The following is a 56617-nucleotide window of genomic DNA, read 5'->3' as shown; positions in this document are numbered from 1 at the left end:
GTGTCATCCTTGGTGATGCGCACCCGCCGGGCGGTGCCCAGCTGCGACAGGCCGACATTTTCCAGCTTGATGCCCAGATCTTCCGACACCACCTCCCCGGCGGTGACGATGGCGATATCTTCCAGAATGGCCTTGCGGCGGTCGCCAAAGCCCGGTGCCTTGACGGCGGCGATCTTCAGGCCGCCGCGCAGCTTGTTCACCACCAGTGTGGCTAGCGCCTCACCTTCCACATCTTCTGCGATGATCAGCAGCGGGCGGGACGATTGCACCACCGCTTCCAGCAGCGGCAGGATGGGCTGCAGGCCTGACAGCTTCTTGTCGAAGATGAGGATATAGGGATTGTCCAGTTCGGCCACCAGCTTGTCGGCATTGGTGACGAAATAGGGGGAGAGATAGCCACGGTCGAATTGCAGCCCTTCCACCACATCCAGTTCGGTTTCCAGGCTCTTGGCCTCTTCCACCGTGATCACGCCTTCATCGCCCACCTTGGCCACCGCCTTGGCGATGATTTCCCCGATGGCGCGTTCGCCATTGGCGGAAATGGTGGCGACCTGGGCCACCTCTTCATTGGTGGAAACCTTTTTCGACCGGGCCTGCACATCGGCCACCACGGCAGCCACGGCCCGGTCGATGCCACGGCGCAGATCGGTGGGGTTCAGCCCGGCGGCAACCGCCTTGGCCCCTTCGCGTGCAATGGCCTGGGCCAGCACGGTGGCGGTGGTGGTGCCATCACCGGCCAGATCGGCCGTCTTGGTGGCCACTTCCTTTACCAACTGCGCGCCCAGATTTTCGAACTTGTCGGAAAGCTCGATCTCCTTGGCGACCGAGACACCATCCTTGGTGATGCGCGGTGCGCCAAAGCTCTTTTCAATCACCACATTACGGCCTTTCGGCCCCAGCGTCACCTTGACCGCATTGGCCAGAATATCGACCCCACGCAGCAGGCGTTCACGGGCGTCGGTGGAGAATTTCACATCCTTGGCAGCCATGGCACAGGCTCCTTCGTCTCAAATGGTTTCGTATTGGGAAATCAGCCAGTATAGACGCCGATAAGGTCGCTTTCCTTCAGGACCAGCAATTCCTCGCCGTTGATCTTGATCTCGGTGCCCGACCATTTGCCGAACAGCACCCGGTCGCCCACCGTCACATCCAGCGGCACCAGCCGGCCCTGATCGTCACGGGCATATGAGCTATCAATTGCTGCGTTCGGTCACCCCGAATGTGGCCGGGGCCATCGCTGATTCAGAGGTCAAGAGCTACCGTTCTGCCCTGGTGACAACCCTGACCGGCATACGGTAAATGTGCGCGTCGGTGCCACCCATGGATCGGTTTCAGCCGATATCTTCGTGACCAACCTGTTCGACGATAAGGCCTATACCTCGATTGCCGACCAATATGTCTTCACCAACAATTTCGCCTATACCAGCAAATTGTCGGCCGTGGTTGTCGGCTTGCCTGAACGGCGCACCGTCGGTTTGCTGGTGAAATACCGGTATTGATCGGGCCATGCCAGCCTGCGGCGGGGCTACCCGTCGCAGGCCGCACCTCCTGCTCCCGCAGGATCCTGATAATCTGCTGCTCTCTGAAACCGCTCTTCTTTATCAAAATTGCTATCTCTGGCACCCCCGCATCGCTAATCACATTTTCCCCCGGCCGCCCAGCGGATAGAAGAAGATGAAACCGGCATTGCACAGGAACAGCACCAGCGGAATGCCGACATATCCCGCATAAAGCGCATTGATGGCGCTGTCCGGCTGGGTCGCCAGTTCGCCGTTGCGGGTGGGCAGGTAATGGGCAAGGTTCAACAGGATGCCGACCAGCGCCACACCCAGCGCGAAGGATGCCTTTTCGATCACCGCCGTGATGCTGGAGAGCAATCCCTCTCGCCGCAGGCCCGTCACCTCCCGGTCATGGGCCAGCGCGTCGGACAGCATGGAGATGGACAGCAGGATCATCCCCCCGGCCCCGACACCGGCCAAAATCCCGCGCAAGATCAGCCCCAACGTGCCCACGCCCGCCGTACCAACCGTCAGCCAGCTGAGCGATCCCAAGGACATCAGGGCGATGCCGATAATGTAGGCGTTGCGCTTGCCCATCCGCCGTTCCAGCCACAGCCAGACCGGCATGGAAAGGCCGGTGGCCAGGTTCTGGGCCAGGGCCAGTTGCATCTGACCCGCATAGCCCAGATGCAGCACATTCAGCATGAATAACAGGCTGGTGGTAGCCAGGCTGGCAAAGGCCAGGAACTGGCACACCTTGGCCCCCATCAACAGGCAGAAAGGCCGGTTGCGCCAGACGGCCCGCCAGTCAATCGCCAGCTTTTCCACCGGCCCCGCCGCCACGGCCAGCACCGGGGCCCCCGCCGTGCCAAAGAAGGACAGGGCCATGGCCGTGCCGATGACCAGCGCCATCACCCAGCCCATGGTGAGATAACCCGCCGCCCCGCCGCCGCCATGGGAAATCACCGCCGCCGTGCCCGCCATGGCCAATATCTGGCCCAGGGAGACGAAAATTGTGCGGAAGGATAACAGGCGGGAGCGTTCATAACGCGATCCGGTCATTTCTGACGGCATCGCCATATAGGGCACGTTGAACAGCGAATAGCCCGTGGAATAAAGCACCAGCGCCGCCAGCATATAAAGCATCAGCGCCCGATCCCCCAGGGCAGGGGCGGCGAAGATCATCAGGAAAGACAGGGATGACACCAGCGCACCCGCCAGCAAAAAGGGCCGTCGCCGGCCCCAACGACTGCGCGTGCGGTCGCTCATCATACCGATGATGATATCGGCCACGGCATCGTAAAGTTTCGACGCCATCAGCAGATAGCCCGCCAGTTCCGTGCTCTGCCCCAGCACGGTGGACATGAAGGCGGGGAAATAGGCGGTGACGGCGTTCAGCATGATGGAAACGCCCACCGTGCCAACGCCGAACCCAAGACAGACCTTGACCGGCAAACGGTCGGGCAGGCCAGCGGTGGCGGCTGTCATGGGCTTTCCCCGTCCAGAAATTGAATGATGGTGCTGGCCTTGGCGGCGGGATCGGCCCCCACAGCGACGATTTGCGGCTGTTTCAGCGCGGCGGCGATCTCCGCCACCGCGGCATTCAGCACCGCCAATTCGCGTTCCGCCTTCAGCAGCAGCACCGGGCAATCAATCAGCGGCAGCCGTTCCAGCGGGCGATAACGGAAGGCGGCAAGGTACGGCAGGGCGTAACTGTCCAGCGCCTTCAGCACATCCAGGGCCGCATCATGCAGCACGCGGGCCGGCGGCATAAATCCGGGCAGCCGGTGTTCCGGGTCGCGCATGAAATGCGGGAAATACAGCGCCTGATCGCGCACGAAATGGAAGGCCCACACCATATGGGCCCCATAATCATCCGGTTCCTGGCGGGGGGCATAATTGGCCAGGATGGCGCGGCGGGTGTCATCATCATAATCCTTGATGCCATCCAGGATGGCATGGCGCACCCGGCCCGGCGCAATGGCCGCCAATTCACAGGCCGTGCGCGCGCCGGTATGGCTGCCATAGACATCGAACCGGTCGATCCCCATGGCATCGGCCAGCCGCAGGATGCTGTCGGCGAAATAGCCGATATCGGGATCGGCCAGCGCCGGGGCGGGGGAATCCCCATTGCCCAGCGTATCGGGTGCGATCACGCTGCGCCCGGATGCCGCCAGCACGGGCATCAGCGGTTCCATCCAGCGTGAACTGGTGGGAGAGGCGTGCAGCAGGAACAGGGGCGGCTTTGCCGCCCCCGGCACCAGGATCTGGCGCAGATGTACCTGCCCCTCGGCAATGCGCACAAAGGCGCGGTCGATCATGGGCGCGCTCATGTCCCCACCCCCACGGCCAGATGGTCACGCAATGTGGTGCCCTGGTATTGGCGGCGCAGCAGGCCGCGTACCTGCAGCAGCGGCACCACATGGGCGCAGAACAGTTCCAGTTCGGTCGGCATGTAACCGGGCTGCAGGGTGAAGCCGTCGCAGGCCCCGGCATCGATCCAGGTTTCCATCCGGTCGGCCAACTGGTCCGGCGTGCCGACAAAAATGGCATGGCCACGCGGCTTGCGGGCATAGGCGCGGCAGAAATCGGCGATGGTTTCGCCGGCCTCCGCCGCCGGGGCCAACATGCGGCGCACGTCACCGGCGGGGAATTCACACTCTGCGCAAATCTGTTCCAGCGGGATCGGCCCGCCCGCCGGATGGCGGGTCAGATCATAGCCGATGGATTCACTGAGATATTCGATGCACAGCGCATCATCGGCCAGTTCCAGCATCAAGGCATGCTTGCGCTGTGCCTCTTCCTCTGTGCTGCCCAGCACGAAGGCCAGGCCCGGCATGATCAGGATGCCATCCGGGTTGCGCCCGAAGGTGCGTGCCCGTTCGCGGATATCGTCGCGGTAATCGCGCCCCGCCTCCAGCGTGGGTGCGGGGCAGAAGATCGCCTCCGCCGTCTGGGCGGCGAAATTGCGCCCGTCGGGCGACTGGCCAGCCTGCACCAGCACGGGGCGATATTGCGGCGATGTCGGGAAATCCAGCGTGCCGGCAATGTCGAACCAGCGGTTTTTCAGGTTCGCGGCGCGCTGCGGATCATCCAGCCCCGCCGCATCGCGCCAGAACACCTCTGCCGCATCGACGAAGGCCTTGGCCCGGTCATAGCGCAGGGATTTTTCCAGCAGGTCGGCGGCCCCGAAATTCCAGGGCGAATTGGGATGCACCGTGGTGACGATGTTCCAACCGGCCCTTCCCTGGCTGACCAGATTAAGGGCGGCGAACTTGGCCGCCACCTCCGCCGGTTCGTTGAAGGTGGTGGACACCGTGGCCACCAGCCCGACATGGCGGGTGACGCCGGCCATCACCGACAACAGGGTGAACGGGTCCAGCGTGGGGATGGCCAGCCGGCCCGGCGTGCGCCCGGCGGCATCGCGGCCCTGCAACTGGTCGCCAAAGACGATGGCATCAAAACAGGCGTCATCCACCAGCCGGGCGACACGCTCGTAATAATCGCGCTGGAACACGGCGCGCGGCGTGGCATCAGGCGCCCGCCAGCCGCCGGGGAAAAAGCCGATGCCCTGCAAAAAGGCCCAGAGATGCAGTCTGCCATTATTGCGTGACATCAGGCGGCCCCTTTCCGGGAATAGGGATTGACGGGTTTGCGCAGGCCCAGCCGTTGGCGCGCCGTGGTGCCGACATAGGGCGGGCAATCCACCCAGCCACGCAGGGCTTCCAGCAATTCCAGGGCATCAGGCCCCATCAGGTGCAGCCCGTCGGCCAACCCGTCGCGCACATGATGCAAGCCATCATCCAGGCTGGCCGCTGTCACTTTCAGCAGCCGCACCGCCCCTTTCGGCGCGCGGGCCAGCCGGTCCAGCCGGTCCAGCCCGCCCAGCACCACATCGGCGGCGGTGGCGCTCTCCCCCACCTCGTCCAGGTCACGCAGCAGCAGCGGGTGGCCCTGTGGCGGGCGGGCGGCGTTCAGCGGCCCCATGGCGGCGAAATAAGGGCCGCGATAATCCACCCGGCGCACCTTGGCACTGTCCAGATAGGCACCGGATGCCTTGTCGATGATCAAGGCATCCTCATCCCAACTGTCCCACAGGGCGCGGGTGGCGCGGATGAAATCATCATATTTTGCCAGCGCTTCGCCCCCGGAAAGCGGCTGGGCGACACCATAGGCGGCATCGAACCGCGCCCCACCGGCCAGCAGCGGCAGCCAGCCGCAGCGCCCATCGGTCAGGAAATCCGCCGCTGACAAAGCGCGGGCAATATGGAAGGGCACGGAATGCAGGGCCGGGATGGCGGCCACCACCAGCGGTGTACGCAGCCGCCCGGCAATCCAGGGCAGGCTGACCACCGGTTCAATGCGCGGCGGGGCCAGCCCCTGGTCGCCATGGGCACGGGCCAGGATGGCGAAATCGGCCTTGGCGGCTTCCACCCGGTCGGCGGTGCGGGCCAATGCGTCATACGCATCCCCCGCACCATCCGGGATATCAATGTTGATCGACAGATACATGGGGGCACCCTCAAATCGTAATGATGTGGTTGCCAAGGGGGTGGATCGGTTCGGCCCCGTCGCGCGTGATGACCACCAGATCCTCGATATGCACGGACCCGCCGATGCCGGTATCCAGCGAGGGGCAATCGACGCTGAGGATCATGTTTTCCTCCAGCAGCAGATCGGGCTTGGCATAGAAGCCGCCGCGTATTTCCCCCGGCTCGTCGGTATGCATCAGGCCGACGCTGTGCGGGCCGAAACTGACCAGCCCGTCGGCCCCGGTCTTGCGCAGGGTTTCCATGCCGATCCGCGTCACCTCGGAAAAGCGCAGGCCGGGGCGCAATTGCTCGCGGATGGCCTTCCAGCCCGCCTCTGCCGCCTGGGCGGTGCGGCGGGCGGCGGGGCCGGGTTCGCCCACAAACACCGTGCGGGCATAATCACCATGGTAATTCTGGAAATGGCCCACCCCGTCAAAGAACAGGGATTGGCCATCCCCCACCGCATCATCGCCCGGCAGGTCGGACGACACGCGGTCAATGGTCATGAAAACCGCGCGGTTGCCGCGTGCGGCACTTTCCTGCGCGAACAGGCGGCGCAGGTCACGATAGGGCACGCCTGCCCGCACCTGGGCAATCACCGCCTCTACGGCGGCCGCATTGCCCGCCGCCCCGCGTCGCATCAGCGCCAATTCCAGGGGCGATTTCACCACCCGTATCCAGCGCAGCGGATTATCGGCTTCGATCAGGCTGCCGGGCCGTTCATGATGCTCACAGACCAGCCGCGTCACTGCGTGATCATAGGCAATGCGGCCCTGCCACAGCCCCATATCCTTCAGGGCGCGCACCAGCGCACCACCGGCATCGGCAAAGATGGCACGGGTGTCCACTGCCGCATCGGTGATCAGGCGTCGCCGCGCCTCCACCCCCGTCAGTGGTGCCGCCCCCTTGTCGGCAAAGAAGCCGGCGAAGGCGGGCACTTGCCGCGCCTCCCCGCCCGCATCGCCGGCATCCTGGAACAGATAGGCTGCCAGCCGCCCCCGCGCACCCGCATCAGCGAACGTGTAGTAATAGATGAAATGCGAGGTGACGATGGCCGGGGCCAGATCGGGGTTGCGCGACAGGATGGCAAAACTGGTGGGCGGCTGGCCCATGCGGGTGACGCCGATCTGTGGCCAATAGCCCAGCAGGTGGAACACGTTCAGCGGATCGCCCAGCACGAAACCATCGATCCCGAACCGGTCCATGATTTCATAGGCGCGCGGCAGATTGATCGGCCCGCCGTCGCGCAATTGCGCGAACAGCGCCTCATCACCCGCCATCAGGGCGGCGGTGCCATCCATGGCGATGCCCCCCTTAAAGCAGGTCCAGCGCACGCGCGCGGGATTTGATGTAATCGCCCAGCCAATCCAGATTGCGGAAACGCAGGGTGCCGCGCCCGACAGCAGCGGATGATTCCGCCATGCCGGCAATCAGCCGGAACGCCTTGGCCATCAGGAACAGCTCACCATGGCGTTTTTCATCCGCCGTGAAGGGGCGCACGCTTTCGTACCCACGCTCAAACGCCGTGCCGTAATCGGGGGAGAAGCCGTAGAACAGATTACCCCAGACGAAATTCTTCACGTCCTGCATCAGGTAATCCTCACCCGTGCCGTCAAAATCCAGCAGGGTGATCTGGCCATCATCGGCGACATGCACATTGCTGGAATGGAAATCGCAATGGCACAGCCCCACGGGCACATCGTCTTTGCGGATATCCAGCAGGCGCTGCGCCAGACTTTCGGCGATGATGGTGTAATCGCGCAGATCGTCCGGGCGGTCATAGACGAAATCCAGCAAGGCCGGCACCGTCACCTTGAACCGCACCACATTATCCATCGGCCAGGGGCGGTCGCCATTATAGGTGATGCCATGCAAATGCATCTGGGCGAACAAAGCCCCCACCCGCTCGGCATCGGCAATATCCATGCGGTCGGTCAGCTTGCGCCCCGGTGCCCACTGGTACAGCGCCAGGGCGCGCGGCCCTTCCGGTGAATCCAGCTTGAAATAAAGATCACCTTCATGGGTATGGATACCGGCGGACGCGGGGAAACCCTGGCGGCGCAGATAATCCAGGAAGTTCAGTTCGGTCGCCACCTCATCGACACCGCGATAGGTCTTGCGCCAGACGCGGAGCGCAAAGCGTTCCTCGGCCCCCTGCACCAGATAAACGTCATTCATGCCGCGATAGAGCAGGAAGGCCGTGACCGGCCCCTTGATCGGGTAACGCCGGGCGATCTCCGCCGCCAGGAAGGTTGGCTCCATCACGGAATGGGAGATGCGGGCCATCGGCAGCGCGTTGGGGGCATTCATCACGAAAAACTCCTGGAAGCGGACGGATCATCGAAGAAGCCGCGCAGTTGGGCGGCGATGGCGGTGATCGCGTCGGGAAGATCGAAAATGTCGCGGTTCCATTGCGGCAATTCCGCAATGCGGTGATCGGGGATCAGGGCGGCGGCGGCCAGCGATTGGGCCCTGATATCCTCATCCGGCTGCACCAGCAGGCAGGGGCAGGTCAGTTGCGGCAGACGCGCCGTGTAATCATAGGACCAGACACCGAAATAGGCCCAGTGCAGCCGGTCCAGCGCGCCCATCTTGTCGCGCCAGTTCAGCGCGGCGCGGCGCAGCGGCACGGCAGGGGCGCGGGCCGTCACCACGTAATCCCAAAGCGCGCGTGCGGTGCCCAGAATGCTCTCCCCCGCCTCATCCAGCGGTGGGGTGGCGTGGGCGGCGCGCAGCCGTTCGGCGCGTTCGGCCGCATCGCGCATCGGCAGGCCGGTCAGCGCCAGATGGCGCACCAGATCGGGCCGGGCCAAGGCTGCCTCGACCGCGATCAGGGCACCGGTATGGAAACCGTAAAGGTCGCAGCCGCTGGCGGCATCAATACCCATTTCCGGCAGGGCTGCCAGCAGCAGGGCCGCATAACCGGCCATGTCGGGCGGGGCATCGGGCCCATCAGACTGGCCGTAACCGGGTGTATCCGGGGCGATGACCAGCCGGTCCCGCCCCATATCCCGCATCACCCCTTCATATTCGAAAGACGATGCCGGGTTCTGGTGGAACAGCACCAGCGGACGCCGCACCATCGCCGCCACCGGCGGGACGGCCCGGCGGTAATGGATTTGCCGACCGGGCGGGCCGGCATAGGCGCGGGTGATGGCAACGGGGTTTTGCATGGGGGCGCTGGCCGGACCTGAGGGAATGTCGGGAAAAAAGGGGCGGATGGCCCGAAGGGGATAGGCCATCCGCCCAGAAGGTGGGGGCGGGGGGAGCAGGCTGGAGAGCCACATTTCCCGCCCCCGTCGGGAACCATCAGAAGCGGTACTTCATCTCCAGCCCCACGGTCCGCCGTTCCGGCAGGCCGACAACCAGGGCGGAGAGATAGGAGGTGTAGGCGAAGTTGTTGGTGAAGACGAACTGGTCAGCGATGGAGGTATAGGTCTTCGTATCGAACAGGTTGTTCACGAAGACATTGACCGACACCGCCCCCCGGCTAGCACCGGCGCGCACATTCACCATCTGCAGGTTGGGGGTCTTCACCACATTGGCGACATTAGACCACACGCCGGATTTAAAGCTGTAATCAGCGCGGGCGAACCACTCACCCTCAAAGTCCGTGCCGAAATCGCCATTATATTGCAGGCCGGCACTGGCCGAATATTTCGACGTATTGGGCATTTCCTTGCCCTTGAAGTCAAAGATGCCGGTCAACTGGCTGATCTGGGCCGAGCGGAAGGATTGGACTTCACTGTCGGTGATGGCACCGGCGAAATTCAGGGTCACATTGCGCAGCAATTGATAGCTGCCTTCCAGCTCCACGCCCTTCATATCGACGCTGCCGGTGTTGACATAGCCGGTAACGATCTGGGCGGCGTTGGTGGTGGGATCCACCAGCGGGAAGGAGGTCTGGTTGATCTGGTTGCGCCACTGGGCGAAATAGCCATCCAATGCGAACTGCATACGGCCATTGAACAGCCGGCCCTTCAGCCCGATCTCGTAATTGGTGACCTTTTCCGGTTCTACCCCAACGCTGAGCCCCCCGGCCGCCGCCGCGCGCTGTGCCGCCGCCGTGGCCGTCAGAAAGCTGGTGTTGAAGCGGGCCGGGTTCACCCCCTTGGCGAAGGAAGCATAGGTCATCAGATCATCGTTCAATTCATACTGCGCGATGAAACGCGGCATGAAATTCTTGAACGTCTTGCTGAGCAGCAGCGAACCGCCCTGATAGAAGCCCGCCGGCACAAACACATCGGTGGTGGCCGTGTAACCCGCCGGCTGGGCATAGGCGAACAGTTTGTCGGCCTGATAGCGCCCTTCGGCGCTGAGGCTGAGATCGTCCGTCACCTGATAGGTGATGCCATAGAAGCCGCTGATGGTACGCGAGCGCGTCTTGCCATTGGCATTGAAGAAGACGGTAGTGCCAAGCGCGCCGTTGCCGCCGCCATTGCCTGAAATGGTCCAGGCATTCATGTAATTGACGCCCGTGACCACCCGCAGCGCCCCGCCGCCATCATAGGCCAGCCGCAGTTCGTGGGAACTATCCTTGCTTTTACGCTCCACCAGGAACGGATAATCAAAATAGCTGCGCGCACCGGCGGGCACGGAGCCGAAACCATTATTGGCGATGGAGGTATCGCCGTAATTATCCAGATCCACCAGAGTGCTGTAGATTTCCTTATTGGTACCAGCAAGGTATGAGATGGTGAAATCCGTGTCCGGGATTTCATAATCCGCCGTGACGTGGGCATGGGTATAGCGGCGCACCAGCCCGTATCCCTGCACCCCATCGTCTGGGGAGATGATGCGGTTGCGCGGTTGGGCCAGGAAATTCTGGATGAAACTGTCGTTGATGGTGGTCCAGGACGGGCTCTGCCCAGAAATCAACTTGGGTGCCGTACCGCAGAAATAGGGGTTCAGACGGGTGGTTCCCGCCCCTTGCGTAGCCGACGTAGAGCCGCTCAGCGTACAGTTGGACTGGCCCTGCAGCACCACCTGGCCGCTGGCATTACGCACAGTATAGGCCGAAATGAAGCCGCTGGCCGCCGGCCCGTCATCATCCTCCGAGACAAGGCCGAACGCCTTGACCGTCAGCCCTTCAATGGGTTTGGCGACCAACAGCAAGGTGCCGCTGGTGGTTTCCTGGTCGCCAAGCGTTTCCCCGGTGTTAGAGGCATTCTTGTAGGAACCATTCTTGGAAAAACGGTTGGCCGTGGCCCGGAAGGTCAGCTTATCTTCCAGCAGCGGGCCTTCCACATCGGCCTTCACCCGGTAATTGTCGCGGGTGCCGATCATGCCGCTGACGCCGCCGTGGAATTCATCGCCCGGCAGCTTGTTCACCACATTGAAGGCACCGGCGAAGGTGTTGCGCCCGAAATAGGCACTCTGCGGTCCCTTCAGTACCTCCACCCGTTCCGGGTCGGAAATGTTGCTGACGGCGGTGGCCGAGGCGACGGGCACACCGTCGATGAAGGTTGCCACCGTGGAAACATCCGGTGCCGACGGGCTGAAACCACGGATGATCATCTGCTGGAAGGAACGGTCATTGCGACCGGCATTGTTGTTGGAGACGTTCAGGCCCGGCGTGAAGGCGGCCATCTCGCTGACATTGGTGACGCCGCGCAGCTCAATGGCTTCGCTGGTCATCACGGTGACGGCCACCGGCGTTTTCAGCACATCTTCTTGCCGCTTGCGGGCGGTGACGATGATCTCCTCCAGCACGAACTCCTCTGCCCCGTCGGCAGCGGCTTCCGCCGCGCAGACAGCCGGCACGGACATCAGGCTGGATAAAGAAAGTGCCGTCAGCGATACGACGCCAAAGCGCTTCATTGCACGTTGGCGAGAATTAAATTCGATCTCATTCCCCACGAGAAACCTCCTGTCAAAGGCCATTGTTTGTTTTGATGAGTCTTCGGCTTGGCATCATGATCCATTTTATTTGGATATGACTTTTTACCCGAACGCCATATCTGCCGAATTCTTGACCAGGGTCGTTCTTTCAATTGCGCGGCGCAATATTCCGCTTTTTTCTGTCCACTAGATGGATGGTTTGGCAGGGGGCATGCCTATCCCCGTCCGTTACGATGCGATTTTAAAAGGTTAAGCTTCACGCAAAGCTACTTGCATGGTCGCCGGGGTTTGCCCCTAAACACCTTCCGTTTTGCCAATCCTTGGACACGCCTAAGAAATTCTACTTTTTCAACACCTTACAAGATTTCACGTTCAACTCTCCCGTCACCCCGGCGAAGGCCGGGGTGACGGAGTGAAGACCGTAAGGTTTTGAAAACAAGAATAACCGGCCTAGTGCCGCCTACCCGCTTGCTTCACCGCCGAACAGACGTACCAGCTGCCCAGCAGGGTGCGGCCTTCGGGGTCGCCCTGGGTGAAGAAATCATCCCGGTTGGCCTTGGCATCGGCCACGCCCTTGCGGTAACCGACCACCACATCGGCCCCATCAAACCCGGCATCGCTGGAAACCTTCACATAATCCACCCGGCTGAGCGCCGCCATGAAGGGTTCGTTATTGTAGTGGGATTCAAAATCGCAGCGCATCTGTTCCCACAGGCCCAGATGTTCATGGCGCGGCGGCACCTCCACATGCGCCATCACCCCACCGGGCCGCAGCAGGCGGTGGCATTCAGCGAAGATGTTGCGCATGGCGCGGGCCGATGTTTCATGCAGCAGCGCGGACGAGGTGATCAGGTCGAAACTGCCATCGGGGAAGTTGGTCGCCTCCGCGTTCTGCTGGCTGAAATGGATGGTCTGGCCCATCGCCTCGGCCCGCGCATGGCCATAGCGCAGCATGGGCGCGCCGACATCGATGGCATGCACCTCTGCGTCTGGGAAGGCAGCGGCGATGGCACAGGTGCTGTGTCCGACCGAACAGCCCAAATCCAGAATGCGGCGGGGCGTGAAGTCGGGATAGAAATCCCGCAGATGCGCCACCAGCGTCTGCCCGCGCCCATCATTGCGCCAACCGCCATTCAGGTTGCGCAAATAGGTGGAGGCAAAACGATCATAGAGCGCACCGGCGCGGAAATCCGTTTCCGTCACATCCACATGATAGGAGCCGGGCATGCGGTGATGATCGAAGGCGGCGATATAGCGCGGGATCGGCAGATCGGGGTCCAGCACCAGGCTGCCGCGCGGGGCCTTGGTCTGGCTCGCCACGGCATCGGCCAATGCATCATATTGCCGGTCGATGCTGGCCCCCAGGCTGCGCCAGATCTGATCTTGATAGAAGAAACTGAGCGATAGCCAATATTGGTGAAACGGCTCATCTTCCAGCATGTCGCGCATCTGGGCGCTGGATTTGGGGCGGCTGCCGGTTTTGGCTTCCACCGCCGGCACCACCAGTTCATTGACCAGCCGCTTGTCCAGCGGGTCGATATTCTGGATGGTCCACATCCGCATGGCCAGGAAATGGTCTTCCATCGCCTGTTCATCATGGGTTGCCTGCGGCATGACGGCGTGCCCGAAATGCTCTGCCATGTCATCCCCCTTTGCTATTCACGTTGATCCATCAATCCGTTGTCACGTCGGCCAGCACGCCGTCATAGTCGCGCTGTTGCTTCAGGGCCTCGGGCAGCAGCTTGTCCCGCCCCACGCCCAGCACCCGGTCATAGGTTTGCTGGCGGGTGCGGGCGCGGCCTGCCTTGGCCGTGGCGTCGGGCTGGAAACTATCCACATCCGCCGGGCCATGGCCGCCGCGCGCCGCCGACAGCCGTTCATTGGCGTCCAGCCGGTCCCGCAACACCACCACTTCGCCAAGCAGGGCCAGCACCATGCCGGCCAGCGCGTCGGTGGTGGGATCCTTGAAGATCACCGGCTGGCTGCCCACAGACCGGGCCACCCTTTCGCGGTTTTTCTGTGCCTGTGTCATCTCTCACATTCCGTGCGGTTTCAGGGGGCTTGGAAGCGGAACAGGGTGCCGGTGCGGCGGTGGATATCCTTCTTGTCCAGGTCGGGGCCGGCGGCCTCCTCCGTCGCGGCATCGCGCTGGTGCAGGTCGTACCCGGTCTGGGTGGACAGCAGCACGATCAGGTCCGTGCCATCCTCCACCGCGAAGGGAAATTCGTGCCAGGTGCCCAGATGCAGGGTGAAGCCGGCGCTGCCATCGAACAGGAAGGCCCGCACCTGTGACAGATCCGGCAGGTCGCCATCCGACGGCGGGGCCATCACCGCGACAAAGGGCTTGCCGCCCAGCGGGATGAAGGTCTGCGTATGCTGGAAATGCCGTTCCATATAGCGCACCTCCGGCGGGCGCGGGTCCACCGTTGCCAGGGTCACGGCAACCGGATGGTCACAGGTGAAATCCACCGGATAGCGCATGGTGACGCGCCCCTTATAGAAATCCACCGGCACCGGTTTCACCCCCGCCGCACTGCCCAGGATTTGCCCGAACGGGGCCAGGGCTTCCGGCGTGGCTTGGATCAGTGGCAGGTCGACGACCCGCACAGCACCGTCAATCGTATCCATTTCCGAAACCCTTATGGTTCAGCGATACGGCCCGACACGGGCCCCTTCGGTGGCATTCATCAGCCGGGCGGCCTCCCCACCCGTAGCGCGCTGGCGCTGCATGGCGCGGCCCGACAGGGCGAACAAGGCCACACCGCACAGCAGCGCCGGGATCACCACCAGCATGATCGAATAACCAACCATCGCCGGCTCACCGAACAGATGGTCGGTGGCAAAGGCGATCAGCATCGGCCCCAGCGTGGCCCCGATCAATGTATTGACCAAGCCGCTGAGCGCCACCGCACTGCCCCGCATACCGGGCGGCACCACCGATTGCAGGGTGGCAAAGGTGGTGGTGCCCAGCACGGCGAAGACCGCACTGCTGGATGCCACCAGGAACATGGCCAGCACTGGCCCCCCGGCCAGCACGGCCAAGGCGGAGGGAATGGCCACCAGCGGGGCCAGCGCCAGAATGCGGAGCTTGGCCATGGCCACATGCCGGCGGGCAAAATGGTCAATCAGAATGCCGCCAATCATCGGCCCGGCGATGGAAAAACCCATGGAAAACGGCCCCAGCCAGGTGCCGATCATCCCCGGCGTTGCGCCAAAGGCGCGGGTCAGCATCGCCGGTGCCCAGCCCGCCGCACCATAGGCTGCCAGGAAGCAGAAGGCGAAACCCAGATAAAGCGGGGCGAAAATACCGGCATTGCGACGCAGGAAGCCAATTTTCTCCCGGAACGACATTACTTCCGCCGCACCGTCACGCCCGCCGCGTGGCGGTTCCCGCGTCAGCAGCATCAAGGCCGACACGAACAGCCCCAGCGCACCGCAGCCGATGAAGGCCACCCGCCACGGGGCCGCACCATCCAGCAACGGCACACCGGCAAAGGCCCCGCGCGCTGCCGCTTCCATGATGAAACTGGTCAGCGAGATGGCCAAGCCATTGGCCACCGCCTGGCCCGTTAGAAACAGGCTGAGCGGCTTGCCGCGCTTGTGCGGCGGGAACAGGTCGGCAATCAGCGACACCGCCGCCGGACCCAAGGCTGCCTCCCCCAACCCCACCAGCAGGCGGGACAGGAACAGATCACCAAAGGAACCGGCAAAGCCGCCGCCAATGGTCGCCAAACTCCATACCAGCACGCCGACCGTCACCAGCAGACGCCGCGACACCCGGTCGGCCACCATGCCCAGCGGAATGCCCACCGTGGCATAGAACAGGCCGAAGGCCAGCCCCTGCAAAAGGCTGATCTGGAAATCCACCAGCCCCAGATCCTGGCGCACCGGATCGACCACGATATTGATGATGGCGCGGTCGATGATGGAAATGATCGCCGCCAGGAACAGCACGATGACGGTCCACCATGCGGACCGCAGGGCACGTTTACTTGCATCCGTTGTTTCTGACGAAATATTCGGTACTGATTTTTCAGTTGCCGATGTGAACATCATCGGCCCCTTGTCACAGACAGAGTCATTACCCCTGTATATGAACCCGTAGACGGTGAGCTGTTCATGAAGACCCCCGTTCATTGTCTTGATATATCCCGCCTATTTGTTCTTTGACATAATGATGGCGGGTTCGAAGAAAACTTTATCCCTGAGAAAAGGGGCTGCGGCGATTCCAGATTTTTTTGTCCGCCTGATGGACAGCCCCGTTCTGCGCGTTTTAAAGCCCCGCCAGGAAGGCGCGGATATCATTGGCAAAACGGTCTGGAATCTCCCACATCGGCCAGTGGCCGACATCCGCATAGCGGATCAGTTGCACCGACGGCGCGTTGCTGAACCGCTTGACGGAAGCCTCGGCCCCCTGGGCGATCACCGTATCCTCATCCGGCCATTGGATCAGCACCGGCACACGCACCTGGGCGGCACTGGCCCCCACATCGCTGGTGCGGAACAGGTCGGCATTGGCTTTCAGAAAGGATTGCTGGTTGGGAATGGCCCCCGGCAGATTGGCCATGTCATACATCATGTCCACCATGAAGGGCGGCACGTCCCAGCCATGGTGCCCCGTATCCTGCAACACCAGCCGATAGAACCAGCGCGGATGATAATCCGGCAGCACGGCATTATGAAAGGCGATGGCCTGCCGGATGCGCCAATCCACGGCGCGGGTCTGGCTGGGCCGTTCCAGCGGCAGCACGGAAAAGGCCATGGCGCGGATACGATCCGGCCTGTCGATATTCAGTTGCAGCGCGACGTTACAGCCGTTGGATGTGGCGATCACCGCCGCCTGATCAATCCCCAGCGCATCCAGCGCCAAACCGACCAGCCGCGCCGCCTCTGCCGTGGTGTAGCCCTTCGGGTTGGGGCCGCTCAACCCATAGGGCGGCCAGTCCAGCCGGATGATGGTGTGATCGGCCGCCAGCCGTTCGGCCAGCGGGTCCCATTCATGCAGGTTGACGCCGGTGCCGTGCAGCAGCAACAGCACCGGCCCTTGCCCCTCTACCCGCACATGCATCGGCACACCATCCACCTGGATGAAGCGGGATGGGGCCTGGGCATAGCGTTCGATCATCGCCGCCCGGTCACGATCCAGCCAGCCCAACCGGGCCGGCACGAACCAGCACAGGAAAAGCGCCAAAGGCGGCAGCAGAAGGCCGCAAAACACGGCCAGAATTTTGCGCATGGGGAAGCATCCTTGATCGGGAAATCAGCGGGAAGGCGCGGTGCTGATACGCCTCAACGTTCCCGCTTCATCCAGGCATCCACCAGATCGGCCACGGCGTCGGGCGATTCCAGGGCGGGGAAATGGCCCACCGTGTCCATGCGGATGATCGACCGGCTTTCCGCCCCGGCCAGATAATCATAAAGTGCGGTGCCCGCCGCCGGTGGCAGCACCACATCACGCATCCCCCACAGGATCAGCACGGGGGCCTTCACCGCCGCCAGCCGGGCCTTGGTGGTGTCCTTATTCGCGCTCAGGGCATAAAGGGCGCGTTGATTGGGCTCTGTCGGGCGCAGGTTGGTGATGTGGTAATAATCCACCGTGGCGGGTGTCAGCCGTTTGGTGTCGCCGTAAAGATAAGACAGATAGACCTGCCAATAATGCCGGTCCTTATAGCCGATCTCGGCGGCGCGCTTGATCTCCGTCTCCAGTTCCGGCGTCACCGGTATCTTGGCTTCGGCCACGGAATCCGCCGGGGCATTGGCCAGGATCAGGCCGCTGACCCGTTCGGGATGGCTGGCGGCCGTGTAATAGGCCAGCGTGCCGCCGCTGGAGGTGCCGAACAGGGTGGCCTTGTCCACCCCCAGCTTGTCCATCAGGCCCAGCACATAATCTTCCGGCGGGGTGCCGCTCTTGGCCACCGCGTCGCTGACGGAACCGGACAGGCCGGCAGGTGCATGATCGTACCGGATGATACGGTAATGGTCTTTCAGCTGTGCCACCACCCCATCCCAACTGTTCAGCGTGCTGCTGGACCCGTGCAGTAGCACCAGCACCGGGCCCTTGCCCTCATCCCGGTAACGCAGTTCCACCCCATGGATGGTGGCATAATGGTCGCCCGGTGCTGTGAAGCGCTGGCGCAACTGTTCCAGGCTCAGTTTGGTTGGCTCTTTCTCCGCCGCGTTGGCCGCCACAGGGCCTGCCAGCAGGCAGCCGGCCAGGAACGCCGGCAACAGCCGGCGGAGGGGGATTTGCATCATCGTCTTTGTCCCTGTTCTGAAATTTATTATATTTTCCACGACCTGCCCGTCACACCCGGCCCGAGGTGACAAACCAGGAGCGGAAAACCCCGTCGGACGTATCACCGAACTTTTTCGCTGCCAGACGGGCATTGAAGGCCGTGGCCTGATAGCCGGCGCGCACATCGCCAAAGCCGGCGGCCCGCATCATCTGCGCATAATCCACCGACAGGGCACCGCGCCAGTTCGGTTCATTATTGAACTGGGCTTCCAGTTCCGCCGACAATTCCTGCCACAGATCGCCAAACGTGTGCAGCAGCGGCACTTCCAGATGGATCGCCACCCCGCCGGGCCGCAGCAGCCGGCGGCTTTCCGCCAGGATATTCACCATGGCAGCGGGGGAGGTTTCATGCAGCATGGCGCAACTGTAAACCACGTCAAAACTGGCATCGGGGAAACTGGTGCGCTCCGCGCTCTGGCGGGAGAAATGCACCGCAGCGCCTAAATGCTCCGCCCGCGCATGGGCATAGCGCAGCATGGAACCGCCGACATCAACGCCATGCACCTCGGCGTCCGGGAAGCATAGGGCCGCCGGCACGGTGCTGGTGCCGATACCGCAGCCCATATCCAGAATGCGATCGGGCTTTATGTCCGGCGCGATGGTCAGCAGATGCGCCATGGCCGTCTGCCCGCGCAGGTCGTTCAGCATGCCGCCATTGCGGCCCAGCATGTAAACGGCCCCACCCCGATCCATCACCGCCCCTTGCAGCAGTGTGCCATCATCATAGGCATTGCCGCCGGGCATCAGATGGATATCGCCCATCGTGATGTAATCGGGGGCCTGGAAATCCGGGTCGATGGTCAGCGATCCCTTGGGGTTGTCAATCTGCCCCAGCGCTTGCAGTTCCGCCGCCTGTCGTTCCACGCAATCGGTGACGGCGTACCACAGCTGTCGCTGGCTTTCGCGCTTCAGCGACAGCCAGGTGCCGAAACTTCCCACCTGTTCCATCTGGCCGCGCAGGGCCCCCACCGGGTCGTTGCTGGCCTGCGGCTGGATGGCGGCTTCCAGTTTCTCGGCAATGCGCTGCTGTGCGGGTTCCAGTTCCGCCATGACGAACTGCTTCAGGTCGCGGATGAACAACTGTTCCACCAGCTCATCATGGCTGGGCAGGGCGATCATGGGATGGGCCTGGGCGGCGCGGGCTTCCACAATGCCTTTCGGGGACGGGCTGGTCATGGCTGCACCTTTTCAGGGCTGGACAGGGTGGCAAGGTCGATGGCGGCGGCCTCCCGCAAGGGGCGGAAAATCTTGGCCATGCTGTGCTGTCGCTGGCGTTCGCGGGCGGCCTGCGCCGCCGCGTCGGGGGTGAAATTGTCCACCGCATCGGGGGCGAAGATATTGGCCGCCGTCAGCAACCGTTCAGCCGCATCCAGCCGGGCGCGCAGAATGGTCACTTCCGATGCCAGGGAAACGATCATGGCCAGGGTCTGGTCATCCAGGCTGCGGCGGCCGGGTATAGGGTCCAGCCGGTTGGGTGTGCGCGGCAGCACGGGGGCCGCGCCTTGAACCTGTGTCACGTGAACCTCATCATCACGAATAAGGGAATACCCCCGGACAATGCCGGGAACAGGGACAAACAGGGCGCGGCAACGCATTGCCGCGACAGGATATCTGGCGGAAAACAAGGGTTGGGGCAGAAACTGTTCGCCGGGATTAGAACCTATTCGAAAGGGCGTTTTGGCGATGATTTTTACAAAATCCACAGGGTGGACAGCCCATGCGGTTGCCATTTGATCTGACGCCGCGATGGGCAGGCCATGCCGGCATGGCGTGAAAGGTCCGGATTGGCCCCGCATCGCGCCAGTTCAGTTCCATTCTGCCGGTCAGCGCGATTTTCGATCTGCCGCAACGGGGCTGAACATATTCTGTCCGGTGGCATCAGCAGCCACGACGTCTGCCGGCAACAACGCACTTCTATCATGACCCATGAGTATAATACCAATCCGCCGAGGGTTTGACCCTTGGCGGATTGGAGGCCGGCGACCGCCGGCCCGCCGCTTGGTAGCGGCGTGAGCCAAGGGCGCGGATGCGCCCGCCCGGCGTTTGAGGGAACGCAAAATCTCCCTGGATCGGTCACGATCAAGGGAGATTGGTATAAGTGCCTGTTGAGAAATTTTTATTTTATTTCAATATATTATGCACATATGCTTTCAGCCTCACCGTCGCCCAGGCCGCAGCATGGGTGACGGTGAGGATACAGCATAGCTTTGACAATCAATAAAAACTGTTCAGACGGCCCCTCATAAGACGTGGCTGTACGGCCCCGTCTCGGTCCTTGTTACCGGTCAGGGGCCAAGGCCTGATTGGCCGCCATTACCCGCAGCAGATTGCCGGACCAGATCTTGGCCAGGTCCGCTTCCTTGTAGCCGGCGGCCAGCAGGGCGGCGGTGATGCGGGGGATGGCGGCGACATCCTCCATCCCTTGTGTGCCGCCGCCGCCATCCCAATCCAGCCCGATGCCCACATGGTCCGGCCCCACCACTTTCAAGGCGTGCAGCAGATGGGCCATGAAATCATCAAAGCTGGGCGGATCGGTATCCGGATAGAGCCTGTCGATCTCCCGCCTTTTTTCCAGGAACGCCGTGCGGGCAGCGGCATCCCGGACCCCTTCGCGGTAACTGGTGTAAAGGGCGCGCTGGGCCTTTTCCCGTTCCGGGTTGGGTTTGGCGGCACGCAGATAGGCGCCATAGGCATTCATCATGATGACGCCACCCTTGGCGGCCAGGGCGCGCAGCCGGTCATCATCGATGTTGCGCGGATGATCATAGACGGCCTTGCAGCCGGAATGGGTCAGCAGTACCGGCCCTTTCGACAGGGCCAGCAGATCATCCAGCACCGTATCGGAACTGTGGCTGGCATCGGGCACGATGCCCAGCCGGTTCAGTTCCGCCAGCAACTGCTTGCCCAGCGGGCTCAGGCCCCCCCATTTCGGCTGGCCGGACGGGTCGGTGGAACTGTCGGCAAACTGGTTATGGGCGAAATGGGCAAAGCCGATCACCCGCACCCCGATCTTGTGGAACAGATTGACGAGGCTGATATCCTCGCCCAGCGGATAGGCGTTCTCCATGGAGATGAACACGACACGCCGGCCGGCGGCGGCGATGGGGGCGGCATCGCCGGGCTTTGTCGCCAGGGTGAAATCCGCCGGCGATGCGGCCACCATTTCCCGGATGGACAGGCCGCGCAGCACGGCGAAATCCCGTGCTGCGCGATATCCTTCCGGCGTCAGTGGCCCTTGCGGGGTGTAGATGGCCCACAGGCCGCCATCCAGCCCGCCCGCCTTCAACCGGGGCAGATCGACCTGGGTGTAATCATCATGCACATGATGTTCATCCAGGATCGACCAGTCCGGCAGATCCAGCGAGGCGGGCGTATCCATATGCCCGTCCAGGGTCAGCAGCTTTTCATGCAGCTGCCGGGTGGCGGCGGACACAGGCGGCGGGTCCGCCGCCTGGGCAGCAGGCGGGGCCAGCAGACAGGTGAACAGCAGCGGCAACAGCAGGGGTTTCAGCGGGCGGCGCATGGCTTAAAACTCCCCGGAGATGGTCACCTGAATGGTACGCGGGGAGAGCGGGCGGAAATTGCCGTCCCCGCTGACGGCGGGAGAGATGAAGGACAGCGTATCCTTGTCGAAGATATTGTCGATATTGACGCGGGCCTTGATGTTCTTCAGCGGCCCATAATCCCAGCCTTCACCGACATCGACATAGGCGCTGAACACCGTATAGCCGGGCAGGCTGGAACCGGGCGTGTTGGTGAAGGTGGACCAGCGTTTGCCGACATAACGCCCGCTGAAATTCGCCACCAGCCAATCGGTAGGCTCCACCGTGATGCCGCCGCCGATGATCCATTTCGCACTGTCGGGGATGAAGCGGCCGGATGTCGGCGTGACCGGGCTGGTCGGGATATCATCCAGGAAGGTGGCATGGTTATAGGTGACGCTGAAATTGGCATAGGCGTAATTATTCAGGAAATCCGGCTTGAAGGTGCCGGTGAACTCCGCGCCATAGGCCTCCACCCGGCCGACATTGGCATAGAAGGTTTCCGTCGTCGCCACCGTGCCCGGCAGCAGGGTGGTGATGGATTGGATGCGGTTGGCAAAGCGCGTGTAATAGCCCGACAGGGCGGCATAGAATTGCGCCTGATTGGTGCGGATACCGATTTCCACATTCTTGGCCCGTTCCGGTGCAGGCGCGGGGACGGCGGCATTGCTGCTGGCCAGGGCGGTGGCGAAAATATCATCCATGCCCTTGGGCAGGGCCATGTTTTCCGAATAGGAGGCGAAAAGCTGTGTCCGCCCGTCCAGCCGATAGACCAGCCCGACCTGTGGCAGGAACCCGTCATTGTAAGAGGCGCTGTTGCGCTGCGGGCCATAGCCCGCCACTGGCCGGCCACCGACGATCCGGTAATAATCGGCAAAATCGCGGTAGCCGTTGAAATCATAATCCAGGAACAGGCCCTTGGCGCCGATATCCAGCGTCAGGTTATCATCCAGCAGGGCGATGGAATCCTTCAGGAAAATCTGGATCGTATCGCGTTCGGAGCGATAGTTGCGGCGCAGATAGACCAGTTCGTTCAGGTTGGGTGCGGCCTCCGGTGAGCCATCCACCGTGTTATAGCGGGCCTGGGTACGGTGATACTTGTCATGCTCCACCCAGAAACCGGCCTCCAGCGTGTGGTTATCCAGCTTGGCTTGCAGCTTGCTGGTCAGGCCATAGCGATCCCCGCCCACGCCCGACAGCCCATATTGCACCCCGCGCGGGGCGGTTACCGGCAGGCCGACGGCAGCTTGCGGGGTATAGCGTGACAGGCTGTTGGCATAGCCGTCGGGGGAAACCCCGTACCCGTCCTTATCTTCCCAATAGGCCGTGCTTTCCAGCCAGGCATCCTCCCACAGGCCGAAATGCGTGGTGGCGCCATACAGCTTGTCATTGCGGATATTGACCGCCAGCGCGTAATCATAGGTGTAGTTGGGGTTGGAATAGGGCACCCCGGCCACGGTCGGCGTGAAGCCCGGCGTGCTGTTGGGCACCAGCCGGATATAGCCGCGATCCCGCCCGCTTTTCCCGCCAACATCGCTGCCGCTGTGATATTGCGCCCGGCTGAGGGTGGGGGAATCATAATCGAAGAAATCGTTGGAAACGAATTTCAACCGGGCCCAGCTTTCTTCACCCAAGCTGACATGGGCCTGGGCTTCCCAATGTTCGCGGTCGATGGTGCCGGCCCCGCGCCACAGGTCGCTGTCCAGCTTGGTGCGGCTGACATAGGCCTTTACCGGGCCGATCTGCCCGGTCGAAGCACGGATGAAGGTGCGCCGCGTGCTATCCTCCCCAAAGGTTTGGGAGATAAAAACCCCGGCCTCGTCCTGCGGCGCGATGGAACGATATTGCACCAGCGGACCCAGGCTGGAATAGCTGGGCAGGCTGACATCACCCGCCCCGGCGGACGCCTCCACCACGCCCAGATTTTCATTATCGACATAGCGGAAGACGGGGGAACCGCCAAAGGCATCGCTACGCCCGGTGGGGATGCCATCCACCACAAAGCCGATCTGGTCCAGGTTGAAGGCGCGCGTCTGCACGGAATTGCCGAATTCGTAAAGCCCCAGCGCGCCGTCGGTCTGCACATTGAAGCCCGGCAGGTTTTCCAGCATCTTCAGGCCGGAAATACCCGATGGCGCCGATAGCAGCGCTTCCCGCGTTACCGCCACCGTGCTGGTGGTCTTGTCCAGACCGATCGCCTCATCCGATTGGGAAACGCGGCGGCCGGTGACGATGATTTCTTCCAGGGCCACGCTGTCATCGGCCAGGGCCGGGATGGTGGCAACAGTCCCCAGCAACAGCGCCGGCAGAAGCCGGCGGGTATAGAACGTCATCTCTTACCCCTTCTGTACAGAAATCGGATTATTGTTCTTTCATTCCGGCCGATGAAAATGCGATGAAAGCAGCCGAAAATGGACGCGGACAGTCATTCGCAGAAATTTTTTTCTGCGTGATAGAATTCAGGCGTTGGAAACGCCGATGGCTATGACTGATCCGACCCCGAGAGCCCCGTTATCCTTGACAGTACCCTCACAGGTGCCGCCGGTGACGGGGCTTTGGCCTTTAATTGGCCTTGTATCGATAGAATGACCTGGAAATTGACTGCATGGCAAGTCTTTGTTGCGGCGCACCATGTGTCGGACGACGTACCGCCCGACACATGATTTTCCGCTTATTCCGCCGCCTGGGCCAGCCGGGCGCGTGTATGCCGGTTTTCCGGCACCGGCAGGCCCAGATGGCCGCGCAGGGTGCGGGTGGTATAGTCGGTGCGGAACAGGCCGCGCTGCTGCAGGATCGGCACCACCTTCTGGGTGAACAGGGCGAAATCGCGCGGCTTGGTGACCTGCACATTGAACCCGTCGGCGGCCCGGCCGGTGAACCAGCGCTCAATCTGATCGGCGACATGTTCCCCCGTGCCGACGAAATCCGACCGCCAGCGCCCAAAGCGCCAGGCGGCTTCGCGCAAGCTCAGCTTGTCGGCCTTGGCCTCCCGGATGATGCGCTCGGCATGGCCCTTGTAGCCGTTCAGGCTGACATGGGACAGGTCGGGGAAGGGGGCATCCAGATCATATTGCGTGAAATCATGGTAATTGAACGGCCGGCCCAGCTGCACCAGCAGCTTATCCAGGCTGAGATCGGCATCTTGGGCGGCACGCAGCCTTTCCGCCTCTTCCTGGCTGTCGGCAATGGTAACCGACAGGCCGGGCAGCACGAAAATCTCATCCGGGTTGCGGCCCAGCGCGGCGGCGCGGGATTTCAGATCGGCATAATAGGCCTGTGCCGCCTCGAAATTATCGGCGGTGGTGAAGGTGGCATCGGCGATCAGGGCGCCCAGCGTGCGGCCGGCATCGGAATCGCCGGCCTGGAAGATCACCGGCTGGCCCTGCGGCGACCGGGTCAGGGCCAGCGGGCCGGCGACGGAGAAGAAGCGGCCCTTGTGGTTCAGCGCGTGCTGCTTGTCCTTATCCAGGAAGATGCCGGCCTGCTTGTCCCGCGGGAAGGCATCGTCCTCGTAGCTGTCCCACAGACCCTGCACGACATCGACAAATTCGCGCGCCCGCTGATAGCGTTCGCCGTGATCGAAATGTTCCTCGCGGCTGTAATTGCGCGCCGCCCCCTCCAGCCCGGTGGTGACGACGTTCCAGCCGGCCCGCCCACCGCTGATATTGTCCAGCGAGCCGAACTGGCGGGCGACATTATAGGGCTCCCAATAGGAGGTGGTCAGCGTGCCGACCAGCCCGATCCGGCTGGTGGAGACGGCCAGGGCCGACAGCAGCGTCAGCGGTTCCAGCCGGTTCAGGAAATGCGGGGCGCTTTCCTTGGTGATGTAGGGGCTGTCGACAATGAAGACCAGATCGAACTTGGCCGCCTCTGCCTGTCGTGCGGCCTCGATATACCAGTCGATATTGATGCTGGCATCACCGGGAAGGGCCGGGTCGCGCCAATCATCATGGCTGGTGCCGACACCGGCCAGAATAGCGCCCAGATGAAGCTGGCGGGGGGAAGTCATGCGGTCTCTCCATCACGAAGGGAAATTTTGGGGGAAGCTTGGGTTGGGTGTGATGGTATGCGGGCGGATAAGCGTTAACAAATTCAGAAGTCTCAAGCTTTCATTTGGGGAAAGTTGATGGCTTGGCGGGTGAAGTTTCCTTGATGTTTTCTGCTAAAGTTATTGTTTAAAATAACTTTATGGTTCCGCCTGATGGGGCGGCCTATTTTATCCCTACCTTGTTGCATGTTCCCGTGGGGAGAGTTGTTTTGTTGCTGGAGAAGCTGAACTGGCGCTATGCCGCCAAGAAACTGGACCCTGCCCGCCCGGTGCCGGCCGATGCGGTGGATCGGATTGTGGAGGCGATCCGCCTGGCCCCGACATCCAGCGGTCTGCAGCCGTTTGACATCATCGTGGTCAGCAATCCGGCGCTGAAGGAACAAATCCGCGCTGTCGGCTATAACCAGCCGCAGATCACCGAAGGGTCGCACCTGCTGGTCTTCGCCGTCTGGGATGATTACACGCCGGCCCGTATCAACCAGATGTTCGATCTGGTGAACAGCGAACGCGGCTTCACCAATGAAGGGTGGGAGAAATACCGCGCCCAACTGCTGAAAACCTATGGCGCCCGCGATGCGGAGGCCAATTTCCAGCACGCGGCCCGGCAAGCCTATATCGGGCTGGGCATCGGCGTCACGGCGGCCGCCTTTGAAGGGGTGGATGCCACGCCGATGGAAGGGTTTCAGCCGGATAAGCTGGACGTCCTTCTGGGCCTGCGCGAACGTGGCTTGCGGTCCGTGCTGATCATGCCGCTGGGCTACCGCGATGAGGCGGGGGACTGGGCGGCCAAGCTGAAAAAGGTGCGCCGGGCCCCGGCGGATTTTGTCACGTCAGTGGTTTGACAATCATGAGAACCGGGGGGAGATGTGTGCCCCCCGGCTTTCTTGGGGTCAGCCCTTGAACAGGCCCGGTTCGATCAGGGCGGCAATATTCACAGGGGCGGGCAGCACCCCTTCGGCGGCGAAATCATCCGCCACCTTTTGCAGCTCGGCCGCGATGCCGGCATCGGCGGCCTGCAGGCGCGGGTCTTCGCGGCGGGTCACCAGTTGCGCCACTTCCAGCGGCACGCCGGTTTTCTGCGCATAGATGGCGGCATAGGCATCCAGGTTGGCCAGCACCCATCGGTTGGCGGTCGCCAGCCTTTCCAGAAAAACCGTCAATGATGCCCGCTTGGCCTGGCTGGCCAGGGTTTTCACCGACGCGGTGATCAGGCCGATGCCGGAACTGATGCCGATGCCATTGCGCAGCACGCGGGCCCCCCGCTCCTCTGCCACCGCCTGGTAAATGCCGAAGGTGGCCCAGGCTTCGACATTGCCGCCTTCAAACGCGGCAGCGGCATCGTTGGGCAGCATGAAGCCCATCTTCACCTCGGCCGGCGCTACGCCCACTTCGCGTAAGGCCGCCAGCAGCAAATGATGGGCGATGCTGCCCCGTGCGCTGGAAACGATCACGCTGCGGCCGCGCAATTCCTGCACAGTCTGGATGGGGGAATTGGCCGGCACCAGCAGGGCCAGATTGCCGCCGCCGGACCGGGCGGCGGCGATGATGCGGATGGGCACCTGCTGGCTGGCCGCCATGATGGTGGGCGTGTCGCCGGCGGGGCCGGTATCCACCGCGCCGGCGGCAATCGCCTCGAACAAGGGCGCGGCGCCGCCGAAATTGGCCCAGCTATGCGGGAAAGGCAGATTATCCAGCAGGCCAGCCGCTTTCAGCTTGGCCTGCAACAGCCCGGCCTGATCACCCAGCACCAGCGCGCCATCATCTCCGCCCTTTCCACAGCCGGCCAGGGCGGTGGCAAGGGCCAGGCCGGTACCGCCGGCCAGGATGGCGCGGCGGCTGATCAGGGAAACGGGTTTAGAAATCATAGCTGATCCTGGCGTAATAGGTGCCGCCGCTGGGGGCGAAGGGGGGCGAACCGTAATAGAAGGAGAAACCGCCGCTGACCGGATCGCCCGGCCCGTTCTTGTCCGGCCGCACATCGAAGATGTTGTTGGCGCCGACATTGACGCGCAGCCCGTCGGTCAGTTCCACACCGACATCCAGATCGGTCAGCCATTTGGCGCCGAATTTCACGTCCTGCGCCACATTCTCCGTCCGCTGCCAGATATAGGAACCATAGCGGGTGACGCGGCCCCCCACGGTGAAGCGATCCCAAGTCCAGGTGCCGCTCAGGATCAGCTTGGTTTCCGGGTTGGCGACGGTCAGGTCGCCTTGGGCGCTGCGACCGAAGAAGATCAGGTTGCCACCGGGATTGCTGCCCAGACCCAGCAATTGGGATGGCGTATTGGCAATATGGGTGATCTTGGTCTTGTTGTAGTTAAAGGCCGCTTCCAGCTTCAGATCGCCGAACGCATCCAGATCCAGTTTGGTATCGGCCACCACATCCAGGCCGCGCGTGCGCGTATCCACGGCATTGGCGAAATATTGCACCCATTCCGTGCCCGACAGGCCATTGGCCAGCAGCAAGCGGTTCAACGCGGGGCCATAAAGATAGCCGGTGCGGACGATGCGGTCTGTCACCTTCACCTGATAGCCATCCACCGTCAGGTTCACCTGATCCAGCGGGCGCAGCACAAAGCCCAGGCCGAAATTCACCGACTTTTCAGGGTCCAGATCCTTGCCGCCCAGTGCCTCGGCCAGGGCACTGCCGGTACGGGCCAGCTTGGACAGGCTGGGCACGACATTGCCGGCGGCATCGATATTGGTGCGGTTATCGGTCTGGGCATAACCAAGCTGGGTCAGCGACGGCGCGCGGAACCCGGTGCCGACCGTCCCGCGCACCGCAACGATATCATTGAAATCATAGCGGGAATTGATCTTGCCGCCGGCCGTGGTGCCCGAACTGTCATCATAATTCTCCACCCGCACGGCGACATCGACGAACCAGTCCTTCACCGGATAAAGGCCCAGATCGGCATAACCGGCGACCGACCGGCGGACCAGCCGCGCCTCATCCGCCTTGGACAGGGTGACGCCGGCCTGCGCGCCCACGGAGGCCGGCTTGCCGACATTGGGGTTTCCTTCCTGGTCACCGGGTTTGAAAATATAGCCGCCATTGACCGACGCGCGCGGGTCGCCGGCATAGGTTGCAAACCGGTCGATCCTGCCCTCGGCCCCCCAGGAGAATTGCAGCGGTTCCGGCAGCCCCACCGCGAACCCGCGCGTTACATCCAGGTTCGCGACACTCTGTTCAAACTGATAGGTGGCCAGACTGTCGAAGCGGGTGGGGGTGGACGGCCCCAGCGAGGGGTTGATGGTGAAATCGCTATATTGCTGGTTGCGGTTGCGGCCATAGGAGGCGGAGAGATCCCAGTCCCATCCGGCCCATTCACCCTTGGCACCCCAGACGGATTGCAGGTCGTTTTCGCTCGTATTGTTCAGCGGGAAATAACCATCGGGGAACAGGCTGGCAATATTGGCCGCCGAATTGGGTCGGCGGAAATTATTCCCGATCACGGTTTCCCGCAGCCCGCCGGTGGTGAAGGAATAGAGCGTCACGCCGTTCTGCAAGGGCAGTTCGGCATTATAGGACAGGTTATAGGCTTTGACTTCCGGGTCGCCATTATGGGCGCCGTCACGGTTCCAGGTGGCGTTCTTCGGATTGTTGGCGGGGGAATAGGCTACGATATTGGTGGCCGGGAAGTTCCACCAGGCCAGACCGCGCTTGCGCGCATCGCCGCTGACATGGATGAAGCCTTCCTCGCCCAGGGGCAGGGCGAAATCGGCCTCCAGCTTCTTGGTCTCCAGGTCGCCTTCGCCATCATAGAGGCTGCCCCAGGTCAGGCCGATATGGCCGCCCTCGCGCCGGGATTTCAGCTTCACATTGACCACGCCGGCCACGGCGTCGGAGCCATATTGCGCTGCAGCGCTGTCCTTCAGCACCTCAAAACTATCCACCGCCGACAGGGGGATCAGGTCCAGATCGACGGGGTTGACGCCGCTGGTATCGCCGCCGCCATTGGTCAGCAGCGCGCCATTATGGCGGCGCTTGCCATTGACCAGCACCAGCGTATAGGCCGGCCCCATGCCCCGGTTGGACACCGGGCGGACGATGGAATTGATGCCCGCGACGTTGGTGCCGAAATTGAAGGAGGGAAGCTGGGCCGCCAGCGCCTCCCCCAGTTCCGCCCGGCCGGCGCGCTGGAACCCTTCAGCCGACAGAACATCGATGGGGGCAGGGCTGTCCGCCACGGTCCGCGGCTTGCCGCCACGCACGCCGGTGACGATGATGGCATCCTGTATGGAGGTTTCCGCCACCTGCACCTGTTGCGCCAGCGCCGGGGCGGTGAACAGGGTGGAACTGGCCAGCAGGCCGGCGGTATAAAGGGAAATTCGGGAGCGCATGTCTTTGACCGGAAATTGAATTCGATTGCGTGCAGTTTATGGGGTGGGACGGATAAGTATATTTCATAAGGTAAAAGGTTATGTTTGCGAGGGCTGTAGGGTTTTATCTGATTATTATATATTTCACTGTCATTACCGTCATCCCGGCGAAGGCCGGGATCCAGGGCCGCCAGCGCTTCGCTTTACGAAACTGGACCCCGGCCTTCGCCGGGGTGACGGTAGCGGCAGGTGCTACACTCCCTTTACCCCCACAAAAAGCGGCCCACCGGAAATCCGGCGGGCCGTCAGTCTGCTTCAGGGAAAACCCCGGGGCGCCACCCTTGCCCCGGGGCCTGGATGCCTCAGTTCGCCACGGCAAGCGGCGGACTGCGGCGTTCCGCCACCAGGCGGCGGAAGGCGGGGATCAGGTCGCGGCCATAATGCAGCGCGTCCTCATAGGGATCGAAACCACGGATCAGGAAGGTGGAAACCCCCAGATCGTAATAATCCAGCAGGGCTTCGGCCACCTGCTCGGGCGTGCCGACCAGGGAGGTGGAATTGCCCTGCGCGCCGGTCACGGCGGCAACGCCGGTCCACAGGCGCTTGTCCACCCGGTCGCCTTGCGCTGCGGTCTGCAGCAGGCGCTGGGAACCGGCATTGGCCGGGGCGTGACCGCTGATGGGCAAGCCCGCCTTCTGGCGCAGTTCGATGGTGCGCTGGCGGATGGATTCCGCCCGTGCCCAGGCCGCCTCTTCCGTGTCGGCCAGGATGGGGCGCAGCGACAGGCTGAAACGGATGGTACGGCCATGCTTGGCGGCAGAGGCGCGGACGGCGCGGATGGTTTCCCCCACATGCTCCAGCGTTTCCCCCCACAGGGCGAAAATGTCAGCGTGCTTGCCGGCCACCTCGATGGCGGCGGGGGAGGAGCCGCCGAAATAGATCGGGATATGCGGCTTCTGCACCGGCTTCACATCGCCGAACGCCTGTTCCACCTTGTAGAACTTGCCTTGGTAATCGAAGGGACGGTCGCTGGTCCATTCCTGGCGGACGATATCCAGATATTCCGACGTGCGGGCGTAGCGTTCATCCTTGGTGGTGAAGTCACCATCCTGGCGCAGTTCCTCGTCACTGCCGCCGGTGATGATATGCACGGCGGCGCGGCCACCGCTGAAATGATCCAGCGTGGCGAACTGGCGGGCGGCAACGGTGGGGTTGATGAAGCCCGGACGGTGCGCCACCATCAGGCCCAGCCGGCTGGTCTGGGCTGCCACCTGATGGGCGATCACCAGACTGTCCGGCGAGCGGGAATGGTAGGCGATTAACACCCGGTCAAAGCCGCCATCCTCATGCGCCTTGGCCACCTTGCGCACATAATCCAACTGGATCAGGTCGCCCTGGGGCGGGTGGATTTCGGATACTTCACGGGTATTCACGAAACCGATAAATTCAACGCTCATGGCTGGGTTCCTTGATCTATCAGGCTGCGGCTTGGAAGGCGGGCTCGGGAGCCTGGCCTTCCTGGGCGAGTGCGGTCAGGACGGAGGGGCGGGCGTAGAGACGGCGGACCTGGGCGGTCCAGCCGGGGAAACTCTGCTGGTCGATGGCAAGCCGGGGGGCCCAGCGATAGACGACCAGCGCATAGGCATCGAGGACGCTGAAGGTATCGCCCAAAATCCAGGGGCGGCCATCGGCGAACAGGGCCTCAATCTCCGCCAGATGGCGCTGGAAGCGGATGGCCCCGTCGGTCTTCAGCGCTTCCTTGGCGGCGGCATCATCGGTGAAGCGATCGCCGCGGAAAATCTGCGCGAAGCTGGGATGCACGGTGCTGGCGATCCAGCTTGCCAGCTCCAGCCCCTTGGCGGCGGCGAAGGGATCGGCCGGTAGTAAGTTGGCCCGCGGGAAACGCTGGGCCAGATAGGCCAGGATGGCCGGCACCTCTGTCAGCGGCTTGCCATCCACCAGCAGGGTGGGCACGCGGCCGCGTGGGTTGATGGCGCGGTAATCGGGCTTGTGCTGCTCCCCTTCGGACAGCACCACCCGGACCAGATCAAAATCAGCCCCGGCTTCCGCCAGCGCGATATGCGGGGCGAGCGAACAGGCGCCGGGTGCATAATAGAGACGCAGTGACATGGTTGATCCCCAATCACAGATCAAATGACGTAGAAACCGTGGGTGCCGTCTCGGCGGAGCTGCTCCACCAGGCCGAATTCCCAATCCAGATAGGCCTGCATGGCGCTGACCGGGTTGTCCGTGCCCTCATAAGGACGGCGATAGACATCGTCGAAGGCAGAAAGCGGCGCGCCGGTGCCACTGGTCAGCGGCTTGCCGGCGGCGGCCCAGGCCTGGGTGCCGCCTTCCAGCACCAGCGGGGGTTTGCCGGTCAGGCTTGCCACCTCTGCTGCCGCGAACCGGGCCAGCAGCCCGTCGGGGGAGGTCAGCACCAGGGCACCGCGCACATCGGCGGGGGAGAGATCCTGTTCCAACCGGGCGCGGATGATGAAGCGGGCGCCGTCAATATGGCCCCGGCGATAGGCGGGGCTGGGCGCGAAATCCAGCAGCGTCACCGGCCCTTCGGCCAGCAGGCGGGCCAGATGATCCGCGCTGATCTGGGTGACATGGCCGGGATCGGGGTGGTGGATACGGTTGGGGCCAACCTCGTTCAGCGCGTCTGCCGGCACATTTTCCAGCACCAGCACATCCCACCCCAACTGCGCCAGCCAGGAAGCCGACATGTCGGCCCGGCTGGACAGCGTGTCGAACAGCACGATCCGGGCACCGCGTACCGGGGCGGAATGGTCGGTTTCCTGCACCAACTGGCCGCCCGGCGCATTGCGGAAGCCTGGCAGGTGGCCATCGGCATATTCCTGCGGCGTGCGCACATCCAGCCGGTAGGTGGTGCGGGTGCGGTCAGCGGCCAGCACGGCCAGTTCCGCCGGGTTGATCCAGCGCACCCCGGCGCGATAGGCGACATCGCGTGCCCGTGCCTTGGCCTGGGCAACCGCTTCCCCATCAGCTTCCGGGAAGCTGCGTTCCTGGCCATGCTCCAGGGTCTGCCCGGCCAGTGTCCAGCCGATGGTGCCGTTGCGCAGCGCATAGACCGGGTTGGGCAGGCCGGCATTGCGCAGCGACTGCGTGCCGATCAGGCTGCGGGTACGGCCGGCGCAATTGACGATGATGGTGGTGGCTGGATCGGGCGCAATTAACGGCGCGCGCAGCACCAGTTCCGCCCCCGGCACGCTGATGCCGGTGGGGATGCTCATGGTGCGGTATTCCTCAAACCGGCGGGCATCCAGCACCACCACATCGGCCCCGCTATCCAGCAAAGCCTTTACCTCCGGTGCGGGCAGGGAAGGGGTATGGACGCGGGATTCCACCAGTTCGCCGAACGCCTTGGACGGGACATTCACGTCGCGGAAAATCTCCCCACCGGCCGCACGCCAGCCATCCAGCCCGCCTTTCAGCACCCGCACATCCAGATAGCCCAGCCGTTCCAGCACATCCACGCCGCGCCCGCTCAGGCTGCCATCATCGTCATAAACGACGATCGGGGTGTCCCGGCGGGGGATGCGGTCCCAGGCTTCCAGTTCCAGCCGTGACAGCGGGAAATTGGCGGCAAATAGCGGGTGCGCCTGGGCAAAGGCATCCTCTTCCCGCAGATCGATCAGGGCGATTTCCTGCCTTGCCAGCAGGGCCAGCCTGATATCGGCGGGCAGGGCGGTGCGGGGGGCGGTCATCGGGCAAGCTCCAGCGGGCGATATGATGAAAGGGTGAAGGGCGGTGTCAGATCATTGTTGGAATAGCCGGAGATGAAGGGCTTGCGCGGCTGCCCGTCGCCCGGATAGGTCCAGCGCCGCACCGCCCCGATATCCGCGCCATAGACATGGATGCTGATGGAGGTGCGGTCGGATTCCGCATTGATGACGCGGTGGATATCGCCCTCCAGGGGGGAGAGTTTTTCCACATCACCGGGCTTCAGCCGGTGCGGCAGCCCCTTGGTCACCAGCGGCCCGGCCGGGCCGGGGGCGAAACCCTGGGAGATTTCCGACCCGCGCAGCACGCCGACCAGCCCCCAGACCGTATGGTCATGCACCGGCGTGCCCTGGTTCGGCCCCCAGACGAAGCTGACCACGGAGAACCGCGCCTGCGGGTCGCGGTAGAGCAGGAATTGCCGGTATCGTTCCGGGTCCGGCACGGTATAGGCCTCGGGCAGCCAATCATCCTGGGCCACCAGATCGCCCAGCAGCGGGGCGGCGGCATCCAGCAAGGCCGCCTCCGGCCGGTTTGTTTCCAGCAGCCGAGTCAGTTCGGTAACGAAACGGGCCAGGCGCTTGGGGATGGGGGGCTGTTGGCTCATAGGGTCTCTCCCCGCTCACAGCCGATAGCGCAGCGTGACCAGCCAGGTCCGCGGATCGGCAATGTTGACATAATGGATGCCGACAGCGGGCGTGTAGCCGACGCCGACCACATGATCTTCATCCGTCAGGTTCTTCACCGTCGCCCCCAGCGACCAGGGGCCACCATTCTGCGCCCAGTTGATGCCGGCATTGAGATAGCCCTGGTTGGGGATCTTCTCCTGCAGCCGGTTCAGGGCGGAGGCATAGTTCTTTGTCTGGTACTGGCCATTCAGATTGCCGGTCAGCGTGCCGCCGGACAGATCATCGCTGATGGTCCAGGTCACGCTGCTGGACAGGGAAAGGCGCGGGGCAGTGGGCAGATCATTGCCATCGGCATTCACGCCATTGCCGCCGGCCCCCTTGTAATCCTGGTATTTGGCGTGCAGCCAGCCAGCCGATGCCTGCCAGGACAGGCTTTCCAGCAGCCGCGCTTCCAGCTCCAGCTCCACGCCGTAGGTTTCGGCAGAGGCGGCGTTGCCCCGCCGCGACCGGAACACATCTGGATCATAGGCGCTGACCTGCAGGTCGGTATAATCATTGTAGAAGGCGGCCAGGTTGGTGCGCAGCCGCTTGTCCAGCCAGTCGGCCTTGATGCCGGCCTCGTAATTCTTCACCTTTTCAGGGTCAAAGCCGCGCTCGGCATCCACCACCAGGGTGGCGCGGTTGTCGAAGCCGCCGGCCTTGAAGCCCTGGGCGTAGGTGGCATAGACCAGCGCACTATCGGTGGCCTGATATTCCACCGTCAGCTTCGGGGTCAGTGAATTCCAGCGCCGCGTGGCATCGCCGGCGATGGATTGGCCGATGATGCGGCGGTTGGCGTCGATCAGCTTGTTATCAAAGCTGAAATTCTTCTTTTCCCGCGTAAAGCGCAGGCCGGCGGTCAGGTTCAGCCGGTCGGTGGCGTGCCATGTCGCCTGCCCGAACAGGGCCGCACTGTTGGTCTTGGTGATATTGTACGCCCCTTCGCGGCGGATGCTGGAGGTGGCAAGCGGCCCCTGGCGGGTGAACCCGTCCCGCTCCACATCAAACCGCTCATAAAGATAGAAGGCGCCGGTGGTGAAGCTGAACTTCTCGTAATCGCCATTCAGTTGGAATTCCTGGGTGGCGTACTGGTCATTATAGGTGATCAGGTTCTTCTGAATCAGGGCGGCGGTGCCGTCATTCTCGTAATCCACCGGCTGGTTGAAGCCGCGATAGGCGGTGATGGATTTCAGCGACAATTCATCCGACAGGGCATAGGTCGCGCGCAGCGACCCACCGCCCTGGTCCAGCTTGTTATAGGGCTCCACCTCGGAATAGGTGCGATAGGGGTTGAAGCCGCCGGGCTGGTTCACCGGCACATATCCCCGCGTATCGCTGCGGTCGCGCAGGTAATCCAGCGTCAGATCGATATCCAGCTTTTCCGTCGGCGTCGCCCGCAGCTTCAAGCGCACGGCGTTGACATCGATATTGTTGACGTCCTTGCCCAGGGTGGCGTTGTAGGTGACGCCGTCGCGGGAATTATGCAGGTAGGACAGGCTGGCATAGAGCTTGTCCTGCACCAGCGGGCCGCTGACCGTGGCGCGGCCCTGCACGGCGCCATAATTGCCGGCCGACAGTTCGGCAGCGACATGGGCGTCATTGTCTGGCTGGCGGGTGATGACGCGCAGGGCCCCGGCGGAACTGTTGCGGCCATACAGCGTGCCCTGCGGCCCGCGCAGCACCTCCACCCGCTCCACATCGTTGAAATCGGTCATCGATCCGATCTGACGCGGGATATAAACATCATCGACATAGACGGAGACGGCGGGCTCCGAAATCGGATCGGCCTCCCCGATGCCACGCAGGGAGAAGGTCTGCGTGGTGTAACCGATGGTGACGCGGGCGACGTTGAAATTGGGGATCTGGCCGGCCAGATCGCGGATGGACCGTGTGTCCCGTTCCTCCAGCCGCGTGGCGCTGAAGGCGGAAATGGCGATGGCCGTCTTCTGCAAATCCGCCGCCCGCCGTTCAGCGGTGACGATGATTTCCTCCACCCCGCCTGCCGCATCCGCCGTCTGCACGAGCACGTCCTGGGCCTGGGCACAGGACAGGGCGAGCAGAGAGGCAGAAGCGCAGAGAATAAAGGCCCCGGAAATACGGGCAATGGGGCGGGTGGCGGGATAGGCGGAAGACATTGAAGCCTCAACAGGAAATGATGATGGTGAGAGTGTGGGGCAGGGGGTTGACGATTAAAATCGAATAAGATTTTAGTGTTTGTTTGGGGGGATTAATGGGTTTTTTGTTTATTTTGATTTCTTTGATTCTATATTCGGCGTTTCAATTATCTTAACTGTTACGCCGTTATTCGCCTATAGGCGTTAACTTAATCGTCTGGAATAACGTGCCTTCCCCGCGAAAGCGGGGATCCAGGGGCCACAAGAACCAACGCTTGGGTGCCCTTGGCCCCTGGACCCCCGCTTCCGCGGGGGAGGCAGGGAAGGTGCGATGGGCTAAGTTAATGTCTATCGGCCGCAGCATGGGTGACGGCTGAGGCGGCAGGAAACTATCGGCTACCCTTGGGACTGCTCATCACCCCGCCAGCAACCCGTTCAACCGGTCGTCCCACAGCTTGGCCACGTCGATTTTGGCCGGGATCAAGCCGGCATCGGCGAAGGCGTCGGCCACCTGCTGTTGCGACTGGATGGCTTCCGGTTCAACCTTGGCCAATTCATAGGGCCGATCCCGTTCCCGGTGCTGCAGCAGGAAAATTTCTGCTGCCACGCCGGTTTCCTTGGACAGGCGGGCGGCCCAGGCATCCGGGTTCTGGTCGGCCCACTGATAGGCGCGGGTGACACGGTGCAGGAAATCGGCAATGGCCTTGCGCTTGCCTTCATCCGCGAGCGCGGTGGTGGAGGCGGCAAAGACGTAATTGCCCGACAGGCGGCCCCGCCCGTCGGTCAGCACCCGCGCCTTGTAGGTCAGGCGGGCCTGGCTGCCCTGCACGCCATAGACAATCCAGGCATCCAGATCGCCCCGCCCGAAGGCGGCCAACCCATCCTGCGGTGACAGGGCCACGGGCGTGATATCGCCCCAGCCGATGCCGGCTTCCTGCAACAGCCGCACCAGGATGTAATGGGAGGTGGTGGCGCGGACATAACCGATGCGCTTGCCCTTCAGCTCTGCCACCGTGCGGATGGCGGAATTCTCCGGCACCAGCACCACCTGCGACGTCACTTCCCCCTTGATGGTGGCAACCAGCCGCATCGGCGCGCTGGCCGATGCGATGAAAATCGGCGGTATCTCACTCATGCTGCCAATATCGATGGAGCCACCATTGATTGCCTCCGCAATCAGGTTGCCGCCCGCGAAATAGGAATAGCTGACGCCATAGGGGAATTGATCAACCCCGGCTTCCTTGAAGAATTCCTGATACTGGCCGCGATAGGTGCCGATGCGCAGGGTCGAAGCAGCCGCGTCGGCACCACCGCCGGCTGTCTTCTCATTCTGCGGTGACTCCTTGCCGCAACCGGCCAGCGCCAGCAGCGACAGGCCACCCAGCAGCACCGACCGGCGGGGGAGAATGAAGGATGCCGTCATTCGAACAGGTCCGGTTCTTCGCGGGCGACCAGATCGAACAGCGGCTGGAAGGAGAACCAGGAGCCGGTTTCCTTGCCCACCTGTCCGTTGGTGTGGCTGGCCACCTCATGCGACAGCACCTGCGGCTTGCCGGCGGCTTCGGCCAGCAACTGGGCATGGGCGGCATTTTCAAAGGCGATATAGCGCCAGACGGCGCCATCCACGCTGTTCCCCACAGTCAGGAAGCCATGGTTCTGCAAGATGGCGGCAGACTTGTCGCCCAAGGCTTCGGCAATGCGTTCGCCTTCGCTGCTATCCAGCACCACGCCGCTGAAATCGCGGAAGATCACATGGTCCTGATAGAAGGCGCAGCTATCCTGCGTCAGCGGGTCCAGCAACCGGCCCAGGCTGGACCAGGCCTTGCCATAGATGCCGTGGCTGTGCGCGGCGGCGATGACATCGGGCCGGGCCTTGTGCAATTCGGAATGGATGGCAAACGCGGCGCGGTTCAACAGGCCCTTGCCCTGCACGATCTCGCCATGATGGTTGACCAGCAGCAGGTCGCGCACCCGGACATGGCCGAAGAAGACGCCCGCCGGATTGACCCAGAAATGGTCGGGATGTTCCGGGTCGCGCGCGGTGATATGCCCGGCCCCGCCCATGTCGAAGCCATAGCGGGCGAACAGCCGGAAGGACGCGGCCAGCCGCTGCTTGCGGTAAAGCCGTTCCTGTTCGATATCCGGGTAGCGCGGTACGGCGCTGCGCCAGTCCAGATTGGTCAGCTCCACCGGGCGCGGCAGGATGAAGGGGGCCTCTGGGCTGGTGTCAGCCGGATTGTTGCGCCGGGCGGCGAGGCGAAGGCTCATGGCGGGGGGCTCCATCAATAGCCGCGCTGGCGGTCGACAAGATCGGCCAGCGGCTGGTTGTTCGTGAAACGGATCAGATTATCGGCCACCTTGGCGGCCAGATTGTCGCGCTGGTCCGGCGTCAGCACGGAGGTGTGCGGCGACAGGCGGATGCGCGGATGGTGATAGAAGGGATGGCCCGCCGGCAGCGGTTCGGGATGGGTGACATCCAGCGTGGCGCGCGACAGGCGGCCATCTTCCAGGGCGGCCAGCAGGGCATCGTCATCCACCAGGGCACCACGGGCGATGTTGATCAGGTGCAGGCCGGGCTTGGCATGGCGCAGCAGCGCCTCATTGACCAGATGGTGGGTTTCCGGCGTCAGCGGGGCGGCCAGCACCAGATGGTCGGCCTGGGCGAACAGGCTGGGCAGGTCGGCGGCCAGTTCCACCCCGGCCACCGGCGACGGCCGGTCGGACCGGCGTACGGCCAGCACCCGCATTCCCAAGGCCAGGGCGAGACGGGCCAGCGCCGACCCCGCTGCCCCCAGCCCGACAATGCCCAGCACCGACCCGCGCACCGTGGCCAGCGGCTGGTGCGCCCAGCGGTCGGGATGATCGATCCAGATATCCGGCAGCCGCTTGGCTGCGGCGAAGATGCCGGCCAGGGCGAATTCCGCCAGGGCATTGGCCGAGGTGCCGCGCGCAGAGGCCACGGCAGTCCCCTCGAACAACCAGTCGGGATAGAAATCGATCCCGCTGGAGGCCAGTTGCACCAGTTTCAGATTAAAGGGCCAGCCGGCGGGGCGAGGCGGAAAGGGCTGACCCGCTTTGCGGAAGGGCAGGGCCACCAGCACACGCGCCGTTTCCGGCACATCGTCCGGCACGCCGGGGGCCAGCGACTGAATGGTGGCATCAGGGAGGCGCTGGGCCAGCAGGGCGTTGAACTGGTCGTTCAACTGGCTGGCAACAACCAGACCGGACATGGGCATCAACCTTGGGAAAAGGGCGGCGGACGGGTAAAGCCAAGCTGTCAAGGGTTTGACCCTTGGCAGCTTGGAGGCTGGCGACCGCCAGCCCGGCACCCCATGGTGCCGTAAGCCAAGCCGCCGGATGGCGGCGCCCGGCGTTTGAGGGCGGACGTTAACCAAAAGCCTTGCGGCCGGCGGCGGTCAGCACCACATCGGCCTGGGGCATGTGGATGCGGCCACACAGCACGTCGCGGTAATGGCGTTCCAGCGGATTGGCGCGGGTCAGCGCCGGGTTGCCGCCGATGGCAATGGCCTTTTCCACCGCCGCGATGGCGTTTTCCGTCACCAGATGCTTGATCAGGTTGGCTTCCACCGTGGCCAGATCCTGGGTGGCCGCCGATTGCAGCAGCAGGCGGTTGGTCAGCAGCAGCCCGTCAATGGTGCCCAACGTTTCCTGATAGCGCGGCAGGCTGGACAGGGGCGCGCCCAGATTGGCCGGCACGCGGGACTTGGCCCAGCCGATGAACCAGTCCCGCGCCGCCTGGGCCACGGCATCATAGATGCCGGCTGTCAGCACATTGGCCCAGCGCAGGAAGCCAGGATCGAAGGCGGGCGGGCCGCCCACCGGCTGGGGCGACAGCGCATGGTCGGCCGGCACCCAGACATCTTCCAGCACCACATCATGGCTGACGCTGGCGCGCAGGCCGTGATGGTCCCAGGTTTCCTCGATCCGGATGCCGGGGGCCTTGGCCGGCACCAGCCAGCCACCGACCAGCGGCGTCTCATCATCGCTGCGGGCCCAGACGACAAACCAATCCAGCACCGTGCTGCCGGTGGAGTAGAGTTTGCGCCCGCTGATGCGCCAGCCATCGGAAACCCGGCGGGCGACGGTGGCGGGCAAACCGCCCCGCGCCGGCGTGCCCAGGTCCGGCTCCACCCGCAGGGAATTGATCAGCGCCCCGCGCTGCACGGCATCGCCGATAACGTGGCGGGCCAGATGTTCCGGAAAGCCGGCATCCTTGATGCGGGCATGATGCAGATACTGCATCACCAGCACCAGGGCCGTGGCCGGCTCGCCCTTGGCCACGGCCTGCACCACTTTCAGGGCGATGGCCAGATCGGCTTCCCGCCCGCCCCATTCCCGCGGGGCGGTCAGGGCCAGTAGCCGGTGTTGATGCAGCAGGGCGATATTCTGGATGGGGAAGGTGGCGTCGCGGTCATGCTGGCCGGCGGTGGCGGCGAAGCGCTGGGTCAGCTCGGCCAGGATGGCGTCATCCACCGGGCTGGTGGCGCTTTCGCGCGGGAAACGGGTGATGGTGGCGCCGGTCATGGCCGGTCCTCTCCCTTGGGGGTGACGCCCAGCCGCGCCAGCAGGCGGGTACGCTGGGCCTGAATCTGCGGGTCGGCCAGGGTGCGGGGGCGGGCGGCGGCCACCGGTTCATCCAGGGTGATGCGCCCCTGGTCCAGCATCAGCACGCGGTCGGCCAGCAACAGCGCCTCGTCCACATCATGGGTGACGATCAGCACGGCGGGCCGGTGCGCCCGCCACAACGCATCCACCAGCCCATGCATCCGGATGCGGGTCAGCGCGTCCAGGGAGGCAAACGGCTCGTCCAGCAGCAGCAGTTCCGGTTCGCGCACCAGGGCGCGGGCCAGGGCCGCCCGCTGCGCCTCCCCGCCCGACAGGGTGCCGGGCCAGGCATCCACCCGATGGGCCAGCCCCACCTCTTCCAGCGCCTGCAGGGCGCGGGTGCGGCCTTCGCTGCCCGGCAGCCCCAGGGCCACATTCTCCCACACCTTCTTCCAGGGCAGCAGGCGCGGTTCCTGAAACACGACGGTGCGATTGGCCGGGGCGGTGAATTCCCCCCCATCGGCCTGATCAATCCCGGCCAGCAGCTTCAGCAGCGTCGTCTTGCCGGAACCGGAGCGACCCAGCAGGGCGATGAATTCGCTCTTGCCGATATCCAGGTCCAGATCGCGGAGAATGTGGTTCTTGCCGAAATGACGGTTTAACTGGCGCAGGCGGACAACGGGTTCCACAGCGGTTTCGCTGTCATTCACCAGACGCAGGCGGGGATTGGCGACCGACATGGTTCAATTCTCCAGGAAAGAGGGACGCCAGGCCAGTGCGCGCCGTTCCAGCGCCCGCACCAGGGAATCGGCGGCCAGCCCGATGCCGGCATAGACCAGCAGGCAGAGCACGATCACATCGGTGCGCAGGAAATCACGGGCGCTGTTCACCAGGGCCCCCAGGCCGGAGGCGGCGTTGATCTGTTCGGCCACCACCAGGCAGAGCCAAGCCACCCCCAGCGCATAGCGCAGGCCCAGCAGGAAACCGGGTGCCGCCCCCGGCAGCACGACATGGCGGATCAATTCCCGCCGCGACAGGCCGAAAACCCGCGCCGCCTCAACCAATTTGGCATCAACGGAGCGGATACCGTTGAAAAGGTTTAAATAAACCGGGAACAGCGCGCCCAGCGCGATGAGCCCGATCTTGGGCGCTTCGCCAATACCGAACCAGACGATGAACAGCGGCACCAGGGCCAGCAGCGGCAGGGTGCGCAGCATTTGCAAGGGCGGGTCGACCAGCACTTCGCCCCGGCGGGTCAGGCCGGCGGCGAGCGCCAGCGCGGCCCCCACCGCCACCCCGATGGCCAGCCCGGCCAGCACCCGCAGCAGGGAGACGCCCAGATGCCAGGGCAGTTCCCCCGACAGGGTCATGTCCATGAAGGTGCCGACCACCGCCGACGGGGCGGCCAGCACGCGCGGCGGGATCACCCCGGTGCGGGCGCCGATTTCCCACAACAGCAACAGCAGCAAGGGGGAGGTGGCGCGGGGATTCCAAAGCTTGGAGGCGATACGCTTCAGGCTGCGCACCGGGTCACCCATGCTGCCACGCGCGACGCTGTCGGAGGAGACGATGCTGGTCATTGGCTTCACCACACAGGATTTTGTGTATAAAAAAGATACTCACACATTCGATGATGTATGATATCCATACAAAATCCATAGGGTAAATGGAAATTCGCTCAAGCCCCCCTTAAATGTCGCTCAAGCATGATGGAGCCAGCATGATGCCCCCCAATCTGCCCACCGATCTGTTGCGCAGTTTTGCTGTGATCGTGGATGCCGGCACCCTGCAGAAGGCGACGGAGCGCATCTATCTCACCCAATCCGCACTCAGCTTGCAGATGAAGCGGCTGGAGGATCTGGTGCAGACGCCCCTGTTCGTGCGCGACGGGCGGCGGCTGGCGCTGACGCCGGCCGGCATCACCCTGTTGGGCTATGCAAGGCGGATGCTGACTTTGAATGATGAGGCGGTGGCGGCGCTGGCCGGGGATGATGTCGCCGGGCCTTTGCGGGTGGGCATGGTGCAGGATGTCTCTGAAACCCTGCTGACCGGCGTGCTGGCGCAATTCGCCAAGCTGCATCCGCGCGCGCAATTACAGGCCCGTGTGGCCGGCACGCTGGAATTGCTGGAGATGCTGGAGACGGATCGGCTGGATATTGTCGCCGGCTTCGGTCCGGCCGGCGACCCCGCCAGTGTGCGGACGGAACCGATGCGCTGGCTGGGGGATGCCGAACTGCTTGCCGAACCGGTCCTGCCGCTGGCCGTGCTGGAAAAACCCTGCCGTTTCCGGGAGGCGGCCATCGCCGCCCTGGATGCGGCGGGCCGTTCCTATCGCGTGGTGCTGGAAACGCCCAACCTCTCCACCCTGCGGGCGGCGGTGCGGGCCGGGCTGGGCATCACCTGCCGCACCGTTTTGTTCGGCACCATGTCCCCGGTGCTGGAGGAAGGCTTGCCGGCACTGCCCGATGTCTCCATGACCCTGGCCAGCCGGGCCGGCGGTACCGCGCCGATCAACAGCCTGATCGGCCTGATCCGCAGCGCGGTGCTGGAACTCGCCCCAATGGAGGAAAAGGCGGAGGCGGCATAGGATCGTTATTGTATCGAGGCTATCTGGCTGGCAGGGGTCTTCAGTGCCCCCGCCGCACCACCAGTTGCGCCAGCAGGGCCAGCAGCGACAGGCCCACGCCCAAAAGGCTGACACCCGCCCAGCCGGCCAGGGGCCAGAGCTGCATGGCGGCGGCCGAGCCAAAACCACCGCCGATGAACATGGAGCCCATGAACAGGGTATTGACCCGGGCGCGGGCCTGCGGCCGCAGGGAGAAGACGATATGCTGGTTGGAGATCAGGGCCGCTTGCACCGCCAGATCCAGCACGATCACCCCCAGCACCAGCCCGGTCAGGCTCTGCCACAGGCCGAAGATCGCCCAGGCGGCCAGGGTCAGCGCGGCACCGGCGCGCACCACGGTGGCAGGCCCGCCCCGATCGGCCAGCCGGCCGGACAGCGGGGCGGCCAGGATGCCCACCAGCCCCAGCACACCGAACAGCCCGGCGACATCGGCCCCCAGCGCGTAATCCGGCTGTTGCAGGCGCAGGGCCAGCACGGTCCAGAACACGCTGAAGGCACCGAACATCAGGGCCTGGGTCAGGGCCGCCAGCCGCAGGGCCGGCAGTTCCAGCCACAGATGCAGCAGCGATTTCAGCATGGTGCCATAGCGCAGCCGGCCCTCTGCCGGGCTTTTCGGCAGGTGCAGGGCCATCCAGCCTGCCATGGCCAGCGCCACCGGCACGGCCAGCCAGAACATGGTGCGCCAGCCGCCATGGCTGGCCACCAGCCCGGCGATGGTGCGGCTGAGCAGGATGCCTGTCAGCAGGCCGGACATCACCGTGCCCACCACCGCACCCCGCTTGTGCGCCGGGGCCAGATGCGCGGCAAAGGGCACGATCTGTTGCGCCACGGTGCTGAACAGTCCGATCAGCAGCGATGCCGCGATCAGCGTGCCGGCCCCCGGTGCCAGGGCCGCCCCAGCCAGGGCCAGGGCCAGCGCCAGAAAGGTGCCCACCACCAGGGCGCGGCGTTCCAGCATGTCGGCCAGTGGCACCAGCAGGAACAGGCCGGTGGCATAGCCCAGCTGCGTCGCCGTGGGCACCAGGCTGACGCCGTCGCCCAATTCCTGGCCGATCAGCCCCAGCATGGGCTGGTTGTAATAGATATTGGCCGCCGCCACCCCGGCCCCCGCCGCCAGGGCAAAGGTCAGCGTCCGGCTCAGCGGATGTGCCTGGGGAACGGGGCCGGCGGCCATTGCTTGGCTGTCCATGACGATCACTCCGTTAGCGATTCATGGGCGCAATCTGGATTATATCGAAATTTGGCGGTAGTTTGTTGGATTGATATGCCAGCCTATCGGAAAGCGATATGATCAACCTGACCGATGCCGAGGTTCTGGTCGAAGCCGTGGCCAGCGGCAGTCTGGCCGCGGCCGCCCGGCGGCTGGGCATTGCCCCCATGGTGGCCTCCCGCCGGCTGGCAGCGCTGGAGGCGGAACTGGGGGTGCGGCTGGTTCACCGCACCACGCGTGCCCTGTCATTGACCACGGCGGGGGAGGCGTTTCTGCCCCATGCCCGCGCCCTGTTGGAGGGGGCGGCCGGCGCGCGTGATGCCGTGCGGCCGGAAGCGCTGGGCGCATCGGGCCTGCTGCGGGTCAGTGCGTCCAGCGCCTTTGCCCGCAAGGTGATTGCCCCGTTGCTGCCCCCCTTCCTGGCGGCGCATCCAGCCTTGCGGGTGGAACTGGTGGTGACCGATCTGCGGCTGGATCTGGCAGCCGATGGGGTGGATTTGGCGATCCGCGTCGGCAAGCCGCTGGAAAACAGCCAGATGGCCCGCCGGCTGGGGGACAGCACACGCCAGCTTTTCGCGTCCCCCGCCTATCTGGCGGCACGCGGTTGCCCGCGCGCCTTGGCCGATCTGGCGGGGCATGATTGCCTGATCCAGACCAGTTTGCCTTATTGGGATTTCCTGATTGATGGGCGGGTGCTGCACCATCGGATGGAGGGGCGGTTGACCGCCAACAGCATTGATGCCGTGCAGGCCGCCTGTATCGCCGGGGCCGGTATCGCCTGCATGGCGGCCTGGAATGCCGCGCAGGAGGTGGCGGCCGGCGTCCTGGTGCCGGTGGAGCTGGCGGATGCGGTTCCGGAACCCTGGGGCATTTGGGCCATCACCCCCAGCCCAAGACTGATCCCGCCCAAGGTTCGGCTGTTCATTGCCGCCTTGCAGGAGAGGTTATAATACCAAAAGCCATTCCCTCAGTGTCTGTTTGAAATTTTTTCGTTTATTATCAATTCATTGCTTTATCCTCACCGTCACCCCGGCGAAGGCCGGGGTCCAGAATCACAGGCGCCTTGCTTCACGAAACTGGACCCCGGCCTTCGCCGGGGTGACGGTGATACAGAATTTTAAATCGCGTAAGAGCTTGAAAAAAGAAAGCTTTCCGGACACACACTCAATTCTCAATCACCGGACCGGCCTGGATTTCCGCCTCATCCGTCGGGCTGACCTTGTGGCTGACCAGCCAGGCGCGGGCCTGATCATGGTGGCGGGGCAGGATGGATGTGGTGACGGTCCGCAAAGCCAGCATCAACACAGCCGCATCATCGGTGAAGCCCAGCCCGACGATGAAATCGGGGATGACATCCACCGGCATGATGAAATAGGCCAGCGCCCCCATCAGAATGGCTTTGGCGCGGAACGGCGTGGCCGGGTCGGTGGCAGCATAGAAGGTGGCGATCAGCTTTTCCGCAAAGGGAATGCGGGCAAGATTGTCACGCAGCTTGCCCCAGAAGCGGGCCAGCACCAGTTTGCTGTCGCGCACCAGCTTCTGCGGATCGACGCGCAACGCCTCCTCGGCAACTTGATCCATCTCGGGTGTCTGTTCGGGCATCCATCGTCTCCCCTCTCCGCTTTATATGTGGTCCGGGATGGACGATGCCAAGCCGTCATCCCGGCCGAATACCAGTGTAACGCGCCCGTGGCCGGATCAGCACGGGCGAGCGCACCTGTTCCAGCAGATGCGCCATCCACCCGACGGTGCGCCCGACGGTGAACAGGATCAGCGGTGCCGTGGCGGGCAGGCCCAGCCGGTCGGCCAGCAGCACCAGGGCGAAATCGATGGTGGGGGGCAGGCCGGCAATATCCTTGCCGGCGCGGGCCAGCTCCAGCGCGCGGGCCAGGCGCTGGTCCTGCGGCCAGGCCTGTTTCATCCGGCGCAACAGCCATTGCGCCCGGATATCTCCCTCCGGATAGAGCGGGTGGCCGAAGCCATGCGCCTCCTCCCCCCGCGCCAGCAGGGCGGCGAGGGCCTGGGCCGGTGTCTCTGGCCCATCCAGCAGACGGGGCAGCAGGGCCGCCACCAAACCCGTCGCCCCACCATGGCGGGGGCCGCGCAGGGCACCGATCCCGGCGGATATACAGGCATAGGGATTGGCCCCGGTGGAGGCGACGCAGCGCACGGTAAAGGCCGACGCGTTCAATTCATGATCCGCGCACAGCACCAGCGTGGCGCGGATCAGCGCCTGCGCCGTCGCCTCCCGGATACCCCAGGCGTCCGCCAGCATCTGGTGCAACGGCAGGCGGGTCGGTTCGGTGCCGGCCAGCACCGCCCCGGTCAGCCGCAGGATGCGCGCGCCGGTGCGCGCCAGCCCCGTCGGCGTGCGGTTAACCGCCTTCAAATCCGCTGCCCCCGCCAGCGGCAACAGGGTCAGCAGCCGGTCCAGCGGGTCCATCGCGGCGGGCAATTGCGCGGCCAGGACGGGCAGGGGCGGCGGCGCCTCCCCGGCAAAGGCATCTTCCGCGCACTCCCACAACAGGCCGGCCACAGTTTCCAGGCTGGCTTCTTGCGCCAGGGCTGTGGCGTCGCGGCCCCGGTAGTAAAGCCCGCCACCGGTGATCAGGGTGATGGCCGATTCCAGCACCGGCGCGCCCCAATCCAGCGCCCGGTCGGGCGTGGCATCGGCGGGGCGGTCGCGGCGGGCCACCAGCGCATGTACATCATCGGCCCGGTAAAGCCGCGTCCGCCCGCCGCCCGTTGCCTCCGACCGGATCAGGCCCCGGCTGACATAGGCGTAAAGGGTGGCGAGGCTGACGCCCAACTCGGCAGCGGCTTCCTTGGCACTCAGGGTCAGGGGATTGTTCATGATATATTGATCAATTCAATCAAGATTGACCATATATGCACGCTGATCCGACACTGTCCAGCGATCAAGGTTTCATTGTTGGAGGATGTCATGAATATCGGTCTGGATGGCGTGGTGGCGGCGGAAACGGTGTTGAGCCATGTCGATGGCGCCGCCGGGGTGCTGGTGCTGCGCGGCCTGCCGGTGGAGCGCGCAGCGGCCAGCCTGGATTTCGAAGGGGTGACGGCGCTGCTCTGGCACGGTTTCCACCCGCTGGCCGATCAGGGGGAGGCCAGCATCCGCCAGCATCTGGGCCGGGCGCGGCTGGCGGCCTGGGCGCTGGTGCCCCGGCTGCTGCCCGGCACCCAGGGGCTGACCCCGGTGGAGGGGCTGCGGCTGATGCTGTCCGGCCTGCCCGACGCGATGGAAGAGGATGCCGCCATCCTGGTGACGGCGGCGGTGCCCGTCTTCATCGCTGCCCAGCACCGCCAGTCGCAGGGTCTGGCCCCAGTGGCGCCGGATGCCAGCCGGGGCCATGCGGCGGATTTCCTGCGCATGGTGACGGGGGAACCGGTCGACGCGGCGCTGGCCCGCGCCCTGGATACCTATCTGGTCACGGTCAGCGACCATGGCTTGAACGCGTCTACCTTCGCCGCGCGTATCGTGGCCTCCACCCGCGCCGGCATGGTGTCCAGCATTGTGGCGGGGCTTTGCGCCCTGAAGGGCCCCCTGCATGGCGGCGCACCGGGGCCGGTGCTGGATATGCTGGATGCGGTGGGCGATGCTGCCCATGCCGGCCCCTGGGTGGCGGGGGAGCTGGCGGCGGGCCGCCGGTTGATGGGCTTTGGCCACCGCATCTACCGGGTGCGTGACCCCAGGGCGGAGGTGCTGAAGGCGGCCGTCCGCCAGCTGTCCAGCCCGCGTATCCAACTGGCCGAACAGGTGGAGGCGGCGGCCATCGCCGCCCTGCGTCAACATCGGCCCGACCGGCCGCTGGAAACCAATGTCGAATTCTATACCGCCCTGCTGCTGGATGCGGTGGGCTTGCCGCGTGACCTGTTCACCCCCGTGTTCGCCATGGGCAGGGTGGCCGGCTGGGCGGCCCATGTGATGGAGCAGGAGGCAACGGGCCGCCTGATGCGCCCGCAATCCCGCTATATCGGCCCGGTTGCGGTGGCCGCCTGACCGCCTATCCCTCACTCCCGCTTAGCGATTTCAATTCCGTTACAAAACAACCTATGGCATAGGTTGTTCGGATAGAAAATCGCCGCGAGGGGGAAAAGATGCGGGCATGGGGGAAGATGTTGCTGGCCGGGGCTGCCTTATCAGTCCTGGCCGGTTGCGGGGGTGAATTGCCGGATCGCCCGGTGGAAAAGGTGGTCTGGGCAGAACAGGGATGGAGCGCGGAGGACCGCGACTTCTATGATTACACTGCCCAGGGCACGGTGATCGCGCCGGTATCCTGGTTCATGGCCCTGGAACGTCCCTTCAGCACCGACAAATTGTCGGACAGCGGCTTCCTGTACCAGCTGGGTTTCCTGCCGCAGGCGGTGACCCAACGCAACCCGCTGGGCCTCCCGGTGGGCTTTGCCGTCAATAATGACCAGGGGCCGCCCAAGGATAAGGGGATGGGGCCGGTGGTCGGCTTCACCTGTGCCGCCTGCCATACGGGGCAGCTCAGCTACAAGGGCACGGCCTTCCGGGTCAGTGGCGGGCAGGCGGGGGCCGATGTTACCGGCTTTTCCAGCGCCTTTGGCCTGACGTTGATCGAAACCTATTACAACCCCTTCAAATGGCGGCGCTTTGCCAAATCAGTGCTGGGCGACCGGTATGAGGATGAGGGGGCCTATACCGTGCTGAAGGCGGCCTTCAAGGCCGCCGCGCATAAGGCCATCGCCACGGTCTGGTATAGTTTCACCAAGGATATCTACCCCACCAAGGAAGGTTTCACCCGGCTGGATGCGTTGGGCCGCATCGGCAATACGGTGTTTGGTGATGATCTGCATCAGCCGGAAAATTACCGCACCGCCGATGCGCCGGTGAACTTCCCCTATCTCTGGGATATCTGGAAGTTCGACTGGGTGCAGTATAATGGCTCCGTGCATCAGCCCATGGCCCGCAATGTCGGGGAGGCCTTGGGCGTGCGGGCGCGCACCAATTTCGTCACCGTCAACGGGGATCCGATTCCCCAGCCGGACAACTGGGATACCTCCATCCCGGTGACGAATTTGAAGGATATTGAGGAACGGCTGTGGCATCTGACCGCGCCGAAATGGCCGGCGGCGATCTTCGGCGCCTATGATCAGGCCAAGGCTGAACAGGGCCGCGCCCTGTTTGAAGAAAATTGTTCCCACTGCCATGCCCCGCGCCCGATCAAGGAAGGCCAGAACGAGAAGGCGAAATGGGCAGTCACCATGGTGCCGCTGGAACGGATCGGCACAGACCCGACGGCCGCCGGCAACTTCGCCGACACGGTGGTCGATCCCACGAAACTGACCGGCAAACCCGGTGATATTGATCCGGCAACGGGGCTTTATGTGGTGACCACCGGGGTCAAGGATCGCGCCTATGATCTGCTGGGTCTGAATGAACAGCAGCGTCAGGACTATGACGGGTTCGGCCGGGAAAACCTTGTCCGCGCCCCCTGCGCCTACAAGGCCCGGCCGCTGGATGGTGTCTGGGCGACACCGCCCTATCTGCATAACGGGGCCGTGCCTAATGTCTATGAACTGCTGAGCCCGCTGGCTGAACGCTCCAAAAGCTTCTGGCTGGGCAATTATGAATATGACCCGGCGACGCTGGGCTATGTCACCACCAAGATCAAGGGCGGGTTTGAGCTGGAGACGGGCAAGACCGGCAATGCCAATAGCGGCCATCTGTTCAGCGACAAAACCGGCCCCGGCGTCATCGGCCGCGCCCTGTCGCCCGAGGAACGCCGGGCCATCATTGAATATCTGAAGGCCATGGACGACATGCCGCCGACCCCGCTGGAGCCGGTGGATGCCAATTGGGGTGACAGCTATGCCTGCCAGTCACAAGCCAAATGGTGGGAAAAACTGACCAAGGGTTGACGGTGCTGCGGTGCCGGTTCCCGCCGGCACCGCCTTTCCCGGCCATGCTGTAACCAGTTTACCGTCTAGTTTGCTGTAAATTGTCTTCCAGCACATATCTGCTGTGTGAATTGAATGCTGGCCACGCTTCGGCTTCTGCGCCATCTTATTGGCTTCTGCGCCGTTCATCCGGCGCCGCGGCAAGTTGAGGGCAGCTTGGCACCGCGTCACCAAAGGCTTAAAGCGCCATAGCGGGAACTGCCCGCCGCCATGGCCCCGTAAGTTGGTGTGAAGACGGCGTTGATGGCAAGCACAGGGGCAGTCCCCCCCGATACAGAATTTACCGATCCCGCAATTCCGGCCATGGTTCGGCTGACCGGCCTGCGCAAGGTTTTTGGCGGCAAGGGCAAGCCGGCCGTCACCGCCCTGGATGGGGTGGACCTGATCGCCCCCACCGGCAGCATCACCGCCATCATCGGCCCCAGCGGGGCTGGCAAAAGCAGCCTGCTGCGCGCCGTCAACCTGCTGGAACGGCCGGACAGCGGCAGCGTGGTTGTTGGCGGGCAGGATTTGACGGGCCTGTCGGAAGCCGACCTGCGCCGGGCCCGGCAATCCATTGGCATGATCTTCCAGCATTTCAACCTGCTGGCCAACCGCACCGTGGCGGGCAATGTGGCCCTGGCGTTGGAACTGGCCGGCTGGCCGCGTGACCGCATCGCCCCGCGTGTGGCGGAGCTGCTGGATCTGGTGGGGCTGACCGACAAAGCGGGGCAATATCCGGCCGCCCTGTCCGGCGGGCAAAAGCAGCGGGTGGGCATTGCCCGCGCGCTGGCCCCCAACCCGCAATTGCTGCTGTGTGACGAGGCGACCAGCGCGCTGGACCCGGAAACCACCCGGCAAATCCTGGACCTGCTGCGCCGGATCAACCGCCAGCTGGGCCTGACCGTGCTGTTGATCACCCATGAAATGTCGGTGGTGCGGGAAGTGGCCGACCATGTGGTGGTGCTGGAGGCTGGGCGCATCATCGAACAGGGTGATGTGACGCGCATCTTCACCCATCCCCAGCACCCCACCACCCGCGACTTCCTGGCCGGGGAGACGGGGACGAGGCTGCCGGCGGCATTGGCCGCCCGCCTGTCCCCCACCGCCCGGCCCGGCGATGTGGCACTGGTGCGGCTGCACGCGCTGGGACCGGTGGCGGCGGGGCCGGTGCTGGCCGGCTTTGCCCTGGCCGGGGTCGCCGCCAGCCTGGTGGCCGGGCGGGTACAGGCGCTGAAGGAGATTCCCTTTGCCGCCCTGGTGCTGGCCCTGAAGGGCGATGCGACGGCTATTGCGGCGGAAATCAACCATCTGCGCGCCCAGGGGGCGGATATTGAGGAGCTGGGCCATGTCGCCGCAGATGCTGTCGCTTTTAACTGACGCCACCCTGCAAACCCTGTCCATGGTGCTGGTGGCCGGTGCGCTGGCCTGCTTGGGGGGCATTCCGCTGGGCCTGTTCCTGGCGCTGTGCGGGCCGGGCGACCTGTTGCCGCGCCCGGCCCTGCAGCGCCTGCTGGGTCTGGTGGTCAATGCCACCCGCTCCACCCCCTTTATCATTCTGGTGGTGGCCATTGTGCCGCTGACGCGCGCACTGACCGGCACCTCCATCGGTACGGCGGCGGCCACGGTACCCCTGACACTGGCCGCCATTCCCTTCATTGCGCGGGTGGTGGAAGCCGCCGTGCGGGAGGTGGACCATGGGCTGCTGGATGCCGCCCGCGCCATGGGGGCGCGGCCCGGCCAGATCATCCGCCTTGTGCTGCTGCCCGAAGCCCGCGCCGGCATCCTGCGCGGGTTGACCCTGGCCGCCGTCAATCTGGTGGGCTATTCCGCCATGGTGGGTGCTGTGGGCGGCGGCGGGCTGGGCGATCTGGGCATACGCTATGGCTATCAGCGCTTCATGCCGGAAATGATGCTGGCGGTTGTGCTGATCCTGATCGTGCTGGTGCAAATTCTGCAATCGGGCGGCGAGGCGCTGGCCCGCAAACTTGATAAACGCCATCTGAAAGGCTGATATCCATGCGCATCCTGGCCCTGCTGGCGCTTGCCGCCGCCTTTGCCCTGCCCGCCCAGGCGGAGAAAATCCGCGTCGGCGTCACCCCCGGCCCGCACGCCCAGATCATGGAAAAGGTGCGCGATCAAGCCAAGGCGACGGGGCTGGAGATCGAGATCCTGGAATTCAGCGACTATGTGGTGCCGAATGAGGCACTGGCCAGCGGGGATCTGGATGCCAACAGCTTCCAGCACCAGCCCTATCTGGATAACCAGATTGCCGACCGGGGCTATAAGCTGGTCTCCGTGGCCAAGACCGTAACCTTCCCGCTGGGCCTGTTCTCCGCCAAGCTGAAAAGCCTGGAGGCGCTGCCGGCCAAGGCCAAGGTCGCCATCCCCAACGATCCCACCAATGGTGGCCGCGCCCTGATCCTGCTGGCGCACCGGGGCTTGATCAAGCTGCGCGACGGGGCCGGGCTGGCCGCCACACCGCTGGATATCACCGACAATCCGAAGAATCTGCGCATTGTGGAGCTGGACGCCGCCCAGCTGCCGCGCAGCCTGAATGACGTGGATATTGCCGCCATCAACGGCAATTACGCGCTGGAAGCCGGGCTGGACCCGACCAAGGATGCGCTGGCGCGGGAGGCCGCCGATGGCCCCTACGCCAATGTTATCGCCGTGAAGGCGGCGGACAAAGACAAGCCCTGGGTGAAATCCCTGATTGCAGCCTATCAGAGCGCGGCAGTGAAGCAATTCGTGGTCGACACCTTCAAGGGTGCTCTGGTCCCTGCCTGGTGACGCGAAGATTTAACACATCCGACCTCACCTTAAGGATATTGTCGCCCCGGTGAATTCCCGTCCCCTGCAACATAAGGTAGGCAGACTGGGAATGGCAGAATGATCGGGCGACTGTGGCCTCTGGAACGCTCAAAAGCCTGACGATGCGTCAGGCGCTGCTGATCTTGTTGAGCGCGGTCTGCATCGGTGTGGTGCTGACCGCGACAGAGGCCGCCTTTACCGTTCACCGCAAGCAGACAGCGGCACAGAGTCAGCTGGTTCAGATCATGAACCTGCTGGAAGGCCCCAGCCGCAACGCCTTGTGGAACCTGGACCAGACCCTGGCCGACAGCATCTTTGGTGCCGCCACTGCCCTGGAACCGGTGGGGCGGGTGGAAATCCACGATGTTTCCGGCACCATGTTCGCCGCCACCGGCGAAAAGCCGGCCATGGTCAGCGATTTCCGTCGCCGGATGATCGCCCCCTATATGACCGCCGAACGGACCCTGACCCGTCCCGGCGGAACGGAGGTGATCGGCCGTCTGGTGCTTTATCTGAAGCCGGACAGTTTTATACAGGATGCGCGGGCTACCATCCTGGGATCGGTCCTGCTGGGGTTGACGCGTAATCTGCTGCTGGCCCTGCTGCTGTCGGTGATTTTCCACCTGTTCCTGACCCGGCCGCTGATCAAGCTGGGCCGTGACCTGATCCGCGTGCGGCCGGACAGCCCGCTGGCCAACCCTATTCGGGTGCCGCGGTTCCATGAAAATGACGAGCTGGGCTATGTGGCCTCCCGCATCAATGAATTGCTGGCCCAGCTGCACCGGTCACAGTCGGAATTGCGGCGGCTGGCCACGCGCGACCCGCTGACCAACATGCCCAACCGGGTCTTGATGACCGAGTCCCTGAATGGTGCCGTGGAACGGGCGGGACAGAGTGGCCGGGCGCTGGCGGTGCTGTTCCTGGATCTCGACCGGTTCAAGCATGTCAATGACAGCCTGGGCCATGCCATTGGCGATGCGCTGCTGCGGCAGGTGGCCGAGCGGTTGCAGGAAAATCTGCCCGCCGGCCATCTGGCCGGCCGGCTGGGTGGCGACGAATTCCTGATCGTGCTGGAGAATATGGACAGTGCGGACGAGGTGACCACCCTCGCCCGCCGCCTGTTGAACGCCTTAATCCGGGCCTACACCATTGACGAGCAGATTTTGCATGTCGGCGCCAGCGCCGGTATCGCCATGTATCCCGGTGATGGGGAAGACAGCGTTTCCCTGATGCGACATGCCGATGTGGCCATGTATGCCGCCAAGGCGCTGGGCGGCGGCACCTTCAAATTCTTCGACCGGGCGATGACCGAACGGGCGATGATCATCCTGCGCACCGAGGCCAGCCTGCGCGACGCCCTGGCTGACGATGCGCTGCATATCCATTATCAGCCCAAGATTGATCTGGAGACCGGGGCAGTCGCCGGGGCAGAGGCGCTGGTGCGCTGGAACCATGCCGGCCGCATGATCTCCCCGGCGGAGTTCATCCCCATTGCGGAGGAAACCGGCCTGATCATCGATCTGGGTTACTGGGTACTGACGCAGGTCTGCCGGGATACCGCCTCCTGGCACCGGCGACTGCCGGGGCTGAGCATCGCCGTCAATGTTTCCGCCCGCCAGCTGGCAGAGCGGGACTTCGCCGACCGCGCCATTGCCATCGTGCGGCGGGCCGGGCTGTCGCCCTCCATGTTCACGCTGGAAGTGACGGAATCGGTGGTGATGCGCGATGTGGCCAACCAGATGGTGGTGCTGAACGCCCTGCGGCTGGCCGGTTTCCGCATCGCCGTGGATGATTTCGGCACGGGCTATTCCTCCCTCTCCTATCTGCGGCAATTGCCCGTCACGATGCTGAAAATCGACCGTAGCTTCGTCAATGATGTGCCGGGTGATGCTGCCATAGCCGCCACCGTCATTGCACTTGGCAAGAAGCTGGGGCTGACCACGGTGGCCGAAGGGGTGGAAACCCAGGAACAATATGACTGGCTGCGTCAGGAAGGCTGTGATCAGGCCCAGGGCTATCTGATCTCCCGCCCCATTCCGGCGGTCCGCTTTGAAAAGGAATTCATTGATCCCTCTGCCGGCCCGCAGCTGCGGCTGGTGGGGGCGGAGGAATAGGCTGCTGCTGCATCGCTTGCCGTGCACGGCCGGCGGTGGGGCTATTCAGCGATGCCCCGCTGCCGGCGATATCATAGCAGCGGCATGAAATCTTGACCGATGTATCAGACCGGAATGAGGCTGGCATTGAAATCATGCACCAGCTGATGCTCCCCGCTGCCGGGATTGTCACGGATGGGGCGGCTGTCAGACGGATGGGGCCCAGCAGGTTGGTATCCAGGATGCTGCGGGACACCGCATCATCGATCCGGCCGGCCGGATCGTCAAACGGCATGATGCCGGCATTGTTGATCAGCACAATCAGGCTCGGATAGTCGTGGACCAGCCGGGCCGCCACCTTCTCGATATCGGCGGCATTGGTGATGTCCAGGGCCATGCCATTAATGCCCGGATGGGTAGCGGCGATTTCATCCAACAGGGCCGGGCGATTGGTATCAGCTGCCCACCGGACCCGACAGGGGGCAATTCTGCGGTTCAGGAAAAGCCTTCTGGCCGGCCAGCGCGAGCTGTGGTTTTCAAACTGGATAAGGGTTTCGATACCGCTATCGGCTTGAGCATCTGGCCGGCTCTAATACCAACCCGCCGCTTGGTAGCGGCGTAAGCCAAGCTGCCGGAAGCAGCGCCTGGCGCATGAGGGAACGCAAAATCTCCCTGGATCGGTCACGATCAAGGGAGATTGGTATAAGTCCTTGTTCAGCGAGCGGATTCACGCTCCAACGCGATTCCGCGGTATTTCAGGCGGCTGATCTTCATCCA

47 protein-coding genes and 1 pseudogene are annotated in these 56617 nt (G+C 63.8%); 10 read left to right on the top strand and 38 right to left on the bottom strand.

Annotated features, from left to right (window positions below; translation table 11 throughout):
• Together groEL and CHB97_RS18375 are read right to left on the bottom strand one after the other, a co-directional pair.
• A partial coding sequence (gene groEL, locus CHB97_RS18380; RefSeq protein WP_143271005.1) for a chaperonin GroEL occupies nucleotides 1-989 on the bottom strand: 989 nt, incomplete at its 3' end.
• A 41-nt stretch (nucleotides 990-1030) separates the two neighbouring features.
• A pseudogene (locus CHB97_RS18375) lies at nucleotides 1031-1183 on the bottom strand (co-chaperone GroES); the annotation flags it as partial.
• Between the two features lie 118 nt (nucleotides 1184-1301).
• Between CHB97_RS18375 and CHB97_RS18370 the strand changes: the two are divergent.
• The gene (locus CHB97_RS18370) at nucleotides 1302-1499 is read left to right on the top strand and encodes a hypothetical protein (RefSeq protein WP_089289450.1); all 198 of its coding nucleotides are present in this window, start codon (nucleotides 1302-1304) and stop codon (nucleotides 1497-1499) included.
• 138 nt (nucleotides 1500-1637) lie between these two features.
• On the opposite strand, the gene CHB97_RS18365 is transcribed toward CHB97_RS18370, so the two are convergent.
• From CHB97_RS18365 to CHB97_RS18275, 19 genes are all read right to left on the bottom strand, one after another.
• Entirely contained in the window at nucleotides 1638-2987 is a 1350-nt protein-coding gene (locus CHB97_RS18365; RefSeq protein ID WP_089289449.1) for an MFS transporter, read from the bottom strand.
• Nucleotides 2984-3832 (bottom strand): alpha/beta hydrolase, encoded by an 849-nt coding sequence (locus tag CHB97_RS18360; protein ID WP_089289448.1) that lies wholly within the window; start codon nucleotides 3830-3832, stop codon nucleotides 2984-2986. Before CHB97_RS18360 ends, CHB97_RS18365 begins: the two co-directional genes overlap by 4 nt.
• Entirely contained in the window at nucleotides 3829-5115 is a 1287-nt protein-coding gene (locus CHB97_RS18355; protein ID WP_089289447.1) for an NtaA/DmoA family FMN-dependent monooxygenase, read from the bottom strand. The genes CHB97_RS18360 and CHB97_RS18355 overlap by 4 nt, the downstream gene beginning before the upstream one ends.
• Entirely contained in the window at nucleotides 5115-6011 is an 897-nt protein-coding gene (locus CHB97_RS18350; protein WP_089289446.1) for an LLM class flavin-dependent oxidoreductase, read from the bottom strand. The genes CHB97_RS18355 and CHB97_RS18350 overlap by 1 nt, the downstream gene beginning before the upstream one ends.
• Before the next feature lie 10 nt (nucleotides 6012-6021).
• The gene (locus tag CHB97_RS18345; protein WP_200820012.1) at nucleotides 6022-7332 is read right to left on the bottom strand and encodes a Xaa-Pro peptidase family protein; all 1311 of its coding nucleotides are present in this window, start codon (nucleotides 7330-7332) and stop codon (nucleotides 6022-6024) included.
• 13 nt (nucleotides 7333-7345) lie between these two features.
• On the bottom strand, nucleotides 7346-8341 hold the full coding sequence (locus CHB97_RS18340; protein WP_089289445.1) for a phosphotransferase enzyme family protein: 996 nt from the start codon (nucleotides 8339-8341) through the stop codon (nucleotides 7346-7348).
• Entirely contained in the window at nucleotides 8341-9204 is an 864-nt protein-coding gene (locus CHB97_RS18335) for an alpha/beta fold hydrolase (protein WP_089289466.1), read from the bottom strand. Before CHB97_RS18335 ends, CHB97_RS18340 begins: the two co-directional genes overlap by 1 nt.
• 136 nt (nucleotides 9205-9340) lie before the next feature.
• Nucleotides 9341-11890 (bottom strand): TonB-dependent receptor, encoded by a 2550-nt coding sequence (locus CHB97_RS18330; RefSeq protein ID WP_160105997.1) that lies wholly within the window; start codon nucleotides 11888-11890, stop codon nucleotides 9341-9343.
• Between the two features lie 432 nt (nucleotides 11891-12322).
• Nucleotides 12323-13513, bottom strand: coding sequence for a class I SAM-dependent methyltransferase (locus CHB97_RS18325; protein WP_089289443.1), 1191 nt, complete (start codon nucleotides 13511-13513; stop codon nucleotides 12323-12325).
• Between the two features lie 31 nt (nucleotides 13514-13544).
• The gene (locus CHB97_RS18320) at nucleotides 13545-13904 is read right to left on the bottom strand and encodes a hypothetical protein (protein WP_089289442.1); all 360 of its coding nucleotides are present in this window, start codon (nucleotides 13902-13904) and stop codon (nucleotides 13545-13547) included.
• A gap of 20 nt (nucleotides 13905-13924) precedes the next feature.
• Complete coding sequence (locus CHB97_RS18315) at nucleotides 13925-14500, bottom strand: ureidoglycolate lyase (RefSeq protein ID WP_089289441.1); 576 nt, start codon at nucleotides 14498-14500, stop codon at nucleotides 13925-13927.
• Nucleotides 14501-14518: 18 nt separating this feature from the next.
• The gene (locus tag CHB97_RS18310; protein WP_160105995.1) at nucleotides 14519-15826 is read right to left on the bottom strand and encodes an MFS transporter; all 1308 of its coding nucleotides are present in this window, start codon (nucleotides 15824-15826) and stop codon (nucleotides 14519-14521) included.
• Nucleotides 15827-16145: 319 nt separating this feature from the next.
• On the bottom strand, nucleotides 16146-17108 hold the full coding sequence (locus CHB97_RS18305; protein WP_089289439.1) for an alpha/beta fold hydrolase: 963 nt from the start codon (nucleotides 17106-17108) through the stop codon (nucleotides 16146-16148).
• Nucleotides 17109-17161: 53 nt separating this feature from the next.
• Nucleotides 17162-18127 carry an alpha/beta fold hydrolase gene (locus CHB97_RS18300; protein WP_160105993.1) on the bottom strand — a complete coding sequence of 322 codons (966 nt, stop codon included), beginning with the start codon at nucleotides 18125-18127 and terminating at the stop codon, nucleotides 17162-17164.
• A 49-nt stretch (nucleotides 18128-18176) separates the two neighbouring features.
• The gene (locus CHB97_RS18295; protein ID WP_089289437.1) at nucleotides 18177-19343 is read right to left on the bottom strand and encodes a class I SAM-dependent methyltransferase; all 1167 of its coding nucleotides are present in this window, start codon (nucleotides 19341-19343) and stop codon (nucleotides 18177-18179) included.
• Nucleotides 19340-19684 carry a hypothetical protein gene (locus CHB97_RS18290; protein ID WP_089289436.1) on the bottom strand — a complete coding sequence of 115 codons (345 nt, stop codon included), beginning with the start codon at nucleotides 19682-19684 and terminating at the stop codon, nucleotides 19340-19342. The genes CHB97_RS18295 and CHB97_RS18290 overlap by 4 nt, the downstream gene beginning before the upstream one ends.
• Before the next feature lie 761 nt (nucleotides 19685-20445).
• Nucleotides 20446-21690: a dipeptidase gene (locus CHB97_RS18285; protein WP_089289435.1), complete on the bottom strand. Its 1245-nt coding sequence runs from the start codon at nucleotides 21688-21690 to the stop codon at nucleotides 20446-20448.
• Between the two features lie 3 nt (nucleotides 21691-21693).
• Nucleotides 21694-24042, bottom strand: a complete 2349-nt coding sequence (locus tag CHB97_RS18280) for a TonB-dependent receptor (protein WP_089289434.1) — start codon at nucleotides 24040-24042, stop codon at nucleotides 21694-21696.
• 338 nt (nucleotides 24043-24380) lie between these two features.
• Nucleotides 24381-25718, bottom strand: a complete 1338-nt coding sequence (locus tag CHB97_RS18275; RefSeq protein WP_089289433.1) for an LLM class flavin-dependent oxidoreductase — start codon at nucleotides 25716-25718, stop codon at nucleotides 24381-24383.
• A gap of 251 nt (nucleotides 25719-25969) precedes the next feature.
• On the opposite strand from CHB97_RS18275, the gene CHB97_RS18270 reads away from it, so the two are divergent.
• A complete protein-coding gene (locus tag CHB97_RS18270; protein ID WP_244559604.1) occupies nucleotides 25970-26599 on the top strand; it encodes an NAD(P)H-dependent oxidoreductase in 630 nt (209 codons plus the stop codon).
• A 48-nt stretch (nucleotides 26600-26647) separates the two neighbouring features.
• Here the strand turns inward: CHB97_RS18270 and CHB97_RS18265 are convergent, their stop codons facing one another.
• The 13 genes from CHB97_RS18265 to CHB97_RS18205 form a co-directional block, all read right to left on the bottom strand.
• A complete protein-coding gene (locus CHB97_RS18265) occupies nucleotides 26648-27622 on the bottom strand; it encodes an ABC transporter substrate-binding protein (RefSeq protein ID WP_089289431.1) in 975 nt (324 codons plus the stop codon).
• Nucleotides 27612-30101 carry a TonB-dependent siderophore receptor gene (locus tag CHB97_RS18260; RefSeq protein ID WP_089289430.1) on the bottom strand — a complete coding sequence of 830 codons (2490 nt, stop codon included), beginning with the start codon at nucleotides 30099-30101 and terminating at the stop codon, nucleotides 27612-27614. The genes CHB97_RS18265 and CHB97_RS18260 overlap by 11 nt, the downstream gene beginning before the upstream one ends.
• Before the next feature lie 341 nt (nucleotides 30102-30442).
• Nucleotides 30443-31537, bottom strand: coding sequence for an LLM class flavin-dependent oxidoreductase (locus tag CHB97_RS18255; RefSeq protein WP_089289429.1), 1095 nt, complete (start codon nucleotides 31535-31537; stop codon nucleotides 30443-30445).
• 19 nt (nucleotides 31538-31556) lie between these two features.
• A complete protein-coding gene (locus CHB97_RS18250; RefSeq protein WP_089289428.1) occupies nucleotides 31557-32210 on the bottom strand; it encodes a glutathione S-transferase family protein in 654 nt (217 codons plus the stop codon).
• A gap of 20 nt (nucleotides 32211-32230) precedes the next feature.
• Nucleotides 32231-33814, bottom strand: coding sequence for a rhodanese-like domain-containing protein (locus CHB97_RS18245; protein ID WP_089289427.1), 1584 nt, complete (start codon nucleotides 33812-33814; stop codon nucleotides 32231-32233).
• Nucleotides 33811-34434: a cysteine dioxygenase gene (locus CHB97_RS18240; protein WP_089289426.1), complete on the bottom strand. Its 624-nt coding sequence runs from the start codon at nucleotides 34432-34434 to the stop codon at nucleotides 33811-33813. Before CHB97_RS18240 ends, CHB97_RS18245 begins: the two co-directional genes overlap by 4 nt.
• Nucleotides 34435-34449: 15 nt before the next feature.
• The gene (locus CHB97_RS18235) at nucleotides 34450-36630 is read right to left on the bottom strand and encodes a TonB-dependent receptor (protein WP_089289425.1); all 2181 of its coding nucleotides are present in this window, start codon (nucleotides 36628-36630) and stop codon (nucleotides 34450-34452) included.
• Nucleotides 36631-37024: 394 nt separating this feature from the next.
• A complete protein-coding gene (locus tag CHB97_RS18230; RefSeq protein ID WP_089289424.1) occupies nucleotides 37025-38032 on the bottom strand; it encodes an ABC transporter substrate-binding protein in 1008 nt (335 codons plus the stop codon).
• Nucleotides 38029-38877, bottom strand: coding sequence for a class II aldolase/adducin family protein (locus tag CHB97_RS18225; RefSeq protein WP_089289423.1), 849 nt, complete (start codon nucleotides 38875-38877; stop codon nucleotides 38029-38031). Before CHB97_RS18225 ends, CHB97_RS18230 begins: the two co-directional genes overlap by 4 nt.
• Before the next feature lie 14 nt (nucleotides 38878-38891).
• Nucleotides 38892-39839, bottom strand: coding sequence for a D-isomer specific 2-hydroxyacid dehydrogenase family protein (locus CHB97_RS18220; protein WP_089289422.1), 948 nt, complete (start codon nucleotides 39837-39839; stop codon nucleotides 38892-38894).
• A 157-nt stretch (nucleotides 39840-39996) separates the two neighbouring features.
• Nucleotides 39997-41154 carry an acyl-CoA dehydrogenase family protein gene (locus tag CHB97_RS18215; protein WP_089289421.1) on the bottom strand — a complete coding sequence of 386 codons (1158 nt, stop codon included), beginning with the start codon at nucleotides 41152-41154 and terminating at the stop codon, nucleotides 39997-39999.
• Entirely contained in the window at nucleotides 41151-41915 is a 765-nt protein-coding gene (locus CHB97_RS18210; protein WP_089289420.1) for an ABC transporter ATP-binding protein, read from the bottom strand. Before CHB97_RS18210 ends, CHB97_RS18215 begins: the two co-directional genes overlap by 4 nt.
• 3 nt (nucleotides 41916-41918) lie before the next feature.
• Nucleotides 41919-42755 (bottom strand): ABC transporter permease, encoded by an 837-nt coding sequence (locus CHB97_RS18205; protein WP_089289419.1) that lies wholly within the window; start codon nucleotides 42753-42755, stop codon nucleotides 41919-41921.
• A gap of 140 nt (nucleotides 42756-42895) precedes the next feature.
• On the opposite strand from CHB97_RS18205, the gene CHB97_RS18200 reads away from it, so the two are divergent.
• On the top strand, nucleotides 42896-43762 hold the full coding sequence (locus CHB97_RS18200) for a LysR substrate-binding domain-containing protein (RefSeq protein ID WP_200820010.1): 867 nt from the start codon (nucleotides 42896-42898) through the stop codon (nucleotides 43760-43762).
• Between the two features lie 40 nt (nucleotides 43763-43802).
• On the opposite strand, the gene CHB97_RS18195 is transcribed toward CHB97_RS18200, so the two are convergent.
• Nucleotides 43803-44990, bottom strand: a complete 1188-nt coding sequence (locus CHB97_RS18195) for an MFS transporter (protein WP_244559603.1) — start codon at nucleotides 44988-44990, stop codon at nucleotides 43803-43805.
• Nucleotides 44991-45088: 98 nt separating this feature from the next.
• Between CHB97_RS18195 and CHB97_RS18190 the strand changes: the two genes are divergently transcribed.
• On the top strand, nucleotides 45089-45961 hold the full coding sequence (locus tag CHB97_RS18190) for a LysR family transcriptional regulator (RefSeq protein ID WP_089289417.1): 873 nt from the start codon (nucleotides 45089-45091) through the stop codon (nucleotides 45959-45961).
• Nucleotides 45962-46175: 214 nt separating this feature from the next.
• Here CHB97_RS18190 and CHB97_RS18185 read toward each other — a convergent pair whose 3' ends face one another.
• Both CHB97_RS18185 and CHB97_RS18180 read right to left on the bottom strand, forming a co-directional pair.
• Nucleotides 46176-46613, bottom strand: coding sequence for a YkvA family protein (locus tag CHB97_RS18185; RefSeq protein ID WP_244559602.1), 438 nt, complete (start codon nucleotides 46611-46613; stop codon nucleotides 46176-46178).
• A 55-nt stretch (nucleotides 46614-46668) separates the two neighbouring features.
• On the bottom strand, nucleotides 46669-47865 hold the full coding sequence (locus CHB97_RS18180) for a citrate synthase family protein (RefSeq protein WP_089289416.1): 1197 nt from the start codon (nucleotides 47863-47865) through the stop codon (nucleotides 46669-46671).
• A gap of 90 nt (nucleotides 47866-47955) precedes the next feature.
• Between CHB97_RS18180 and CHB97_RS18175 the strand changes: the two genes are divergently transcribed.
• From CHB97_RS18175 to CHB97_RS18150, 6 genes are all read left to right on the top strand, one after another.
• Nucleotides 47956-49029, top strand: a complete 1074-nt coding sequence (locus CHB97_RS18175; RefSeq protein ID WP_089289463.1) for a citrate synthase/methylcitrate synthase — start codon at nucleotides 47956-47958, stop codon at nucleotides 49027-49029.
• A 98-nt stretch (nucleotides 49030-49127) separates the two neighbouring features.
• Entirely contained in the window at nucleotides 49128-50915 is a 1788-nt protein-coding gene (locus tag CHB97_RS18170) for a di-heme-cytochrome C peroxidase (protein WP_143271003.1), read from the top strand.
• Between the two features lie 342 nt (nucleotides 50916-51257).
• The gene (locus CHB97_RS18165; RefSeq protein ID WP_143271000.1) at nucleotides 51258-52313 is read left to right on the top strand and encodes a methionine ABC transporter ATP-binding protein; all 1056 of its coding nucleotides are present in this window, start codon (nucleotides 51258-51260) and stop codon (nucleotides 52311-52313) included.
• Nucleotides 52282-52947 (top strand): methionine ABC transporter permease, encoded by a 666-nt coding sequence (locus CHB97_RS18160; protein WP_089289413.1) that lies wholly within the window; start codon nucleotides 52282-52284, stop codon nucleotides 52945-52947. The genes CHB97_RS18165 and CHB97_RS18160 overlap by 32 nt, the downstream gene beginning before the upstream one ends.
• A 5-nt stretch (nucleotides 52948-52952) precedes the next feature.
• Entirely contained in the window at nucleotides 52953-53726 is a 774-nt protein-coding gene (locus CHB97_RS18155; RefSeq protein ID WP_089289412.1) for a MetQ/NlpA family ABC transporter substrate-binding protein, read from the top strand.
• Between the two features lie 143 nt (nucleotides 53727-53869).
• On the top strand, nucleotides 53870-55861 hold the full coding sequence (locus tag CHB97_RS18150; protein ID WP_089289411.1) for a bifunctional diguanylate cyclase/phosphodiesterase: 1992 nt from the start codon (nucleotides 53870-53872) through the stop codon (nucleotides 55859-55861).
• Here the strand turns inward: CHB97_RS18150 and CHB97_RS26625 are convergent.
• Nucleotides 55809-56276, bottom strand: a complete 468-nt coding sequence (locus CHB97_RS26625; RefSeq protein ID WP_256387131.1) for an SDR family NAD(P)-dependent oxidoreductase — start codon at nucleotides 56274-56276, stop codon at nucleotides 55809-55811. The genes CHB97_RS18150 and CHB97_RS26625 overlap by 53 nt on opposite strands.
• Between the last annotated feature and the right edge of the window lie 341 nt (nucleotides 56277-56617).

The organism is Azospirillum sp. RU38E, from assembly GCF_900188385.1.
In the GTDB taxonomy this organism is placed as follows: domain Bacteria; phylum Pseudomonadota; class Alphaproteobacteria; order Azospirillales; family Azospirillaceae; genus Niveispirillum.
The sequence above is the reverse complement of the archived record's forward strand: the minus strand, read 5'-3'. Positions and strand labels throughout refer to the sequence as shown.

Excerpts from the sequence above, each read along its gene's own strand:
- CHB97_RS18305 (WP_089289439.1), bottom strand. The coding sequence starts at position 17,108 with ATGCGCAAAATTCTGGCCGTGTTTTGCGGCCTTCTGCTGCCGCCTTTG.
- CHB97_RS18160 (WP_089289413.1), top strand. The coding sequence starts at position 52,282 with ATGTCGCCGCAGATGCTGTCGCTTTTAACTGACGCCACCCTGCAAACC.
- CHB97_RS18355 (WP_089289447.1), bottom strand. The coding sequence starts at position 5,115 with ATGTCACGCAATAATGGCAGACTGCATCTCTGGGCCTTTTTGCAGGGC.
- CHB97_RS18360 (WP_089289448.1), bottom strand. The coding sequence starts at position 3,832 with ATGAGCGCGCCCATGATCGACCGCGCCTTTGTGCGCATTGCCGAGGGG.
- CHB97_RS18170 (WP_143271003.1), top strand. The coding sequence starts at position 49,128 with ATGCGGGCATGGGGGAAGATGTTGCTGGCCGGGGCTGCCTTATCAGTC.
- CHB97_RS18220 (WP_089289422.1), bottom strand. The coding sequence starts at position 39,839 with ATGTCCGGTCTGGTTGTTGCCAGCCAGTTGAACGACCAGTTCAACGCC.
- CHB97_RS18275 (WP_089289433.1), bottom strand. The coding sequence starts at position 25,718 with ATGACTTCCCCCCGCCAGCTTCATCTGGGCGCTATTCTGGCCGGTGTC.
- CHB97_RS18225 (WP_089289423.1), bottom strand. The coding sequence starts at position 38,877 with ATGAGCCTTCGCCTCGCCGCCCGGCGCAACAATCCGGCTGACACCAGC.
- CHB97_RS18150 (WP_089289411.1), top strand. The coding sequence starts at position 53,870 with ATGCGTCAGGCGCTGCTGATCTTGTTGAGCGCGGTCTGCATCGGTGTG.
- CHB97_RS18175 (WP_089289463.1), top strand. The coding sequence starts at position 47,956 with ATGAATATCGGTCTGGATGGCGTGGTGGCGGCGGAAACGGTGTTGAGC.
- CHB97_RS18200 (WP_200820010.1), top strand. The coding sequence starts at position 42,896 with ATGATGCCCCCCAATCTGCCCACCGATCTGTTGCGCAGTTTTGCTGTG.
- CHB97_RS18215 (WP_089289421.1), bottom strand. The coding sequence starts at position 41,154 with ATGACCGGCGCCACCATCACCCGTTTCCCGCGCGAAAGCGCCACCAGC.
- CHB97_RS18245 (WP_089289427.1), bottom strand. The coding sequence starts at position 33,814 with ATGACCGCCCCCCGCACCGCCCTGCCCGCCGATATCAGGCTGGCCCTG.
- CHB97_RS18205 (WP_089289419.1), bottom strand. The coding sequence starts at position 42,755 with ATGACCAGCATCGTCTCCTCCGACAGCGTCGCGCGTGGCAGCATGGGT.
- CHB97_RS18195 (WP_244559603.1), bottom strand. The coding sequence starts at position 44,990 with ATGGACAGCCAAGCAATGGCCGCCGGCCCCGTTCCCCAGGCACATCCG.
- CHB97_RS18295 (WP_089289437.1), bottom strand. The coding sequence starts at position 19,343 with ATGACCAGCCCGTCCCCGAAAGGCATTGTGGAAGCCCGCGCCGCCCAG.
- CHB97_RS18235 (WP_089289425.1), bottom strand. The coding sequence starts at position 36,630 with ATGTCTTCCGCCTATCCCGCCACCCGCCCCATTGCCCGTATTTCCGGG.
- CHB97_RS18255 (WP_089289429.1), bottom strand. The coding sequence starts at position 31,537 with ATGAGCGTTGAATTTATCGGTTTCGTGAATACCCGTGAAGTATCCGAA.
- CHB97_RS18265 (WP_089289431.1), bottom strand. The coding sequence starts at position 27,622 with ATGATTTCTAAACCCGTTTCCCTGATCAGCCGCCGCGCCATCCTGGCC.
- CHB97_RS18165 (WP_143271000.1), top strand. The coding sequence starts at position 51,258 with ATGGTTCGGCTGACCGGCCTGCGCAAGGTTTTTGGCGGCAAGGGCAAG.
- CHB97_RS18155 (WP_089289412.1), top strand. The coding sequence starts at position 52,953 with ATGCGCATCCTGGCCCTGCTGGCGCTTGCCGCCGCCTTTGCCCTGCCC.
- CHB97_RS18180 (WP_089289416.1), bottom strand. The coding sequence starts at position 47,865 with ATGAACAATCCCCTGACCCTGAGTGCCAAGGAAGCCGCTGCCGAGTTG.
- CHB97_RS18320 (WP_089289442.1), bottom strand. The coding sequence starts at position 13,904 with ATGACACAGGCACAGAAAAACCGCGAAAGGGTGGCCCGGTCTGTGGGC.
- CHB97_RS18335 (WP_089289466.1), bottom strand. The coding sequence starts at position 9,204 with ATGCAAAACCCCGTTGCCATCACCCGCGCCTATGCCGGCCCGCCCGGT.
- CHB97_RS18315 (WP_089289441.1), bottom strand. The coding sequence starts at position 14,500 with ATGGATACGATTGACGGTGCTGTGCGGGTCGTCGACCTGCCACTGATC.
- CHB97_RS18345 (WP_200820012.1), bottom strand. The coding sequence starts at position 7,332 with ATGGATGGCACCGCCGCCCTGATGGCGGGTGATGAGGCGCTGTTCGCG.
- CHB97_RS18340 (WP_089289445.1), bottom strand. The coding sequence starts at position 8,341 with ATGAATGCCCCCAACGCGCTGCCGATGGCCCGCATCTCCCATTCCGTG.
- CHB97_RS18260 (WP_089289430.1), bottom strand. The coding sequence starts at position 30,101 with ATGCGCTCCCGAATTTCCCTTTATACCGCCGGCCTGCTGGCCAGTTCC.
- CHB97_RS18350 (WP_089289446.1), bottom strand. The coding sequence starts at position 6,011 with ATGTATCTGTCGATCAACATTGATATCCCGGATGGTGCGGGGGATGCG.
- CHB97_RS18285 (WP_089289435.1), bottom strand. The coding sequence starts at position 21,690 with ATGCGCCGCCCGCTGAAACCCCTGCTGTTGCCGCTGCTGTTCACCTGT.
- CHB97_RS18250 (WP_089289428.1), bottom strand. The coding sequence starts at position 32,210 with ATGTCACTGCGTCTCTATTATGCACCCGGCGCCTGTTCGCTCGCCCCG.
- CHB97_RS18325 (WP_089289443.1), bottom strand. The coding sequence starts at position 13,513 with ATGGCAGAGCATTTCGGGCACGCCGTCATGCCGCAGGCAACCCATGAT.
- CHB97_RS18230 (WP_089289424.1), bottom strand. The coding sequence starts at position 38,032 with ATGACGGCATCCTTCATTCTCCCCCGCCGGTCGGTGCTGCTGGGTGGC.
- CHB97_RS18190 (WP_089289417.1), top strand. The coding sequence starts at position 45,089 with ATGATCAACCTGACCGATGCCGAGGTTCTGGTCGAAGCCGTGGCCAGC.
- CHB97_RS18240 (WP_089289426.1), bottom strand. The coding sequence starts at position 34,434 with ATGAGCCAACAGCCCCCCATCCCCAAGCGCCTGGCCCGTTTCGTTACC.
- CHB97_RS18300 (WP_160105993.1), bottom strand. The coding sequence starts at position 18,127 with ATGATGCAAATCCCCCTCCGCCGGCTGTTGCCGGCGTTCCTGGCCGGC.
- CHB97_RS18185 (WP_244559602.1), bottom strand. The coding sequence starts at position 46,613 with ATGCCCGAACAGACACCCGAGATGGATCAAGTTGCCGAGGAGGCGTTG.
- CHB97_RS18365 (WP_089289449.1), bottom strand. The coding sequence starts at position 2,987 with ATGACAGCCGCCACCGCTGGCCTGCCCGACCGTTTGCCGGTCAAGGTC.
- CHB97_RS18280 (WP_089289434.1), bottom strand. The coding sequence starts at position 24,042 with ATGACGTTCTATACCCGCCGGCTTCTGCCGGCGCTGTTGCTGGGGACT.
- CHB97_RS18210 (WP_089289420.1), bottom strand. The coding sequence starts at position 41,915 with ATGTCGGTCGCCAATCCCCGCCTGCGTCTGGTGAATGACAGCGAAACC.